Genomic DNA, 57,671 nt, shown 5'->3' with positions numbered 1-57,671 from the left:
TCGTCGGCCAACCGGTCGGCTTCACCGCGGCGTTGGCCGCGATCCCGCCCACGACGGGAACGCCGACCGGCACCGCCACCTTCGACTTCGGCGACGGCACGGCGCAGGTGACGGCGCCCCTCACGAACGGCACGGCCACCGTCGACCACGCCTACACCGCCCCGTCCGGCACCCCCTACGCCGTCACCGTCAACTACAGCGGCGACCTCTTCTTCATGGCCACCACCGGGACGGACACCCAGACTGTCGAGGCGGCGTCGACCACCACCACGGTGACCCACGGACCCGAACCGTCGCAGGCCGGACAGCCGGTCACCTACGCCGCACGGGTCGCTCCCACCCCACCGGGGGACGGGGTGCCCACGGGCACCGTGACCTTCGACTTCGGCGACAGCACCCCACCGCTCACCATGCCGCTGACGGGCGGCGCCGCCACCGTGACCCACACCTTTGTGAACGCCGCCGAAGTGCCGTACACGGTCACCGCCGACTACAGCGGCGACACCAACTTCACGCCCTCCACCGGGACCGACAGCCAGACCGTGGACCAGGTGGCCACAACCACCGCGGTGGACCTCGCGCCGCACCCCTCGGTGGCCGGGGAGCCGGTGACCGTGACCGCGACGGTCGCCGCCGTGCCGCCCGGAGCGGCCGTCCCGACCGGCACCGTCACCTTCGACTTCGGTGACGGCACCCCGACCGCCGACGTTCCGCTGACCGGCGGCACCGCCGCCGTCAGCCATGTCTACGCGAGCACGGCGGCCGGCCCGTACACGGTCACCGCCACCTACAACGGCGACGGCAACCTCGAACCCTCCACGGGGACCGGCAGCCAGTCGGTGGGACCGAGCGCGTCGTCGACGACGCTGGTTTCCGCGCCGGATCCCTCGGCGGTGGGGGAGTCGGTGACGTTCAGCGCGACGGTCGCCGCGCTCGCGCCCGGTGCCGGTACCCCGACGGGTACGGTCACCTTCGACTTCGGTGACGGCACCCCGACCGCCGACGTTCCGCTCACCGGCGGCACCGCCGCCACCGGCCACGTCTACACGGCCGCGGCCGCCACGCCGTACCCGGTCACCGCCACGTACAACGGTGACGCGGACTTCACCCTCTCCTTCGGGACGGACACCCAGAGCGTCCAGCCGGCCGGCACCACCACCGCCGTGGTTTCCGCGCCGGATCCCTCGGCGGTGGGGGAGTCGGTGACGTTCAGCGCGACGGTCGCCGCGCTCGCGCCCGGTGCCGGCACTCCGACCGGTACGGTCACCTTCGACTTCGGTGACGGCACCCCTACCGTCACATCGGCGCTCACCGCCGGCGCCACCGACGTGACCCACTCCTACACCGACGCGTCCGAGACGCCGTACCCGGTCACCGCCACCTACAACGGCGCCGCGGACTTCACCGGCTCCTCCGGGACCGACACCCAGACCGTGCAGCCGGCCGACACCACCACCGCCGTGGACTCCGCACCCGACCCCTCCACCGTGGGGCAGTTGACGACCTTCGTCGCGCAGGTCACGCCCGAGGCACCGGCGTCCGGGGCGCCCACGGGCACCGTGACCTTCGAGTTCGGCGACGGCAGCCCGCCCGTCACGGCCCCCGTCGAGGGCGGCACGGCGACGGTCACCCACGCCAATCCGGATGTGGCGGACAGCCCGTACACGGTCGCCGCGACCTACAGCGGCGACGACAACTTCAACCCGTCCGCGGGGGCGGACAGCCAGTCGGTCGCCAAGGCCGTGCCCACCACGACCGTGACGTCCTCCCCATCCCCCTCGGTCACCGGCGAATCGGTCACCTTCACCGCGACCGTCGCCGCCACCCCGCCGACCTCGGGCACCCCGACCGGCACGGTCACCTTCGACTTCGGCGACGGCACCGCACCCGTCACCACACCCCTCACCAACGGGACCGCCGTCCTCACCCACACCTACGCCACCGCGCCGCTCGCCCCGTTCCCGGTCACCGTCACCTACAGCGGGGACACCAACTTCACCGAGTCCACCGGCACCGACAGCCACAGCGTCGAGCAGGCCGCGACCACCACCACGGTCACCGCCGCACCCGACCCGTCCGTGACGGGCGAGTCGGTCACCGTCACCGTGACCCCCACCGCACCCGCCTCGGGCATCCCCACCGGGCCGGTCACCTTCGACTTCGGTGACGGAACCCCGCTCCTCACCGCCCAGTTGGTGAACGGCACGGTGACGGTCACCCACCCCTACACCAGCACGAGCGGCAGCCCCTTCACGATCACCGCGGTCTACCTCGGTGACGCCAACTACGCCGCGTCCGAGGACACCATCGTCCACGCCGTCGCCCAGGCCGCGACCACCACCACGGTCACCTCCTCGCAGACTCCCGCGGCGGTGGGCGAGAGCGTGATGCTGATCGCACGGGTGGCTCCGGTGCCACCGGGCGCCGGTACCCCGACCGGTACGGTCACCTTCGACTTCGGCGACGGCACCACGCCGGCCACCGTGGCGGTCTCGCACGGCGTGGCCACGGTGTCGCACGCCTACACCAGCACCGCCGGCAGCCCCTACACCGTGACCGCGACCTACAGCGGTGACGGTGACTTCGCGGTCTCCACCGGGACGCTGGCCCAGAGCGTGAACACCGATGTCTCGGTCACCTCCACGACGGTGAGTTCGGCGCCGGACCCGTCCGCCGTCGGCGAGGCGGTGACGGTCACCGCGACCGTCGTGGCCGTTCCGCCCGCCTCCGGCACCCCGACCGGCACGGTCACCTTCGACTTCGGCGACGGCACCGCGACCACGACGGTCCCGCTCACCGGCGGCACCGCGACGACCACCCACACCTTCGCCACAGCCGACGATTCGACCACCATCACCGCGGTCTACAGCGGGGACGGGAACTTCGCGGGCTCGGCCGGCCTCGGCACCCAGGCCGTCGAGCAGGCAGCCACCTCGACGACGGTGCTCTCCGCGCCGGACCCGTCCGTGACCGGCCAGGGCGTCACCTTCACCGCGACCGTGACCTCCGCTACCCCGAGCGCGGGCACCCCGACGGGTACGGTCACCTTCGACTTCGGCGATGGCACCCCGACCGTCACGGCGCCCCTCACCGACGGCACCGCGATCGCCATGCACGCCTACCCGCACACCTCCGGCAGCCCGTTCGCGGTCACCGCCGTCTACAACGGTGAGGCGAGCTTCCAGCCCTCCACGGGCACCGACACCCAGACCGTGAACCAGGCCACCGTCTCCGTCACGGTCCTGTCGTCGGCGAATCCGTCAGCGGTCGGCCAGCCGGTGACCCTCACCGCGAACCTCACGGCGGACGCCCCGGGGGCGGGTACCCCGACCGGCACGGTCACCTTCGACTTCGGTGACGGCACCCCCACCGTCACCGCCGCCACCGTGGCCGGCACGGTGACGGTCACCCATGCGTACACCACCACCGCCGGCAGCCCGTACACCGTCTCGGCCTCGTACAGCGGTGACGCGGACTTCGGTCCCGCCACGGGCACCGGCTCCCAGAGCCTGTTCGCGGCCGCGACCACCACCACGGTGACCGCCGGTCCCGATCCCGCGGTCGTGGGCCAGCCGGTGACCATCAGCACGACGGTCGCACCGGTCCCGCCCGGCGCCGGCACCCCGACCGGCACGGTCACCATCGACTTCGGCGACGGCACCACCCCCGCCACGGCCACGCTGGTCGGCGGTGCCGTGGTGCTCACCCACATCTACACCAGCAGCATCAGCAGCCCGTACACGATCACCGTCACCTACGCCGGCGGCGCCGACTTCACCAACTCGGTGGCGACGACCCCCCTTTCGGTCCTGCAGGACTCGACCACCACCACGGTGACCTCCGCGCCGGACCCGTCCGTCGTCGGCCAGCCGGTCACCTTCACCGCGTCCGTCGCCGCGGCGGAACCGGGCGGCGGCTTTCCGACCGGAACGGTCTTCTTCGACTTCGGCGACGGGACGGCCCCGGCCGCACTGCCGGTCGTCGACGGGCTGGCGACGGCCGTGCACGCCTACACCAGCCCGTCCGGCAGCCCGTACACCGTCACCGCCACCTACGGCGGGGACATCGACTTCACCGTCTCCAGCGGCACCACCACCCAGTCCGTCGGCCAGGCCGCGTCCACGATGGTGGTCACCTCCCTGCCCCAACCGGCGGTGACCGGCCAGCCGGTGACCGTCACCGCGACCCTCTCGGCCGCCGCGCCGGGGGGCGGCACCCCGACCGGCACGGTCACCTTCGACTTCGGTGACGGCACCGGCCCCACCACGGCGCCGGTCACGGCAGGAGTGGCCACGGCGACCCACACCTGGACCGGTGCCTCCGGCAGCCCCTACACGATCACGGTCGACTACAGCGGGGACGCCAACTTCACCGCTTCCACCAGCACCGGCACCCAGACCATCGCCCCGGCCACGACCGCGGTCATTGTCAGCGCACTGCCCGAACCCTCGGTCATCGGCCAGCCGGTGGACCTCACCGCGCGGATCTCCGCCGTCGCGCCCGGCGCCGGCACCCCCACCGGCACGGCCACCTTCGACTTCGGTGACGGCACCCCGCCCCTCACCACCCCCGTGACGGACGGCACCGCCACCCTCAGCCACGCCTGGACGAGCACCACCGGCAGCCCCTACACCGTCACCGTCACCTACAGCGGGGACGCCGACTTCGGCCCCGCCACCGGGACCGGCACCCACACCGTGGGCCGGGCCACGACCACCACCACCCTCAGCGGACTGCCGGAGCCCTCGGTCACCGGCCAGCCGGTGACCTTCCTCGCCAGGGTGACCTGCGACCCCCCGGCGGACGGTGCGCCGACCGGCACGGTCACCTTCGACTTCGGCGACGGCACCGCCCCGGTCACCGTCACCGCGGCGGGTGGTGTGGCGACCGCCGAGCACGCCTACACGAGCGCCTCCGGCAGCCCCTACACCGTCCATGCCACTTACAGCGGCGACGACGAGTGCGCCGCCTCCGCGGGGGCCGAAACCCACGTCGTGGAACGGGCGTTGTCGGCGACGGTGCTCAGCTCCCTGCCGGACCCCGCGGTGACCGGCCAGCCGGTGGACATCACGGCGACGGTCTCCGCGGCCGCGCCGGGGGCGGGCACCCCCACCGGCACCGTCACCTTCGACTTCGGCGACGGCACCCCGTCCGTCACCGCACCCGTGACGAACGGCACCGCCACCCTCAGCCATGCCTGGGCGACCACCTCCGGCAGCCCGTACGCCCTCACCGCCACCTACAGCGGTGACGACTCCTTCACCCCCTCCACGGGAACCGGCACCCAGACCGTCACCCCGGCCGCGAGCACCACCGTCGTGGCCACCTCGCCCGACCTCTCGGTGGCGGGCCAGCCGGTGGAGATCACCGCGACCGTCTCCGCAGCCGTACCGGGGGCCGCCACCCCGACCGGTACGGTCACCTTCGACTTCGGCGACGGCACCCCCTCCGTCACCGCCACGGTCAACGCCGGCCTGGCCACCGTGACGCACACCTGGGCCAACAGCTCGCCCGGCCCGTACACCGTGACCGCGAACTACAGCGGGGACGCCGACTTCAACTCCTCGACCGGGACCGACAGTCAGGCCGTCGGCCAGGCCTCCTCCGCCCTGTCGCTGTTCTCGTCCCCCGACCCGTCCGTGGCCGGACAGCAGGTCACCTTCACCGCCCAGGTCTCCGCCGTCCCGCCGGGCGCGGGCACCCCGACCGGTACGGTCACCTTCGACTTCGGCGACGGCACCACACCCGTCACCGCACCGGTGTCCTCCCAGGTGGCGACCGTGACGCACGCCTACGCGAGCACGGCGGGCAGCCCGTACACGGTCACCGTCACCTATGGCGGCGACACCGACTTCGCCCCCGTCACCACTACCGAGACCCACGTGGTGGCGGTCAGCGCCGCCACCACCTCGACGACCGTGACCTCCTCCCCGGACCCCTCGGTGACCGGCCAGCCGGTCACCTTCACCGCGACCGTGGCCCCGACCCCGCCCGGCGCCGGGGTCCCCACCGGAACGGTCGCCTTCACCTTCGGCGACGGAACGGCGGCCATCACGGCGCCGCTCTCCGGCGGCGTGGCGACCGTGACCCACGCCTACACCACCGCGGCCGGCAGCCCGTACACCGTGACCGCGAACTACGGCGGGGACGCCAACTTCAGCTCCTCCTCGGGCACCGACGCCCAGACGGTCGCCCCGGCGTCGACGCTGACCACGGTGGCCACCGCGCCGGACCCGTCCGTGGTCGGCCAGCCGGTGACCCTCACCGCGACCGTGACGCCGGTCGCGCCGGGCGCCGGGGTGCCGACCGGCGCGGTCACCTTCGACTTCGGGGACGGCACACCGACCGCGGTGACCTCGCTCTCCGGCGGCGTCGCCAGGATCACCCACACCTACACGGGCGCGGGCGGCCCCTACCCGGTCACCGTGCAGTATGGCGGGGACGCCAGCTACGCGTCGTCGAGTGGGGGTGATACGCAGACGGTGGGTAAGGCGGCGACGACGACGGCGGTGGTGTCGTCGCCCGATCCCACGGTGGTGGGGCAGTTGACGACGATTACGGCGTCGGTGGCTTCGGTGGCGCCGGGGGCGGGTGCGCCGTCGGGGACGGTGACGTTCGATTTCGGTGATGGGAGTCCGACGCTGACGGTGCCGGTGAGTGATGGTTTCGCGAGTGTGACGCATGCGTACGGGAGCACGTCGGGCAGTCCGTTCCCCATCACCGGTACCTATGGCGGGGACGCCAACTTCACGTCGTCGAGTGGGACCGACACCCAGACCGTCGGTAAGGCGGCGACGACGACGGCGGTGGTGTCGTCGCCCGATCCCACGGTGGTGGGGCAGTTGACGACGATTACGGCGTCGGTGGCTTCGGTGGCGCCGGGGGCGGGTGCGCCGTCGGGGACGGTGACGTTCGATTTCGGTGATGGGAGTCCGACGCTGACGGTGCCGGTGAGTGATGGTTTCGCGAGTGTGACGCATGCGTACGGGAGCACGTCGGGCAGTCCGTTCCCCATCACCGGTACCTATGGCGGGGACGCCAACTTCACGTCGTCGAGTGGGACCGACACCCAGACCGTCGGTAAAGCGGCGACGACGACGGCGGTGGTGTCGTCGCCCGATCCCACGGTCGTCGGACAGCCCACCACCGTCACGGCCTCCGTCACGTCCGTGGCCCCCGGCGTCGCGACCCCGGTCGGTACGGTCACCTTCAGCTTCGGCGACGGCACCGGCTCCACCACGACCGCACTCGTCGACGGCGTCGCGGCCGTCAGTCACACCTACGCCACCCGGTCCGGCAGCCCCTTCCCCGTCACGGCGACGTACAACGGGGAGAGCGGCTTCATGTCGTCGAGTGGGAGTGATACGCAGACGGTGGGTAAGGCGGCGACGACGACGGCGGTGGTGTCGTCTCCGGATCCGTCGGGGGCGGGGCAGGCGGTGACGCTGACGGCGACGGTTGCCGCGGTGGCGCCGGGTGCGGGTACCCCCACCGGAACGGTGACCTTCAGTTTCGGTGACGGCACCACTGCCGGCACCGCCACGCTCTCCGGCGGCACGGCGACCGTGACCCATCCGTTCAGCGGAACCTCCGGCAGCCCGTACCCCGTCACGGCGACCTACAACGGCGACGGCAACTTCACCTTGTCGAGTGGGAGTGATACGCAGACGGTGGGTAAGGCGGCGACGACGACGGCGGTGGTGTCGTCTCCGGATCCGTCGGGGGCGGGGCAGGCGGTGACGCTGACGGCGACGGTTGCCGCGGTGGCGCCGGGTGCGGGTACCCCCACCGGCACGGTCACCTTCAGTTTCGGTGACGGCACCAGCGCCGGCACCGCCACGCTCTCCGGCGGTATCGCAACCGTCAGCCACACCTATGCCACCCGGGCCGGCAGCCCCTTCCCCATCACGGCCACCTACGCCGGGGACGCCAACTTCTCGGCCTCCACCGGCACCGACACCCAGACCCTCACCAAGAACGCGACCACCACCACGGTCACCTCGTCCCCCGACCCCTCGGTGTCCGGTGCGACGGTGACCCTCCGGGCGACCGTCTCCTCCGGCGCCGGGACGCCGACCGGAACGGTGACCTTCAGTTTCGGTGACGGCACCACCGCCGGCACCGCCACGCTCTCCGGCGGTGTCGCGACCCTCACCCACACCTACACGACCACCACAGGAAGCCCGTTCACCGTCACCGCCACCTACGGCGGCGACACCAGCTTCTCGGGCTCCACCGGCACCGACACCCAGACCGTCACCCGGGCCGCGACCACCACCACCTTGGTCTCCACGCCCAACCCCTCGACGACGGGAGACGCGGTCACGCTCACCGCGACCGTGGTGGCCGTCGCCCCCGGAACCGGCACACCCACCGGAACCATCACCTTCGCCATCCCGGGACGCACCCCGCAAACGGTGCCTCTCGTCAACGGCACGGCCAGTGCGACCTTCAACCCGTTGCCGAAGGGCACGCACAGCATCACCGCCAACTACAACGGCGATGTCAGTTTCGCGCCGTCCGTCGGAACCACCGTCCAGACGGTGACCAACTGACAGTGATCAACTGACGGAGAGCGGTGCCCCGGACCGGCGCACAGGGTCCGGGGACGGCCACCGCGCCTGTCGTCATTCGATCGTTTGCCGACAGGAGGGCGACGCGTCCGGGTGTTGTAGTCCGGACAGGACTGCTGTCTGCCATCGGTGAACACCACGCCGGGCGGGCGCAACAGTCATTACCGTCCAGTCGTATGACGACGATCACAACCCGTACGGTCGAATACCCGGCCGACAACCTGACGATGATCGGACACCTCGCGCTCCCGGCCGGTGCCGAGCGCCGACCCGCGGTCCTGGTCGGCCCCGAGGGGATAGGGCTCAGCGATGTCGAACGCCGACGGGCCGAGGCTCTGGCCGAGCTGGGGTACGTGGCGCTGGCCTTCGACCTCCATGGCGGACGCTATTTGGAAGACCCAGAGGAAATGCTGGCCCGTTGCATGCCGCTGCTCGCCGACCCCGACCGGATGCGAGGAATCGGTCACGCCGCGCTCGACGTGTTGCGTGCCGAACCACGGGCCGACCCCGACCGGACCGCCGCCGTCGGCTACGGCACCGGGGGTGCAGTCGCACTGGAACTCGGTCGCGATGGCGTCGACCTGCGCGCGATCGGGACAGTCAACGCTCTCACCACGGGCCGACCGGGCGAGGCGGCACGCATTCGCTGCCCGGTTTGGGCCGGGGTCGGGTCGGAGGACCCGATCATGCCGCCCGCCCAACGGGACGCGTTCACCGCAGAGATGGAGGCTGCGGGCGTCGACTGGCGCCTCGTGGTTTACGGGGGAGCCCTTCACGCCTTCCACCATCCACCGGTCGACCACACCGTGCGTCCCGGCGTCGGCTACCACCCGCGGCACGCAGAGCGAGCCTGGCGTGACGTCGTCGCTCTGCTCGCCGAGTGCCTGCCCGTCACGGATTGATCCGATCGGCTCCTGATCCTCACCCCTGCCGCCGTCGTCGTCTTCGTCCAGCTCCGACGCCTCCGGGTCGCGCAGCGGGCGCAAGGCGCCGGCGGCTGGGGCCGAGGCCGTGAAGCTGTGGCGGCCGAGCAGGTTCAGGTCCAGGTTCAGGTTGCGGTGCTTGAGCCATGCCGGAGTGCGAGGCGTTGTCGGTGGCATCCATCTCCGGCTTCACCCCGCCGTCCGGATTCAGCAGCGCGGCCAGGATGTGCAGGGAGCCGCGCGGGGTGCCCGGGACGCCCATCTGCCACACCGTGGCCGCGGCGGTCATCCGAGGCCGACCTCCCGCCGTGCCCGGCCGTTGGCGCATCCGCGACTTACCAACGTCCGGACAGTCGTGCAGAATCCGGCGCAACGGGCTCCGCCCCCTGGGGAGTTGCGGCCGCACCCCGCCGTACCCTTGGCAGCCATGGTGCAATGTGAAATATTACTGAGGTGCTGACGAGAAGAACCTCGGATGTCATCGTCGTCGGAGCGGGCGTGGTCGGCGCGGCCTGTGCCTACTACGCGGCCCGGACCGGCCTCTCCGTCACCGTGCTCGACCGCGGCCCCGTCGCGGGCGGCACCACGGGCGCCGGCGAGGGCAACCTCCTGGTCTCCGACAAGGAGCCCGGCCCCGAACTCGCACTCGCGCTGCTCTCCACCGAGTTGTGGCGGGAGCTGGCCGAACTCCTGCCGCCGCAGATCGAGTACGAGCCCAAGGGCGGCCTCGTGGTCGCCTCCGACGCGTCCGGGATGCGCGCGCTGCGCGACTTCGCGGCCGGACAGGAAAAGGCGGGTGTGCGGGCGGAGGAGGTCCCCGCGGACCGGTTGCCGGAGCTGGAACCGCATCTGACCCCCGACCTGGCCGGCGGCTTTCACTACCCGCAGGATGCACAGGTGATGCCGGCGCTGGCCGCCGCCCATCTGCTGCGCGCGGGCGGTGACAAGGTGCGCCTGGCACTCGGCGAAGAGGTCACCGGCCTGCTGACCACGGCCGAAGGGGCGGTGCGGGGGGTGCGCACGACGGCCGGCGAGGTGCATGCCCCGGCCGTGGTCAACGCGGCCGGCACCTGGGGCGGCGCGTTCGCCCGGCTCGCGGGCGTCGAGCTCCCGGTGCTGCCGCGCCGCGGATTCGTGCTCGTCACGGAACCGCTGCCGCGGGTGGTGCGGCGCAAGGTGTACGCGGCCGACTATGTCGCCGACGTCGCCAGCGGCTCGGCGGCGCTGCAGACCTCGGCGGTCGTCGAGGGCACCGCGGCCGGCCCGGTCCTGATCGGCGCCAGCCGGGAACGCGTCGGCTTCGACCGCACGCTGTCGACCGAGGCGCTGCGCCGCCTGGCCGCCCAGGCCACCGCACTCTTCCCGGTCCTGGCCGGGGTCCGCGCGATACGGACGTACGCGGGGTTCCGTCCCTACCTGCCCGACCATCTGCCGGCCATCGGCCCCGATCCACGGGTGCCCGGTCTGCTGCACGCCTGCGGTCACGAGGGTGCGGGGATCGGACTCGCCCCGGCCACCGGACTGCTCATCGCGCGGTTCGCGGCCGGTGCCGAACCGCCTCTGGACGCGGGCCCGTTCGCCCCGGACCGTTTCGAAGCCGCTGCCTGACCCGTCCACCACGAGAGGAGGCCCGCATGGCCCGTACGCCCGCCGAACTGGCCGGGGTGCACCCCGCCGCACCGTTCGAGATCACCATGGACGGCCGTCCGGTCCCCGCCCTGCCCGGCCAGTCCGTCGCCGCGGCACTGTGGTCCGCCGGCATCCTCGCCTGGCGCACCACACGCACCACCGGCCGCCCGCGGGGCGCCTTCTGTGGCATCGGGCAGTGCTACGACTGCCTCGCCACCATCAACGGGGAGCCCAACCGCCGGGCCTGTCTGGTGCCCGCCCGCCCCGGCGACGCGATCCGCACCCAGGAGGGACACGGCCATGCCCGCCTCGGCGTCTGACCCGTACGACCTGGCGGTGATCGGCGCGGGACCCGCCGGTCTCGCCGGCGCCGTCACCGCCGCCGAACTCGGCCTGACCGTCGCCCTGTTGGACGCCTCACCGCAGACCGGCGGCCAGTTCTACCGCCATCCGGCACGGGCCCTCGGCGCGGCCCGGCCCGAGGCGCTGCACCACGACTGGCGGACCTTCACCGCCCTGCGCCGGCGCCTGGAACGCAGCGACCTCACGCACCTCTCCGGCCACCATGTCTGGGCCGTCACCAAGGAGGACGACGCCCGGTGGGCGGTGCACGCGGTCACCGGGGCCGACGGGACCGAGGAGCGCTCGGTGCGGGTACGGGCTCGTACGGTCCTCCTCGCGACCGGCGCGTACGAACGCCAACTCCCCTTTCCCGGCTGGACCCTGCCCGGGGTGGTGGGCGCCGGGGGAGCCCAGGCCATGCTCAAGTCCGGTCTGGTGCTGCCCGGCAGACGCATCGTCGTGGCGGGCAGCGGCCCCCTGCTGCTCGCCGTCGCCACGTCACTGGCCGCCGCCGGTGCCCGCGTCCCCGCCGTCATCGAGGCATCCCGGTACCTGGGCTACGCGCGGCATCCCGGTGCGCTCGCCGCCCATCCGCGCAAACTCGTCGAGGCGGCGGTCCACGGCGCCGCGCTGCTGCGCCACCGGGTACCGCTGCGCACCCGCAGCGCGGTCACCGAGGTGCACGGCACCGAACGCGTCGCCGCCGTCACCGTCACCCGGCTCGACCGTGACTGGCGGCCCGTACGGGGAACCGCCCGGCGGATCGCCTGCGACGCCCTCGCGGTGGGCCACGGCCTCATCCCGCAGATCGAACTGGCCACCACACTCGGCTGTGTCACCCGCCCCACCGCGGACGGGACAACCGCCCTCGCCCTGGACGGCCTGCAGGAAACCTCGGTACGCGGCCTGTGGGCGGCGGGGGAGACCGGGGGCATAGGTGGCGCCCAACTCGCCTGCACCGAGGGCGAGTTGGCTGGAATGGCGGCCGCCGCCCGGCTCCATGGATGCTCCCTCCACGAAGGGCGCATACGTGAGCTGCGCCGCCGCCGGGACCGCATGCGTGCCTTCGCCGAGGCGATGGCCGTCAGCCATGCACCGGCGGCCGGCTGGACCGACTGGCTCACCGACGACACGGAGGTCTGCCGCTGCGAGGAGGCGACCGCCGGACGGATCCGCGAGGCCGTCACCGGGCTCGGCGCCCGCGACGTCCGCACCGTCAAACTCCTCACCAGGGCCGGTATGGGCTGGTGCCAGGGACGGATGTGCGGGACGGCCACCGCCTGCCTCGCGGCCGGCGGCGGAGCCGGCCAACCGCCCGCCGAACGCCGCCCGTTCGCGGTCCCCGTCCCGCTCTCGGCGCTCGCCGCCCCCGACGCCCCGCCGGACCGGCCGGACACCGCCCCGCCCACCGACGACTGACCGACCGCCCCGGCGCTCCCCACGACCCGGACAACGCAACAGCACACGCCACAGAAGGGTTCACCGGTATGACCGCCCACACCTGGAACGGCGCCCGCCCCTGGCGCGGCATCATGGTCGCCACGGCGCTGCCCCTGCGCGACGACCTGACCGTCGACCACGACGCCTACGCCCGGCACGTCACCTGGCTGATCGAGCAGGGCTGCGACGGTGTCGTCCCGAACGGCTCGCTCGGCGAGTACCAGACCCTCACCGCCGACGAGCGGGCCCGTGTGGTGCGGACCGCGGTCGAAGCGGCCGGCGACGCCGCGCGGGTGATGCCCGGCGTCGCCGCCTACGGCAGCGCCGAGGCCCGGCGCTGGGCCGAGCAGGCGGGCGAGGCGGGCTGCGGCTCGGTCCTGCTGCTGCCCCCGAACGCCTACCGCGCCGACGAACCGGCCGTCCGCGCCCACTACGCCGAGGTCTCCAAGGCGGGCGTGCCGGTCGTCGCCTACAACAACCCCCTCGACACCAAGGTCGACCTGACCCCCGGGCTGCTGGCCCGGCTGCATCAGGACGGCAGCATCGTCGCGGTCAAGGAGTTCTCCGGCGACGTACGCCGCGCCTACGAGATCGCCGAACTCGCCCCGGATCTCGACCTGTTGATCGGCGCGGACGACGTGCTGCTGGAACTCGCCGTGGCCGGTGCGGTCGGCTGGATCGCCGGATACCCCAACGCCTTCCCCACCACCTGCGCCGAGCTGTACCACGCCGCCGTCGCCGGTGACCTGCACACCGCCCTGCCGCTCTACAAGTCCCTGCACCCGCTGCTGCGCTGGGACTCGAAGACGGAGTTCGTGCAGTGCATCAAGCTGTCCATGGACCTCGCCGGCCGCCGCGGAGGCCCCGTACGCCCGCCGCGCTCCCCGCTCACGGAGGAAACCGAGGCCGAGGTCCGGGCCGCCACCGAAAAGGCCCTGGCCGCCGGACACCACTGACCGCAGCCGGCCACACCGAAAGGACTCATGGTGCGTACGCGTCATGTCTTCCACGCCGTCGACTCGCACACCGAGGGCATGCCCACGCGCGTGATCACCGGTGGCGTCGGGGTGATACCCGGCGCCACCATGGCCGAGCGCAGGCTCCACTTCATCGAGCACCTGGACCATCTCAGGACGCTGCTCATGTACGAGCCGCGCGGGCACTCCGCCATGAGCGGCGCCATCCTCCAGCCGCCCACCCGCACCGACGCCGACTACGGCGTCCTCTACATCGAGGTCTCCGGTCTGCTGCCGATGTGCGGACACGGCACCATCGGGGTCGCCACCGTCCTCGTCGAATCGGGCATGGTGCCGGTGACCGAGCCGGTCACCCCGGTGCGGCTGGACACCCCGGCCGGACTGGTCGCCGTCGACGTCCATGTGACGGACGGTGCGGCGACCTCGGTCACCCTCACCAATGTGCCCGCCTTCTGCGCCGGCCTGGACCGCACCGCCGAGGTCCCGGGGTACGGCACGGTCACCTACGACCTCGCCTTCGGCGGCAACTTCTACGCCTTCGTCGAACTCGACGCCCTGGGGCTGCCGTTCGACCGTTCCTGCAAGGACGACCTGCTGACCGCCGGACTGGCCGTGATGGAGGCGATCAACGCCTCACCGGACCGGCCGGTCCACCCCGAACGGCCGGAGATCGCCGGGGTCAAGCATGTCTATCTGGCCGCGCCCGGCTCGGACGCCCGGCGTTCGCGGCATGCGATGGCCATCCACCCGGGCTGGTTCGACCGCTCGCCCTGCGGCACCGGCACCTCGGCGCGGATGGCGCAGCTGCACGCCCGCGGCCAACTCCCCCTGGACCAGGACTTCGTCAACGAATCCTTCATCGGTACCCGCTTCACCGGCCGGCTGGTCGCCGAAACCGAGGTCGGCGGGCTGCCCGCCGTGATCCCGACCGTCACCGGCCGTGCCTGGATCACCGGCACCGCCCAGTACTTCCTCGACCCGGACGACCCGTTCCCGGCAGGCTTCCTCCTCTGACCACGGAGACCACGGCCGGTCGGGGAGACCACGGCCGGTCGGGCCGGACGCCCGTGCCACCGCACCCCTGGCCTCTCCCTCCCGCCCGGGAAAACAATGTGAAATTGTATGCTGGTGATCCGCTCCGGCATGAAGGGATCACCACCGATATGGGGCACCTGCAGCACCGCGATCTCAACGCCACCCGGGAGCGGTTGCGCGACCAGGTCGCCCACGCCCTGCGCGCCGCCCTGATCTCCGGTGAACTCCGCCCCGGCGAGGTGTACTCGGCGCCGGTCCTGGCCGAGGACTTCGGCATCTCGGCCACGCCCGTGCGCGAGGCGATGCTCGACCTGGCTCGCGAGGGCCTGGTCGAGCCCGTCCGCAACAAGGGCTTCCGGGTCACCGAAGTCAACGAACGCGACCTCGACCAGTACACCGAGATCCGCGCGCTCATCGAGATCCCGATGATCGGCCGGATCACCCGCTCCGCCTCCCGCGAGGAGCTGGAGGCGCTGCGGCCGGTCGCCGGGGAGATCGTGCGCGCCGCGCGCGACCACGACCTGATCGGCTACCTGGAGGCCGACCGGCAGTTCCACCTCGAACTCCTCGGCCTCAGCGGCAATGACCGCCTCGTCGAGACCGTCAGCGAACTGCGCAAGCGTTCACGGCTGTACGGGCTGACCGCCCTGGACGAGCGGGGCGAACTCATCCCGTCGGCCGAGGAGCACTTCGAACTCCTCGACCTGATGCTGGCGGGCGATGCGAAGGGCGCCGAGAAGTGCATGGCCAAGCACCTGGGGCACGTCCGCTCGCTCTGGGCCAAGAACGGGTGAGGCGCTCGCGTCGCTACTGCGGCGGGGGACCGGCCAGCGCATCCAGGATGGTGTTGTACCGGTCGTCGAAGTCGATGCGGGTGATGTCCTCGTAGCGGAAGGACGACGGGGTGGTGGCCCAGCGTGCTCTCGGATTGACCTCGCGCAGCTCGATCCGCTTCTTTCCGAAGTGCACCGGTGCCCCGATGTAACACACTCCGGGGTCCAGATCCTCCTGGAAGACCGCTATCAGCCGGTAGCGCCTGCCCACCGACTCCGTCAGGGACCGGACGTCTGTCAGCGAGAGTTCACCCCGTGGCTCCGGTGGCGGCCAGGGGCCGTGCCGCTGCAGCCAGCGCACCATCAGATCCCCCGATCCCCGGCGTCTGAGCTGCACGATGTCGCGGGTCCTGAGCGCCACGAAACCGTCCAGCGCAAGGCGGTCGCACTCCGCGATCACGGTCCATGCGGGCGTCACCCCCAGCACGAACCCCTCGATCTCATCGCCGCCCGGAATCCCGCGCTCGATATGCGTGAACTGATGCTTCTCGGCGGCCTCTTGCAGCTGCCGCCGGATCTCCTTGGCCATGCGCCCATGGTCCTCGCCCCGTCCGCCGCCCACCACTCGTTTGTTTCGGAGGCGCCCGCCGGGTGTGTCCAACGGCACACGGGGCACAGGCCTTTGATGACCGGCCCGGCGGCCCCGGCACCGAACGCTCATATCTTGCTCAGATCGCCCTGCACGCGGCCGGCGTTCCGTACGCTCGCAGTACGGAGCACTTCGACCAGGAGGACCAATGAAAGCACCGCTCACTCGCCTGGCCTCTCGCGCCACGTCGTTCTTCCTGCACGGGCGCCGGCCTCGACTCGACCACCCCAACTCCCACCGGGACGCCCGGCCCGACCAGCACGCGGGCCTGATCAACCACTACAAGCCGTCCCTGGTTCCGGGGGCGTCGGGGCGATGACCGCTCCTCGCTGAACCGCGGGCGCCCGCGGCGGAACCACCGGACGGCACGGCCTCGGGCGCCGCGTGGAACCGGCCATGGGCGGCTTCCGCTTCTACAGGGCGGCAGGGTTCTTCGCGAACGCGGCCAAGTTGCGCGGGCACCGCATGCGTTCCCGGAAGTCCGGACCGTACGAGGCCTCCTCTTCCGAGTACTCCGCGGGGTCCCAGTCGTCCGCCTCCTGCACGGAGTACATGAAGGCGGTGAGGTCGTCCCCGATTTGGAACGGGCCGTCATCCCACGGGTGCCGGTCGTGCGTGCAGTCGCCCTCGCGCTGCCGGAACGCGACGTGCGCCGCCTCCAGAGCGTTCCCGGCGCGGCGGACGAGATCCGGGCGCTCGTCGCACCACTCCATCCACGGGCCCACGGCGGCGACCCCGAGGAGCCAGTAGACAGTGGCATCGCTGTCCAAATCGGTCTCCAGCCGGCTGATGCAGCGTTCGATGGCCGGCCACGGGTCGGTCGGGTAGCCACCGATCACGCTCTCGATGTCGCTGGTGAACTCGTCGATGTCATTCCAAGATCCAAACACGTGGTGACTGACGAGAAGAAGCCCGAAATGGTTCCGCTGTGCGGGCGCGCCGCGCCGACGCCGACGGGGCTCACTGCGCAGCCGTGCGGCCTGGTCCGGCACCGTCGCGTGCCGCCTTGAGGTTGACCTTCTTCACCTTGTTTCCGCAGGTTGCCATGGAGCACCAGGGTCGTCACCCGCCGCGGCTGGTGTCCACGAAGAGGCCCCCGCAGGGGCTGCGAGCAGAGCCCTGCCCCTCCTCGGCGTCGCCGGCACCCAGGGGCAGGGCGAACGCCTCGCCGCCCTCCTCGGCCCCGTCACCGAGCGGCCCGACAGCGCCGTCCTGCCCGACTGCCCCTCCCAGGCCGGCCCGCCCACGACTCACCCGACCGGACGCCCGCACCGCCCGGCCGAATCACTCACCGGGCGCCGCGCGCCCCGGCAGGCGAGGCTGCACTGTGGAGGTGGGTCATGCAGCAGCTGACAGCGGATGTGTGTGTCGTGGGTGCCGGCTTCGCGGGGCTGGCGGCCGCGCGGCAGCTGGCCGAGGCCGGACGTGAGGTCGTCGTACTCGAAGCCAGGGACCGGGTGGGCGGTCGCGTGTGGAACCGGAAGCTGCCCGACGGCACCGTGGTCTCCGCGGGCGGCACCTGGCTGGGCAAGGGCCAGGACCGGATGTTCAAGCTCTGCCGAGAGCTGGGGCTGGACGTCTACCCGCAGTACGACGAGGGCGATCACCTGCTGTGCCTCGACGGCCGCAACCACCGTCACCGCGGCATCCCCAAAGCCGGACCAAGGGCGCTCGCCGCACTCGGACTGGCCTTCCTGCGCCTGAACCTGATGGCACGGCGCCTCCCGGCGGACGCCCCCTGGGAGGCACCGCGCGCCCGGACCTGGGACGCCCGCACGCTCGGGCAGTGGCTCTCCCATCCGCTCCACGTGCCCTCGGCCACCGCCCACACCCTCCTCAAGTCGACGATGAACCTGCTGTTCTGCGCCGACCCCGCCGAGGTGTCGGTGCTGGGCGCGCTCGTGCTCGCACGCGGCGGCGGAGGCAGCGGATTCGGCTACTACACCGACACCCGGAAGACGGAATCCCACCTCGTGGACGGCGGGGCCCCCGAACTGGCGCGGCGGATGGCCGCGCGCCTCGGCACGGCGGTGCACCTGTCCAGCCCGGCCCGTCGGATCGTCCAGAGCGTGACCGGTGTGGAGGTCATCTCCGATGCGCTCGCCGTACGGGCCCGCCGGGTCATCGTGGCCACTCCGCCCGTGCTCGCCGGCCGGATCGCCTACGACCCGCCGCTGCCCGCCGCCCACAGCCATCTGCGGCAACGCGTGGTGCCCGGCGCGATCATCCGGGTGCACACGCAGTACGCCGAGCCGTTCTGGCGGGGCCAGGGACTGTCGGGCCAGACCCTGGCGCCCGACTCGCCCGTCCCGATCACCATCGACCAGACACCGCGCCCGGGGAAGCCGGGGGTGCTGAGCAGCTACGCGTTCGGGGCCGGGGCCGTACGGCTGGGCCGCCTGGCCCCCCAGGAGCGGAAGGAACTCTGGCTCGACGCGCTCGCCGAACGCTTCGGCCCGGAGGCACACCGTCCCACGGCCCACCTCGAAACCGACTGGTCCGAACAGCCGTGGTCGCTGGGCGGGATGGTCGCCCACTTCCCGCCCGGCGCGCTCACCAACTACGGCAGCACCCTGCGCGAGCCCGTGGGCCGGATCCACTGGGCGGGCACGGAGTCGGCGACCCTGATGCACGGCCTGATGGAGGGCGCTGTGCGCTCCGGCGAACGCGCGGCCCGCGAAGTCCTGACCGCGCACTGACCACGAACTGCCCACGAACTGACAAGAACGGGCTACGAATCGCCCGCGCCCGCGCCCACCTGAAGCGCCCCGCCCGCCGAGCCGATTCCCTGATCGCCGTCGCTGCTGCTCCGGTGCAGGCTCCGGCTCTGGTGCTTGCCGGCGCTGCGCAGCACCTCGCCCGCGATACGCGTCACCGTTGCCACCACACGCACCCAGCGGGGCCCGCCGCGCTCCGCCCACACCACGCATACACACCCGCCGATGGCGAGCACCAGAACGCCGAGCAGCACCAGAGTGGTCATGTCCCCCGCCTATTGCCTGCGTACAGCTGAGTACGTACAGCTGAGTACGACAGCTGAGTACCTACAGCCCCAAACCCTCTCAGATGAGGCGAGAGGGCGGACCGCCAGGCCCTCAGGGCCAGGTCGGTCCCCCTCCGCACCCCCGCGTTCCCATGACGCCACCAATCTCGGCAATATCCGCTGGAAACGGACCCGGACACTCCTGGGCAACTTTCCGGCCATTGCCTGACGGAACCATCCCGAACGGTCAGGGGTGCGGGGTAGGAAGGGCCGGTCCGCGGAACTGCTCCACCTCGGCGCCCCTTTCCACCCAGGCGCCCACCTGCGCTTTCCCGTGCCGACAGGGCCATCCCCATGCCTGCCGACCGGTCCCTTCCCGTGTTCTCGGAAACGAAGACCAGTCTTCTCGGAAACGGAGACCATGATGCGAAGACATATCCGCGCCGCGGTGGCGGTGGTCGCGACCGCGCTCCTCACGCCCCTGCTGGCGGCGAGCCCGGCGCCCGCCTCACCGGCCCGGCCCGCCGACGGCGTCCGTGAGCCCGCGGACTGCCGGCCCGCCCTCCAGGTCCTGGCCTCCCTGCCCGGCTCAGGAGGCAGCGAGGTCAAGGGACTTGGGCCGAAGGCACTGGCGGTGGGCGCCTCGCGCGGACTGCCCGTCTTCTGGACCGGCACCCGGGTCCACCGCGTACCGCTGCCCGCCGGATTCACCGGCGGTGCGGTCGCGGCCGTCAACGCCAAGGGGCTGATGGCCGGGTCCCTGCACGGCGCGGGCCGTACCGCCGCCTTCAGCTTCCGCGCCGGGGCCCGCGCGGTGACCCTGCTGCCGGAAGGCGCGCACGCGGCGGACGTCAACGACCAGGGCCTGATCGTCGGCGACGGGCTCAAGACCGGCACCCTCGTCGGCCTCGTCTGGGACGGCACCCGGATTCACCGCCGGCTCGCGCCACCGGCCGGATACTCGCTCACGTCGGTGACCGCGCTCAACGACGCCGGACAGATCGCCGGTTCCGGCGAGGCCGTCAAGGACGACGAATCGTGGTCGGCGGGCCTCGTCTGGCCCGCACGGAGGGGCGCCGCGGCCGTACCCCTCCAGCGGTACTGGCCCGCGGGAGTCCCGTACGACTTCTGGTACCCACGGGACATCGACCGTGCCGGACGGATCGTGGGCACCCACGACTACACCCGGCTGGACATCCGGACCCCCACCCAATGGGTGCCGCCGTACACCGTCGAGAAGGAACCGGGGCTGCTCGGGGAGCGCACCAGCGGCAGCTTCGAGGCCATCAGCCCCACCACCGGCGTGAGCGTGGGCACCGCTTCGGACAGCCATATGGACGGGCCCTTCCCGCCGGAGACGGCGCCGCCGGTCCAGGCCCAGATATGGCCGGGCGCCGGGCCCCTGCTGGCGTTGCCCCGGCTCTCCCCGGACGGCGCCTCCGAGGCGTACGCCGTCAGCGACGACCAGCGCGTCGGCGGCACCGCGGCCGATGCCACCTCGACCTCCCGCGCCGTCATCTGGACCTGCGCCCTGCGACAGGCCTACCGGCCCTGACCTCCCAGCCGGTCACGATCCGCCGGCACCGCACATGACACCCGGGGCGCCCGGCGGGCCGGCCGACGCCGGGCGCCCACCTGATGATCATGAAGCCTGCGCACTGAACTCGCCGCCGGACGCCCTCCCGCAGGCCTCGGTCAGGCGCCGACATACGCCGCCAGGTGCTCACCGGTGAGGGTGGAGCGGGCCGCGACGAGGGCGGAGGGTGTGCCTTCGAAGACGATCCGGCCACCGTCGTGACCGGCGCCGGGACCGAGATCGATGATCCAGTCCGCGTGTGCCATGACCGCCTGGTGGTGCTCGACGACGATGACCGACTTACCGGAGTCGACCAGCCGGTCGAGCAGGCCCAGCAACTGCTCGACATCGGCGAGATGGAGGCCGGCGGTCGGCTCGTCGAGCACGTACACGCCGCCCTTCTCCGCCATATGCGTGGCCAGCTTGAGCCGCTGCCGTTCACCGCCGGACAGCGTGGTGAGCGGCTGACCGAGACTGAGATAACCGAGCCCGACGTCGGCGAGCCGCTGCAGAACCCGGTGTGCCGCCGGCGTGCGCGCCTCACCGTCACCGAAGAACTCCTCGGCCTCGGCGACCGACATCGCCAGCACCTCGCTGATGTCGCGGCCACCGAGATGATGGTCGAGCACCGCCGCCTGGAACCGCTTCCCCTCACACTCCTCGCAGGTCACGGCGACACCGGCCATCATCGCCAGGTCCGTGAAGGTGACGCCGGCGCCGTTGCAGGTGGGGCAGGCCCCCTCGGAATTCGCGCTGAACAGCCCCGGCTTGACGCCATTGACCTTCGCGAAGGCCTTGCGGATCGGGTCGAGCAGTCCGGTGTACGTCGCCGGGTTGCTCCGTCGCGAGCCGCGGATCGGACTCTGGTCGACCGACACCACACCCGCACCGGCCGGGACCGAACCGTGCACCAGCGAACTCTTGCCGGAACCGGCGACACCGGTGACGACGGCGAGCACCCCGAGCGGGATGTCGACATCGACCTCGCGCAGGTTGTGCGCGCTCGCACCGCGAATCTCCAGCGTGCCGGTGGGCGTCCGCACCGACTTCTTGAGTGCGGCCCGGTCGTCGAGATGACGGCCGGTGACGGTGCCGCCGGACCGCAGCCCCTCGACGGTGCCCTCGAAGCAGACGGTACCGCCCGCCGTACCGGCGCCGGGGCCGAGGTCGACGACATGGTCCGCTATCGCGATCGTCTGCGGCTTGTGCTCCACGACGAGCACCGTGTTGCCCTTGTCCCGCAGTCGCAGCAGCAGCTCGTTCATCCGCTGGATGTCATGCGGGTGCAGGCCCGCGGTGGGCTCGTCGAAGACATAGGTGGTGTCGGTGAGCGAGGAGCCGAGATGGCGGATCATCTTGACGCGCTGCGCCTCGCCGCCCGAGAGCGTGCCCGCCGACCGGTCGAGCGAGAGGTAGCCGAGGCCGATCTCCACGAACGAGTCGAGAGACCGTTGCAGCGCGGTGAGCAGCGGTGCCACCGACGGCTCGCCGAGACCGCCGACCCAGGCGGCCAGGTCGCTGATCTGCATCGCACAGGCGTCGGCGATGCTGGTCCCGTCGATCCGTGAGGACCGGGCGCCCTCACTGAGCCGGGTGCCGTCGCACTCGGGACAGACGGTGAAGGTGACCGCCCGCTCCACGAACGCCCGGATGTGCGGCTGCATCGCCTCCTTGTCCTTGGACAGGAACGACTTCTGGATCTTGGGGATCAGCCCCTCATAGGTGAGGTTCACGCCCTCGACCTTCACCTTGGTCGGCTCCCGGTAAAGGAAGTCCTGCATCTCCTTCTTGGTGAACTTGCGGATCGGCTTGTCCGGGTCCAGCAAGCCCGACTCGGCGTAGACCCGTACGGTCCAGAAGCTGTCCGACTTCCAGCCGGGAATGGTGAACGCGCCCTCGGCGAGCGACTTGGAGTCGTCGTAGAGCTGACTGAGATCGATGTCGGACACCGTGCCCCGGCCCTCGCAGCGCGGACACATGCCGCCCGTACGGGAGAACGTCGCCTTCACCGTCTTCTTCGCACCGCGCTCGACCGTGATCGCACCGCTCGCCCGCACCGAGGGGACATTGAAGGCGTACGCGCTGGGCGAGCCGATGTGCGGCTGCCCGAGCCGGCTGAAGAGGATGCGCAGCATCGCGTTGGCATCGGTGGCGGTGCCGACCGTGGAGCGCGGGTCCGCGCCCATCCGCTGCTGGTCGACGATGATCGCCGTCGTCAGGCCTTCGAGCACATCGACCTCGGGCCGCGCCGTCGCCGGCATGAAGCCCTGGACGAAGGCGCTGTAGGTCTCATTGATCAGCCGCTGCGACTCCGCGGCGATCGTGTTGAACACCAGCGAGCTCTTGCCCGAGCCCGAGACACCGGTGAACACCGTCAGCCGGCGCTTCGGGATCTCGATGCTCACATCCTTGAGGTTGTTCACCCGCGCACCGTGGACGCGGATCAGGTCGTGGCGGTCGGCGGCATGCGGCGCAGGCGCCTGAGTGTCCGTCCTCGGGGCCATGCTCATGGTGTCTCCATCTGTTACGCGGGGCCGCCGAAACGGTCCCCGTCGGCGGCGCCCGGCGCGCTCTGACCAGCCTCGCACAGGACGTCCGGGTCCCTTGTTGACCTCTGGGTCGCTTGCTGAAGAAGCCCGGGGCCGCGACCACCGGGGCCGCCGCCGCGCCGGGCCTCTTCACCGTGCCGCGCCACCCGCGCAGCACCCGTCCGCAAGCGCCGGAGCGCTCAGCGCAGCTCCTGGATACGGATCAGGTTGCCCGCGGGATCGCGTACCGCGCAGTCGCGCACGCCGTACGGCTGCTCGGTCGGCTCCTGGACGACCTCCGTGTCCCCGGCCTGCAGCCGCTCGAAGGTGGCGTCGAGATCGGGGGTGGCCAGCAGGACACGGGCGTAGGTGCCCTTGGCCATCATCTCGGCGATGGTGCGGCGCTCCTCGTCGGTCACACCGGGATCGGCGGCCGGCGGCTCCAGGACGATGGACGTGCCGGGCTGGCCCACGGGACCGAGCGTGAGCCAGCGCATCCCCTGGTAGCCGACGTCGTTGCGGACCTCGAAGCCGAGAGTGTCGCGGTAGAACGTGAGGGAGGCGTCCGGGTCGTTGTGCGGAAGGAAGCTTGCGTGAATGGTGATGTCCATGGCCGACACGCTAAGCGCGGCTCGCGGGCCGCGCTTCTCGATTCCTGACCGGTCTGGTCACCTGCTTCGCCACACATGACGGCATCCCCGCCGTCGCGCCCGTCGCCCGGCGCCGGTAGACGCTGGGCGGCACACCGACGAGCGCGGTGAAGCGGCTGCTGAAGGTGCCCAGCGATGAGCAGCCGACCGCGAAGCAGACATCGGTGACGCTGAGGTCGCCACGGCGCAGCAGCGCCATCGCGCGCTCGATGCGCCGCGTCATCAGGTAGCCGTAGGGGGACTCACCGTAGGCGCGGCGGAACTGGCGGCTGAAATGCCCGGCGGACATGTTCACGCTGCGGGCGAGCGCCTCGACGTCCAGCGGCTGCGCGTACTCCCGGTCCATCCGGTCGCGGACGCGGCGCAGCCGCGCGAGGTCGCGCAGATACTGCGCTTCGGCGGCTTTGCTGGTCACGTACGAGATCGTGCCACGCGGCACCGGACTTGCCCAGCGCCGCGGACGTGCATACCGGCCTCTTCCCCGCCCGCGGCCCTCCCGGCGGGCGCTCAGGAACAGGCGAGTGCTTGGGAGCAGGCGAGTGTTCAGGAGCATGGGCCGGTACGCGTACGCCGGGGCCGTGCCCCGAGCCTCCTCGCCGGTGGTACGTCCGGGCCGGCAGCAACCCGCCGGCCCGGACGCCGCCACGATCACACGAGGTCGAACCGGTCCAGGTTCATCACCTTGTCCCACGCCGCGACGAAGTCGTGCACGAACTTCTCCTTGGCGTCATCACAGGCGTAGACCTCGGCGACCGCGCGCAGCTCCGAGTTCGAGCCGAAGACCAGGTCGGCACGGGTGCCGGTCCACTTGACCTCGCCGGTGGCGGCATCGCGCCCCTCGAAGGTGGTCGCGCCCTCGGACGTCGCCTTCCACGTCGTGCCCAGGTCGAGCAGGTTGACGAAGAAGTCGTTGGTCAGCGTCCCGGGGGCCGTGGTGAAGACGCCGAGCGACGACTGCTGGTGGTTGGCCTCCAGCACCCGCAGACCGCCGACCAGGACAGTCATCTCGGGGGCGCTGAGGGTCAGCAGATTGGCCTTGTCGAGCAGGAGGTGCTCGGCCGGCAGCCGGTTGGCCTTGCCGACGTAGTTCCGGAAACCGTCGGAGGAGGGCTCCAGCGCGGCGAACGACTCCACGTCCGTCTGCTCCTGCGACGCATCCGCACGCCCCGGGCGGAACGGCACCGTGATCTCGACACCGGCATCCCTGGCGGCCCGCTCGACCGCCGCACCGCCGGCGAGCACGATCAGGTCGGCGAGCGAGATCCGCTTGCCGCCGGTCCGGGCGCCGTTGAAGGACTCCTGGATGCCTTCCAGGGTGCGCAGAACCGTCGCCAGCTGGTCGGGGTCGTTGACCTCCCACCCGCTCTGCGGCTCCAGACGGATCCGGGCACCGTTGGCGCCGCCGCGCTTGTCGCTGCCCCGGAACGACGAGGCCGACGCCCACGCGGTGGACACCAGCTGGGACACCGACAGCTCCGAGGCGAGGATCTGGCCCTTGAGGGCGGCGACGTCCGCGTCGTCGACGAGCGCGTGCGTCACCTCGGGCAGCGGGTCCTGCCACAGCAGCGTCTCGGTCGGCACCTCCGGGCCGAGGTAGCGCACGATCGGGCCCATGTCGCGGTGGGTCAGCTTGAACCACGCCCGCGCGAACGCGTCCGCGAACTCCTCGGGGTTGTCCCGGAAGCGCCGCGAGATCTGCTCGTACGCCGGGTCCAGCCGGAGCGCGAGGTCGGTCGTCAGCATCGTCGGGGCGTGGCTCTTCGAGGCGTCATGGGCGTCGGGGACCGTACCGGCACCGGCACCGTCCTTCGGCCGCCACTGATGGGCGCCGGCGGGGCTCTTGAACAGCTCCCACTCGTACCCGAAGAGGATCTCGAAGAAGCTGTTGTCCCAGGTCGTCGGGGTGTTGGTCCAGATCCCCTCGAGACCGCTGGTGATCGCGTCGCCACCCTTGCCGGTGCCGTAGGCGTTCTTCCAGCCCAGGCCCTGCTCCTCGAGCGAGGCGGCCTCCGGGTCGGGGCCGACGTTGTCCGCCGGGCCCGCCCCGTGGGTCTTGCCGAAGGTGTGGCCACCGGCGACCAGCGCGACCGTCTCCTCGTCGTTCATCGCCATCCGGCGGAACGTCTCCCGGATGTCGCGCGCCGCGGCGAGCGGGTCGGGGGTGCCGTTCGGGCCCTCCGGGTTGACGTAGATCAGACCCATCTGGACCGCGCCGAGCGGGTTCTCCAGCTCCCGGTCACCGGTGTAACGCTGGTCGTCCAGCCAGGTGGTCTCGGGACCCCAGTAGACGTCCTCCTCCGGCTCCCAGACGTCCTCACGGCCGCCGCCGAAACCGAAGGTGGTGAACCCCATGGTCTCCAGCGCCACATTGCCGGCGAGGACCATCAGGTCGGCCCACGACAGGCTCCGGCCGTACTTCTTTTTGACCGGCCACAGCAGACGGCGCGCCTTGTCGAGGTTGGCGTTGTCCGGCCAGCTGTTCAGCGGGGCGAAACGCTGCTGCCCGGCGCCGGCGCCGCCGCGGCCGTCGCTGATCCGGTAGGTGCCCGCGCTGTGCCACGCCATCCGGATGATGAACGGGCCGTAGTGACCGAAGTCGGCCGGCCACCAGTCCTGCGAGGTGGTCAGCACCTCGGCGATGTCCTGCTTGACGGTCGGCAGGTCCAGGCCCTTGAACGCCGCGGCATAGTCGAAGTCCTCGCCCAGCGGATTCGCCACGGCGGGGTTCTTGGCCAGGATCTTGACGTTGAGCTGTTCCGGCCACCACTGGCGGTTGCCGCCGCCCTGGGTCGGATGGAGGGCACGCCCGTGCGCGACCGGGCAGCCACCTGCCCCCTCGGGCTCGGGGTCCGTGACGAGGGCGTCGTGGTTCTCAGACATGGGAATCCTTCCGGACTGGGCGGATCACTGTGCTCAGAAACTGCGGGCGGTCAACAGCCGGGGCACGGCCCCGAGAGATGTCCTCGGCCTCGTCGAACAGGAAGCCGCGGTGGTGGTATGAGTCAGACAGAACTCCAGACCGCCCGCGCAACCGCCGCCGGAGACGGCACCGCACGACCGGCACACGGTGTGAAGGTGGTGATAAAGGCGGTAATAACTGTCGCGGCCACACCCCTGGCCCGACCGGCCGCCCCGCCGACCGGTCCACCACCAGGAGCACGCCTTCGTTCCTGCCGCCGCGAACCCCCAGAGGCTCCGGCACCCGGCGCGGACACCACGCCAGAACCTCTCCGCACGGGACCACGCACGGCACGGAAAACAAGTCCGGCAGGCCCTGCACACGGGGCCTCATAAAAGACCCTACGCGCGGCCGCCACGGAATAGGCCGATGGACGAGAAATACCAGGACACCTGCGGCCGCGCGCCTGAGAGGTGCCCTTCTCCACAGCGGTGACAGCCCTCCCCACCCGGGAGGAATGCCCGCTTACACCATGCCCGCGGTGCTCGCTGGCGTGAAGGCGGCCGGAGCGAACCAGGGACTCCAGCAGCACCCGGTCCCGGAGCAGCACCGGGCCGTCGGCACCCGCCTGCTCGCTGTTGTGCACGTCCGCGACCAGGGCACCGGATGCGGTGGTGAGCGGACCCGTTTCCTGAACCGTCACGGGCTTGTCCCTGCTGTTGACCTGTCCCTTGGCTGCCGCCGGAACCGATCCTACGATGGACGAAGTCCAAGTCAATACAACAGCCAGACCCGTACGGATTCATTCATTCGACGGACGATGCACGGTGAGGTGGTGGGCATGAGTGACCTGCTGGCCCGGCTTCGCGGACGTGGCTGGCGGATGACCGCCCAGCGCCGGGTGGTCGCCGAGGTGCTCGACGGCGAACACATCCACCTCACCGCGGACGAAGTGCTCGCCCGCGCCACCGCACGCCTGCCGGAGATCTCCCGCGCGACCGTCTACAACACCCTCGGCGAACTGGTCTCCCTCGGCGAGGTGACCGAGGTGACCACCGACGGCCGCGCCAAGCGGTACGACCCCAACGCCCACCACCCCCACCACCACCTGATCTGCACCTGCTGCGGCACCATCCGCGACGTCCACCCCAACGGCGACCCCCTGTCCGGCCTTCCCACCTCGCAACGCTTCGGCTTCACCGTGGAGGGGGCGGAACTGATCTACCGCGGGGTGTGTCCGGGGTGTGCTGCTGGGTGAGCCGCCGACGCGCCGTCAGGCTTGGTTGCGGTGTGTCACCGTCGTCGGCCGTGCCGGCGTTATTGCCCGGTCCCGCTCCGGGGTGCTTCGGGGCCACGCTGTTGTTCGTAGGGGCGGGCTTGACCAACCGCCGTGACCGGCGTCGTCCTGGCGGAGGTCCGGGCCACTGCGCCGCGCCGCTGGTAGTTGGTGACGGCCTACGCGGTTTGCAAGGCTCCGCCTGCTGTCCTGCAGAAACACGAGACCCCCGGGGCCATGAAGGCCGGCCGGGGTCTCCGCGTGCCGGTGTGTTCGTCCGGCTTCACCAACATCCGCAGCTCACTGGGCAGCCCACGGCTCCGATTCGACACCGGAGCCGTTGCGATGCCGCCGGCTCCTGCTCGCCGTGAGTCGTTCATGATCCACGCGCTGACAGGAACGGGTCACACCGCCTGCTGCACGTTCACGTGCCGGATTCGGGGGTGTCAGCCCTTCATGGCCGCCCAGAACTCCTCGAACGACATCTGACGGTCGCCGTTGGTGTCGAGCGAGTCGATCAGCTCCTGGGCCTGCGACTCGGTGATCTCCGCACCTTCCAACTCCGCGACGACCTTGCGGTATTCGTCGGCGCTGACCAGGCCGTCCCCGTCGATGTCGTAGCGCTCGAAGACCTTCCGCGCCGCCGTCTCCATGATGTCTGCCATGTGCTCCGCCTTTGTGCGATCGTCGCTGACGAACTCAGCCTATCCGGCAGTGGAAGGCCCCCAGGGACCCGCCGGCTGAACCACTACCGGGCCGACCTCCAGCGGCCGTGCACCCGACTGCCCCGGCGGAACACCGCCATCGCCCGACTCCGCTGGGCGGGAAGAGACCGAAAGGAGCCCCGCCGGGCGGCGGGGCTCCCATGGCGTCAGATCATCAGCAGCAGCCGGGTGTGCGGTACCAGCTTCCGGTTCACGCTGGTGCTCTGCACAAAGATCGTGAAGTCGTCGTTGTGGTCCGGCTTGACGCGAACCTCCATGTCCGGCAGACCGAGCAGCGCTCGGGCCTCCGGCCCCGTGTACACCCGGTCCGTCTTCTTCTCCAGCACCGCAATCTGCTTCTGCGCCTGGACCTTCTCCGACTTACTCAGCTGGTAGAACGCACAACCGGTACGGTACGTGTGCCCGCATTCGATGACCCACTCCCGGATCGCCGCTCCGCGAGCCACCGGAATCAGCTGGTACGCGGAAGGATCCACCGGGGTGAGACCGGCCGCCTTTATGGTCTCCTTGTTGACGGCTTCGGCGCCCGTGGAGAACACCGCCCGCGATCCCCGGATACCCCGGGCACGGCCCACCATGAAGTTCTCGGTGGCCTGTTGGATGACCTGCCCGGCCTCCTCCAGACCCTGCGTGCTCGTGGCGTCCCAGATGGCGATGTTGTCCTTCGGGAAACCGCACTGCATGGCCTCACGCTTGCCCATCTGGTCCGGCACGAGCACAGCCAGCGTCCAGTTGTCCTGCTGCGTTGCGATCATCTCGGCCACGCCCCGCACCAGTTCACGCGGATCCCTGGCAGGCGCATCCACACAGCGATGACTTGCGTTCTCCTGCCCGTCGGTCAGCACGAACGTCAGGAAGCTGTGGTCACCGTAAAGTTGAGCCGTCTGCGCCAGCTCCCGCTGCGACTTCAGCGTGGCCGCCAGCAAAGCCGTCATTCCACCGACCCGGTACAACTGCTTCAGGGACGGCATCCGCAGCACGTCCTTGTCGTAGATGACGCACTCCACCTTGTCGGCGAAGACGTACACCGTCACCCGGGTCTCCTGGTCCAGTTCCTTCGACCGGCGCGCCAGATAGGCAATCTGCTGGTCAGCGACGTCGACGACCTTGCTGCTCAGGTGTGACATGGACGAACTGGCATCCAGCACAAGAGCAACGTGGTTGATGTAGTTCTGACTTCCGGACATGACTGCTCCCCCTCTTTCCGACTTGAGGCTCCTACCTTCGCACCCACCACTGACAATCGACCTTGGACCCCAAGCCGGACACAGACACGAAAACCAGGACCTTCCACGACGAAAGATCCAGACCCGACACCACCACACGCGCCGCATGGGAACCGCGAATCAGCCGGTGCTCCCACAAATCATCCGTCACTCGGTTACGCCCAACGAGGACCCGACTAAACGCCGGAGGCATCGCCTGAGCTGAACAACACCCCCAGATGGTTCATTTTGTAGCGCAATTTCCTTTGCCTGACGCGGACGCACCGTGCGGGGCTACTTCGGTACAGCAGAGGCTTTCTGGGAATTATCCGATTTGCGAAGGATGAATTTTTGTCGCACGTCGGGGTCGCCGACGAGATAGTACAAGTAGAGGCCCTTCGTGTCGCTTGCCGGGCTGGTAATCCAAGTGCGACGCTTCGGCGCTTGGGCGTCCGGCAAGGAGGGTGCATTTTTTGAACCGGTGGGGTCTGCCGAAGATCCACTTGACTGGCTTGCTGGCTCTATTCGGGTGAGCGAGAACCTGAGCAATCGTCCTGACTGCGCGGTCGTCATACCGCCCTTGTAATTCCGCGCTTCGATAATTTTCCACTCGCCGCTTCCTGAGGTTGTGTCCAGCGTATCGGGCTGAGCCTCCTGAGGCTGCAGTCGCTCAGCCTTCAGGCGGCCGTCAGTGGAAAATCGGATCCAGGTTCCACGGGCACCTTTCCATGTTCCCGCTATGTCGCTTGATTTGATCGAGACGGATTTGGGTGCCGGCTGATATCTGGCGTCGACCGTGCAGGAGGTAAGCGAGGTAAGCCACGCGAAAGTGCTCGCGAGGAGGATCCATGCTGGTCTCCGTCGATGACTCACGGCAACGGGCATATTTTCTCCACTGTCGTTAACTGCCTGGGTGCTGCCCTGTGAGGTGTCAGAGCCAAATCGGCAGCACCGAAGCGTGCGGGTTGTTCTCGGATTTCATTTCACGGGAAATCGCATGGCGATCTCTTCCTGCCAGTGGACGGTGATGTCGCTGTCTTTTTGCCCGTTCGGGAAAATTTGCTTTATGTCTGCTGATGCTCCTGTCATTGTCGGGTCCTTCAGGTTCCTTCCGTCGTATCCTTCTTTCGCGATTTTCCTGGTAAGGGATTCGACCCCCATTCGATTTTTCAGGGTAAAGCTAACCGTAGCGGACTTGCTCTTGCGGTTGTATCCTTCGAATTTCGCCGAGAGGTTGTATGAACCCAGGATCGCTTGTGCGGCGCCGGGTCCGGAACTCCCGTCCCCGATTTCACTCATCGCGAAGGCTGCGCCGTCCACCACCGGCATCTCTTTCATCGGTATACCGAACTCTTCCTCGCCGAACTTTGTTTTGTAGTCGAGTCCTGTGATGGATTCATCGAACGAGCATTTATGGCACATCGAAAGAATTTTCTTGATCTTCGATACCCATGGCATGCGGCGCACATCATCGGTGAACTGATCGCCCTCCCAGAAGCTCCAGTTTTGAGGTGCGGCGCCCATGAACCAAAGAGCGACCACTTGTACAGGGCTCGGGTTCTCGGGGTTGAGGGTTATGGGCAGACCGGATCTGTACGCTGCGCTCACTCGTGCCCCCAAGCTGGCGGACCGAAAATACGCGAAGCTGTTGTAGGGGATGTGGCAGTAGGGCTGAATGCAGGCGCCGGGGCCAGGGATGTAGTTCTTCGAGCCCGAGAGGCGCATGCCGCCGTGGCGGTTGTGGACGACGCCGGTGCCGCGTCCTGAGCCGTCGGGGTCGGCGAACAACCGGCCTGTGGGGTCGCTGAAGGTGAGCGGGTTGTTGTTGCTGTAGGTGTAGCCGTTGATCTGCTGGGGGTCGGCCGGGTCCAGGACGGGGTCGACGGAGAGGAAGCGGCCCGTTTCCGGGTCGTATTCGCGGGCGCTGAGGTGGGTCAGGCCGGTGTCGGTGGTGTCGTCGGTGCCGCCGACGAAGCCTTTGGTACCGGGCCAGTTGGTGGGTTTGGTGCCGCGGGGGCCGCCGAAGGGGAGGGCGCGGCGCTGGGTGAGGGACTGGCTGGCGGCGTTGATGGCGAGCTGGCCGGTGCCGTGGTGGTCGGCGAGGGTGACGGTGCAGGTGCCGTCGTCGGCGAGAACGGCCTGATTGCCGCTGCCGAGGGGAAGGTAGCGGGTGGCCTTGGGCTTGTCGGCGCCCTTGTCGAGGGTGAGTTCGGTGTGGTCGCCGAGGGTGAGGGTGGTCCGGTCGCCGGTGCGGGTGATCAGGCGGTTGCCGTCGGCGTCGTAGAGGTAGCTGGTGGTCTTGGTGCCCTTGTCGCCGGCGGGTTCGGTGACCTTGGTGAGATGGCCCTCGACGTCCCAAGTGAGGGTTTGTTTGTCGCCGTGGAGGGTGCGGGTGGTGGTGTTGCCGGTGTCGTCGTAGCCGTAGGCGGAGGTGCTGGTGCCGGTCGGGCCGGCGGTGTCGACGGAGGTGAGGGTGTGGGGCTGAGGTGTGCCGGGCTTGGGGTAGCGGTAGGTGGTCTTGGTGTCCTTGGCCGGATCACCGGTGGGGTCGTGCTGGGTGAGGGTGGAGCGGTTGCCGGCGGGGTCGTAGCCGTAGGACTGCCAGTAGGGGGCCGGGCCGGCGATCAGGTCGCCGGCGGGCCTGTCGGAGCAGGTCTTCTCGTCCTGGGACCAGGCCTCGGCCAGGCGGCGCAGGTGGTCGTAGGCGAAGCACTGGGTGTCGGTGCCGGAGCGGGAGACATCGGAGAGGGAAGTGACATTGCCGGCCGGGTCGTAGCCGTAGGTGGCGGACTGGTCGACTCCGGCGACGTCCTGGCGGTCGACGCGGGAGTTGGCCAGGCGCTGGGTGCCCCACTCGTAGGCGTTGGTGACCTGGGTGGGCTTACCGCTGCCCACGATCTTGTAGGTGAGCGGCTTGCCGGTGAGCGTGTAGGTGGCGTCGGAGCGGATGTCTGCGCCGTAAAGGGCGGTCATCCGCAGAGTGTCGTTCGCGTAGGTGTAGTTCCATCCCTTCCCGACGATGTTCCCCATGCCGGAGAAGCTGCGTGCCTTCGGCAGGCCGTTTCCGTAGTACGAGGTGCCGGCCTGGTAGGTGCCGGCCAGTGCGCCCTCGGACTCGGGGATGACGGTGGCGGTGCTCTGCGGTCGGTAGAGGGTGTCGTACCGGGTGACTTTGGTGGTGTACGGCGTGCCGTCGAGGTAGCGGGTGGATTCGGCGAGCTGTCCCTTTGCGCCGGCGAGGGTGTCGTAGACCCACATGGCACGCAGAGGTCCGCCCGGTGTCTTGTCGTGCAGTTCGGTCTTGCGGCCGAGGCCGTCGTAGACGGTGGCCAGGACGGCGCCGTTGGCGTCCTCGCTGGAGATCTGCTGGTTGCGGTCGTTGAAGACAGCCTTGGTGATGCCCTTGTCGGGGTCTTTGGACCAGGTCTGGTTGCCGAGTTGGTCGTACTGGTAGGCCCAGGTGTTGCCTGCCGGGTCGGTGACGCTTTCGAGTTTGCCTGCCGGGGTGTAGGAGTAGCGGGTGGCCTCGGCAGGTGCGTCGGCGGTGCGGGCGTGATGCTGCAGGAGCTGGGTGGTCTGGCCGCGGGCGTCGGTGACCGTGGTGGTGGCGGTGCCGCCTTCGGGCGGGACGACGGTGGTGCGGTCGCCGCCGTGGAGTGTCTTGGTGACCGCCAGGACCTTGCCGCCCTCGCCGTTTCCGGCGACATCCCGGCTCTCGATTTCCCGGCCCAGCCCGTCGTAGGTCTTCCAGGTCTGGGTCTCGACGCTCAGGGCGTCGGCGGGCTTGAAGAGCTCGCGTTCCGGCTCCTTCTGCGCGTAGTACGGGGCGAAGGTTTTTGCCACCTGCCCGCGCTCGTCGTAGAACGTATCGCTGATCAGCCGCCCGCCGTCCGGGCCGGGAGCCTGAGTTTGGCGGGTGCGCAGGTAGCCGTCGTACAGGGTGTAGGAAACCGTCTGCGACTGAGCGCTGGGGTTGAGGGTGTACTGGGCAACAGCAGCCGGTTTGCCCTCCTCGACCTGGTAGGCGAACTGGTAGGTGGGCATGGAGCCGCCGCGGTCGGGCAGCCACACCTTCACGGAGCGGCCCAGCGCGTCGTACTTGAGCGTGGTGCGCTTGTTGTTGGTGTCGATGGTGGCGACGGGCCGGCCGCGCAGCGGGTCGAGTTCGGTCGTGGTGGTCTGAGCGGTCGTACGGTCCTTGGAGTCGGCGGGCGGTGTGGTGAGGACGGTCTTGGTGGGGATACCGGTGGTGGGGGAGTAGGCCGTGGTGGTGGTGTGCCCGTCGGTCCGGGCCCTGCGGGTGGGGGCACTGTCACCGATGGCGGTCACGTCGGCCGTCAGGTCCGTGACCTTGAGCGGCCGGCCGTAGCCGTCGTAGGTGGTGCCGGTCTCGAGGTAGGTGGCAGTCGTGCCATCGTGCTTCTTGAGCTTGGCGACGGCGGTGGTGTCACCCTTGGTGGGCGCGGCGCCGTAGTTGCCGCCGTCGTAGGCGGTGCGGACGTCGGAGAGGACGTCCTTGGACCGGTCCGGGCTGCTGCCGCATTCGGTGGCGACGGTCTCGACCCGTGCGGGCAGGGTGAGGATGTTCTTGTCGGTGTTGGTGGCGTAGGTGGTGCGGGTGCACCGGTCGTCGTCGGTGAGGGCGTCGTCGCCGCGGTCACTGACCTCTTTGACGCGCCCGGCAACGGTGTCGAAAGTGGAAGTGGTGGTGGTCGTGCGCCACTTCGAGCCGGCGCCGTCGTCGAGGGAGGTCCATGCCCGGGTACTGGCCGTGCCGGAGAAGTTGGCGGTGACCGTTCCCCAGTCGCGGGTCTTCTTGGCCGTCTGGTGGTGCCAGGGCCGGCTGACGGTCTTGGCCAGGACTTTCCCGTCCGGCCGAGAGAAGGTAGCCGTCTTGTAGGCGAATCCGGCAGCGGAGGCGTCGTCGGTGAGGGGATCGCCCTCCCCGGTGCTCAGCGAGACGCTGACGTCCTTGCTGCCGCCGCTCGCGCTCTTGCGGTCGCCGTCCATGCCGCGCAGGAAGAAGCTGTCCTCCTGCGTCTTCATGGCGTCGGCGGTCTTGCCCTGGCCGCCGGTCTGGACGCGGACGTGGCCGTAGCCGCGCCACTGCGACCAGGTCTTGAACTTCTCCCTGGTCAGGCCGTCGTCATCGTCGTAGTGCCAGGCCGCGTCATCGAGGTAGCTGTACCGGGTGACCTGGTCGGGGGCGCCGCCGGTGCGGTCGGTGGTGGTGACGGAGGTGACGACGTACTTGTTGAACCACGACTTGTCCATGTCGTCGCTGGAGCTGCCGCCGATGAACTGCGGGAAGCAGCGCGACGTGTTGGACTCCGGAGTGGGCAGGCTGTCGAACGAGCAGGCGGGGCCGGAGTAGTTGACGTCGGTCTGGCCGCCGTACTCGTCGTCGATGGTCGACAGACGGTCCTTGACGTAGGGGGCGTAGCCGTCGCCGGTCTTGTCGAGCCGGTTGGCCAGCTGGGTGTAGGCGAAGGTGGTCTTCGGCAAGGAGAGGGGCGCGGTGTCGGTGTGACCGGTGTGCTGGATGGAATCCAGCTCCAGCTGGTAGTCGACATCGGCCCTGCCCCAACGGTGGTTCAGCGACCAGGAGTCGACGGGAGTGAGGGCGTTGTCCTTGAGGACCTCCGTGGTGACGCCCGTCAGCCGCTTACGCGTCCAGAAGGTGGGGGAGAGGCGGCCCTGGTCACAGGTGCTGCCGGCCTTGCAGTTCAGGTCCCACGGGGTGTCGTACCAGTAGAAGCTCTTGGCATCGATGGTGTCCGTCGCGCAGGTGACCCCGGTCTGCGGAAGGCATCGCTCGGTACTGCTGAACGAGACCTGGGCCAGCGGCTTGCCCGCGTACAGGTCGCCGGACGACCGGCCGTACTCGATGCGCTTGAGGGAGCCGCCGCGGACGTAGGGGGTGTCGTCGTCCTTGTTCAGGTCACGCCCGTAGGAGTTGGTCTCCTTGTCGTAGTAGTACGCGATGGCGTCGCCGTGCGGGTCGACGACGTAGTCAAGGTTCCAGCGCCAGCCTTGCTGGCACCAGGAGTCCTTGAAGGCGCCCTTGTGGCAGTCCTCGCCGCTGTCGTTGCCGAAAACCGGCACGGTCCAGGCTGAGTTCGTGGCGTCCTTGCCGGCGGCCCAGCCGGGCAGCTCGTGGTAGCCGAAGTAGAAGCGGGTACCGGACGGTTCGGTCAGCTCCCAGTACTCGTTGTCGTTGTCACCGTTGTCCCGTGCCGACGAGGTCAGCCGCTTGATCCTGGTGCCGTCGTCGTTCTGGAGCTTCCACTCGTCCTTGCCGGCCGGGACCAGCTCGCCCGCCTTGCCGTTGAAGGAGATGAAGGCGTTGTCATACGACCAGCACAGGTCGCCCGGCCTGTTACCGTCGGCGTGCTTCTCCCCGTCCTCGGAGCAGGGCTTGTAGCGGCGCTCGATGTAGCCGGGCCACAGCTCGAAGCCGTCACCGGCCCAGGAGCCCTGGTTGTTGCTGTTGCCGGTGCGGCCGTCGACCGAGCCGGAGGAGTACGACAGACCCACGCTCGGCTTCAGACCGCCGGGGACCTCGGGCACGGGCATGTCGTAGGACCAGGTGAAGTCACCGGTGTTGAGGTTGGTGTTCCACGTGGCGGAGGGGGACAGGCTGGTGGCCCTGTAGTCGCCCTTGACGCTTTTGTCGTCACCGACCGCCGCGAGCACGGTGGGTCCGTTCGCACGCAACGATACCGAGGACGCGGTCAGGGTGTGCTTTTCGGTGTTGTTGCGGGTGGCGAGCGGCCGGTCGGTGCGGCAACCGTCCTTCTCCGGGGTGGTCGCCGCACACGCGGGGAGTTCGACCAGACGCAGTCGGGAAGCGTAGCCACCGCCGTAGGTCCCGGCGAAGGCCGCGTAGTCGACGGTCACCCGCACGGGCGCCGGGGACACCGCGCCCGTCGTCGCGGCGGGCTTCGGCCGGAGAGTGAACAGCATGCCGTCGACGCCGGCCCGGCGGGTCTGCTTCCGGCCGAGGACCCGAGCGGTCACCGCGCCGGGCGTCGCGGAGCGCCCCGCAGCGGACGACGCCTTGGCACCCCGGGCGGGCGCCAGGGTGAGGGGCAGGTCCCCGCCCGCACCAGATGCCGACGAATCCGCGCTTCTTTCGTCGGGACGGAGGGTTGCGGAACCGGCCTTGGGCCAATCGCTCCTGGGGTGTGCTCGGGGGATGCGTGGTCCCTTGGCCGGCTTCCGCGGTTTGACCCGCATGCCATCGACCCCCGGAACGGGTTTTCCGGCGTCGGGGCGGCTCGTTGCTCCAGGTGCCGCTACCGCTTGAGCCACCGGGAGAGCCTGTAACAGGGATCCGGTCAGCACCACAGAGACGCACATGGCGACTCTGCGCCGGAACCAGGTACGTCTGATGAGACCACGCATGCCGTTCACTTCTGTCCCCACCCCTTGTTGCTCACCGATCGGAGCCGTCGGCACCGTGGTGTTTCACTCCGGAAAAATGCGTTGATGGATCGCGGTCTGTGCCCGGCAGCCGCTCACCCCGCGCCGGGCACGTTCGGTACCTCGGTGGGCAGCTCGTACCACTCACCGGCCAGGCGGCCGATCTGTTCATCGGTGAGGGCGCCCTGGAAGGCCCAGACGTCGTCGATCGAGCCAGGCCAGTAGTCCCGGAAGGCGCCGCGCCCCTTCGCCCGGCCGATCTGCAGAGACTTCAGGGCCTCGATGGAGAGCACGCCTTCGGCCCACGGCACCACCTCGGTGCACTGCGTATCGTCGGCCTTGCCGTCGCCGTCAGCGTCCAGGCAGGCCGCCTCCCCGAGTTCACCGTTGACGTAGATACGCAGGAGCTTGGCGAAACCGTCGTACACGATCGCGATGTGGTTCCAGTCCGCCACGCTGCTCATGGGGCGCGCGCTGCCTGCCCAGTCGTAGTCGGTATCGCTCGTGTCCGTCCGGGCGGTGACCGCCTGCCACACTCCGTCACCTGTCTTCGCAGGGTTCGGTACGAACCCCATGGCAAAGCTGCTGGCATTCGTTGCCTCAGCGCTTACCAGCGACGCCGGGCGGGTGGGTGCCGATGCCGCCTGTGCCCACGCGGTCACGGTGAAACTCTCAGTCGTGTCGAGGGGGATCGCGCTGAAGGCATGGTTTTGGGCACCGTCCAGCACCAGCCCTCCGGCTCCCAGGAACCCTGCGCCGCTGACCTGTTTCGCCCCACCGCTCAGCACCATGGCCGGCCCGCGGGGTACGGAATTGGCTCCGGGACCGGCCGACTGGTCGAACTGCCACCGGCCGGTCAGGACCGGTCGACGCTGCACGAGCTGGTGGATCTCCCCCTCGGAGACCGGCCGGTCGAAGATCCGGACATCGTCGACCTGCCCGGCGAGCTGGTCGGTGTAGGCACCGCGGTACAGGGCCCGGCCGATCTGCAGGGCACCGTCGCCGTACCAGGCCTGCGGCGCCGTGGCGCTGCCCTGGAGGATGCCGTTGACGTACAGGCTCACGGTGTTGTCGACCGTGTCGTGCACCGCCGCCAGATGAGCCCACTTCCCGATGCCGGCCTTCTGCTTGGAGGCGATGCGCTGCTGGGTGAGGTTGCCGTCGGCGGCGTCCTTGGTGGCCAGACGGGCACTCCACACGCCGCCGGACGCCTCGTACGACAGGTAGAACGCGCTGAGGAAACGGCCGTCCTGCGCGACGACGGTCTGGTTGCGGGTGGCGTCGGTGACCCGGGCCCAGGCGGTGACCGCATAGGACCGTTCGGTGCTGAAGTGCGGCGCGTCCACCGAGGCGTAGTCGTCCTTGCCGTCCAGGGACAGGGCGTTGCCCGCCACCCCTGCCTTTCCGGGTTCGGTGCCGCCGTGGAGGACGGCCGGCAGGACCTCGCCGTGCGCGGTGACCTGCTGCGCCGCGGCCGGCTCGTCGAGCGGGAAGACCGCGCGGGCCGGCCGTCCCGGCCCGCGGATCCGCTCCTTGTTGTACAGCCGGGTGACCTCTGCGGCGGCGACCGGCTTGTCGAAGATCTGCACCTCGTCCAGGGCGCCGGGGAAGAAGGCCCCAGGCTTCCCGTCGTACGATCCGGCGCCCAGTTGGAGGCCGCGCCGGGCGTTCCAGGCGTCGGCGTAGGGCGTCTGGCCGGCGAGCTTGCCGTTGACGTACAGCTGCAGCACCTTGGCGGTGCTGTCGTAGACGCCCACCAAATGGGTCCATTCGTTGGCGGTGACTCCGCCGGGCTGGGGTGCCATCGCGCGGGCGATGCCGGCGTCGGGCCTGTCGGAGGTGTACTGGTTGAACACCCACCGCTTGAGCTCGGCGGAGTAGTACAGCTCGAAGCCCGGCCGGTTGTTGCCCGGCTGGGTGGCCACGATCGCCGGGTGGTCGGGGATCTCCCGTGGGCGCACCCAGGCGGAGACGGAGAAGCCGCGGGAGGTGTCGACGACGGGTATGTCGGTCGCCGCGTAGCCGTCGGTGCCGTTGAGGGACAGCGCGCTGCCGGCCACCCCGTCCGCACCCGGCGTGGCGCCGCCGTGCAGGTCGGCGATCCGTGCCGGGGTCGAGCCCTTCGCCTCGGTGATGTCGGCCGACTCGTCGAACTGCCAGGTGGCCCGCTCGGGCTGACCGGCCTTCACACGGAACCGGTAGGTGCGGATCTCACTGCTGTTTCCGGCCGTGTCGAAAGCCTGGACGGTCACGAAGTTCAGCCCGGGTTTCTCCGGTTGGACCGGGATGTTCCGCGCCGCACCAGCACTGGTCGTCACCGTGTTCTTGTCGGACGGGTCGCCGTTGATGCCGTACCTGTAGCGGTTCACGTCACGGTGGGTGTCGGCGACAGTGAAGGTGCCGTACTGGCCCACCCCGTCGTACCAGGGATCGTCCGGGTTCTCGGGGTTGGAGGAGGGGTACTCCCCTGAAGTGACCGAGGGGGCCGCGGGCCATTCGTGGTCGAGGACGAAGTAGCAGGCCTCAGCGGAACCGGTGAACGACCAGGGGGAGTACTGGGCGCCGTCGTAGGTCCGCACCGCCCAGCTCACCGTCTTGTTCTCCGGGATCGAGGTGGGCAGGCTGACGACGAAGTCCCGGCCGGACTCCTTCGCCGTGGTCAGTCCCGGCTTCCACCGTGCGGTGGTGCCCTTTCCGTCTCCCGCGTCCCAGCTGGCCTGGAACTGGACCTGAACCCTGTCGTGATCCGGGTCGGTGATGTGGGTGGCGTGGATCTTGCCCCGGGTGCGGATCCGAGCCGGTGCACTCGACTTCTTGCAGGTGCCGCCGTACTCCATCGTCAGCTGCGACGGTTTGACCTGCGGCGGCGGCCGGTTGTACGTCACCCGCAGATACGCCTTGTCCGAGAACCGCTTCCAGGCCACGCCGTCGATCTCGCTGGCGGCCTTCAACCCGAACGTCAGCGTCGGCCACTTGTTGTCCACCGCCTCCTGCACGGCCGACCTGACACCGAACTCGGCGTCCTTGGCCGAGCAGCCCTCGTAGCCGTAGGCGAAGCTGCCCGAGGCCAGCTGCTTCTGCCAGAACCCCGACTCGTTCTGGGAGTTCCAGGTCGTTGAGGGCGAGATCGGTCTGGTCCGCCACAGTTCCACCTCTTTTTCCTTGCAGGAGGCGGACCAGGTATTGCGGACCACGAAATCTGCCGACAGCACCGACTTCCCGGCGAACGCCGAGGTCGGAATCTGGTAGAAGAGCCGCTTGGTGTCCTCGGGCTGACAGTGGTTCCAGTCGCAGTACCCCATCCCCGCGTCATGGTCGCCGTTGAACTTCCACTGCGGGGAGGACGCCCAGTACTTCGACGCCATCGTCCAGGACGTCGCCCGCGGTGTGGACCACTGCGGGTCGATGAAGACCGGGTAGACGGTGTTCTTGCCCTTCAGGACGTCGGCGTCGGGCTTGAGGACGACCTGGTCCTGGCCGGCTGGGACGTCCACCCCCACGGGCGCGAGCTTGCCCGACTCACCGGCCGACGGTTCATCGCCTTGGGCGCCATCCGAGGCCCCGGCGCCACGGGGTGTCCTACCGGCAGCCTTCCGGAACGTGAGTCCCTTCTGGGAAGCGTCGGAACCGGGGCCCGTGCTGGAATCCCACATCAGCGGCGTCGGCGCCTCGAACACCGGCGAGCCGGCACCTTGGTCAACCGCATTCAGACCGCCGGCAGCGGTCTCCTTGACGTCCACGCCGTCCGCCGCCAGCTTCAGCCGAAGCTGTCCCAGATCCGAACTGTGCGCGGCCTGGGCCGACTTGACGATCAGCAGCTGGGTGAAACCATCTGCCTGCGCTCCCATCCGCAGGTCCACACCGGGCAGTACGTCGCGATACGTGGCCTCCGCGCCGTCCAGCGCCGGGGCGGGCAGCGTCCCCGGCCAGGACAGTGCCAGTTCGCGCCCTGCCTTACTCATCGTCACCAGCGGCTTGTCACCGCCGCCCGAGAATGCCAGGCCGACGGCTGCGGCCTTTGGCGCCACCGTTCCATTGCTCTGCACGGTCAGGTCGGTGTCGATGTCCGTCCACTTGCCAGAGGCCCGCGTGCGAATCGGCCGCAGGTACTGCCGAGCCTGGAGCTTGCCCTCAGGGGTGGCTACGACATCGGCCGACTCGCTGCGCAGGGAGGCGACTTCGATCCGGTGCCCCGTGCGCTTGGCCTGCTCCAGGGCGGCGTCCTCAGTGGCGGCCTGTCCGTCCGATTCCTGCAGCTTGGCGGTGGCCGCGGCGCCTTCCGACGGACGAGGCGCGGCCCAGGCGGACGAGCCAAGGACCGCGGGCAGCAGGCCTGCCGCCAGCAGACCGCTCATCCCCGCCGATAACACCCGATGAACGCGTCTTCGACGCACCGAGACAGGCATCCCCGTCATCCCCCGCCCGAAAAATGAAGATTTCATGAAGAAGTTGTGGACGGGAACGTATAGGCAAGAGTGTTTGCCTGGATACCTTCGCGAATCGGCACTTATGGATTGGAACCGACATTCCGGCTTGCAGAGCTAAGTGATGCTTGCCACTATGCTGTGGGGTTGTACGGTTTCAAGCCGCAATCGGAGTGAGAACGCGCCAGCGGGCGTACAGCGGGCGGTTCAATCCCGCGGGACGGCCGTTGCCTTCGAGGGCTGGGCCCTATCCGGTCGTCGATGCTCAGTCAGGGGTGCACGCAGCTGGCTGAGTTGTCCTGGCACCAGCCGCCGGGTGGGTGGTCCATCTCGTAGAAGCCCTGGACCAGCCCGATGAGGACCGCGATGGAGAACACCAGGCAGGTGCCCAGCCCCACCCAGAGGGCGGTCTTCTTGACCCGGCGGTCGAGGGGCCTGGAAGCGGGCCTCAGCGGCTTGTGCGAGGACGTCCTCGGAACATGTGGGTCGCGAGGGCGCCCACCGGTGTGGCGGCCGACGTAGCGGGGGCTCATACCGTGGTCCGTATCTGGCCCGAGCTGCCTTTTACATCGAAGTCGCGAGCCAGACCTGTTGAGTTGAGGCGTGCGAGGCCGGCTTGCTCCAGCTCCATCTTGAAAGGGCCTCCGAAGGCTGTCTGGGCACGGCGGTGGTCTTCGTGTCCCACCGTAATGCCCGGCTGACCGTTCACGGCGGGAGGCGAAGCGGGATTGCACGACCGCACCAGCTGTTGGCACACAGGACCCCACACCGCACGTCGGCGACAGACGAAGCGCGTGTGTGCCGGCTGCGCACAAGCCGAAAGCTCGGACCGGCCCGAACGGGGCCGATTCCGGGGATGCCCGCCTCCACCGTGCACCGCGTCCTGACCCGCCACGGCCTGGGCCTGGCGTTCATCGACCGGCCCACCGGGCAGGTCCTCCACTGCCACGCGGCGGCCGTTGTCCGCCTCGCTGGACGCGGCCACGCCCACCCTGCGCCCGCGGCGCAACACCAGCGCCTGCTCAACGGCCGGGCCGAGCGATACGCTCACGGTCAGAAGGCGAGAAACCGCACGATCAGCGCTGTCACCGAGCCTACTGCGAGCACAGCGCCCCCCACGGTGAGCGCCCCGTAGGGGATGTCCGGCGCCCAGCCTTCGATGGTGAACTCGTCCGGAGCTTCCGGAGCGTATCGAACCGTCACAGGCGCCCCCACGCCGAAGGCGGCATCGTTGCCACACGAGTGTTCGTACTCGTACGTGCGCCCGTCCTCCGTTGTCCAGGCCACGACCGGGTAGTAGAACGTGCGCTTGGCGCCGTCGCTCCTGCGCTGCCTGGCAGCGTTGCGGACGATCCAGCCGTCGGCGGTGACGCCCGTCCGACGCAGCCTTCTGGTACGGCGGAGCCCGTCCACGCCGAAACGGACAAGGAACACACCGAGGAATGGGGCCAGGGCGATGAGGAGCCAGTTGCTGTCCATGTATTACGCGACGCCTGATCTGGGAGTCCGGTTGCGCTGGAAGGCAGTAACAACCCTTGGGATGGCGCCCCTTGACGACCAGACGTGATGAGGCGCTCGAACTCGTCCCTGGGGGCGGCTACCCGAGCCAGGCGAGGTTCACAACTGTCAGGCGGTGCAGAGGCCGGTTCACCCAGTAGGAGGAGAAGCGGACCGCGTACGGCTGTGCGGTCACCGGCGCCTTCCCCGCAGCTCCGCGACCTCGATGAACTCGCTGGCGTCATAGCCGGAGGGGACGAACGCCTCGACCGCCGGGGCGTTGGCCAGGCGGCCCTGCCAGTCCTGGACGACCTCGTACAGCCCGGCCGGGGAGAACGTCCGGCGGGATCTTCCAGCGCGGCCGTCCACTCCCGCTCGAAGGCCGGCACCCACTGCGCTGCGCGGCGGTCGGCGCGCAGCTGGGCGAGCAATTCGGCCGGCGCGCCGGGGGCGGGCGGTTCCCGGCCCAGCCAGGGCCCGCCGCGATTTCGAGAACCGCGTCAACGCCCTCATGAAGGTGCCGTCGCCAGCACGTGCACAAAACCTCCACACAGCCAGGCCCGGGGCGGCCACCTGGCTCGAAGAACCGCCGCTCGGCCACCCGTCACGACGTGAGCCGAGTGCTCGCCACAGGAGGCGCACAGCCGACCAGCCCACCACAAAACAGACGCAAAACCCTGACGCAAGTCCAAGTAGATCAGTTCACCAGCGAGGCCCGAGTGCGGTCGATGGCCCGCAAGACCTCGGTGCGGTTCTTCGCCTGCTTCATCCATCCCGGCAGCCGGGCAATGAACGTCATCTTCTTTCCCGACTCGTACCAGGGAGCCCGTTCGCGCAAGGGTGCCTGTACGAACTGCCTGATGATTTCCAGGTGCTCCGGGTTGTAGGCCCAGATGCAGCCGTGCCGCGTCTCGGTCTGCAACCACAGCGGCACCTGGAAATAAGGGTCAGTGATCGGACCAGGCCCCCGGGAGAACGTCAGCACCAAACCCGACTCATCTCTCCGCGACTGCCGGGACAGGCCGCAGCTGCGGCAGAGGAGACTCCGCTTGTCGAACATCGACGGCCGGCCACTGCCGACGGCGCGGGGAGCCGGGACCACATGGGCCACCTTGACGCACTCGGACACTGCACGAGGACCGCATCGATGAACGATTCCTTCGAGTGCTGAGGGTCCCGAAACCGAGATGACGAGGACGACACATGCATCACTCCAGTATGCGATCCACCACCTGTCCGCCGTCGACGAGGTGCTGATTGATGCGCCGAGAGGCCCACCTCCGGTATCGGAACACACTGGGCGGACAAGGGCGGTGGGCACGGCGCCCGGCCGCTGCGCTGACCCTGGCCGCGGACCAGGCCCGCCCTGCACCGGCGAAGAGGCCGCTCGGTTCGCGCCGTCCAGCGCCGGCTGCACACGACGCTCCCGCAATACCGCGACGACCTCGTCGCGATCGTCAGGCTGGCCTGCCGCTCATGCCCGCGACAGCCCCGCCAACTCCACAGGCCCGCCCCCGCGGCCACGCTGCCCCTGCCCGCCTATGAACCTGGTCAGAGATGCGGTGGCAGTACACGGCGATTCCGTAAGGGACGATCAGTTCAAGCTCATCTCGTCGTAGTCTGCACATTGAGATAGCGGAGCCTGCTGTGGCCGCAGCTCATGCCGAACTTCCACTGGCCACGCCCCACCCACCTGCCGTAGTGCTCCGTTCCGTCAGCGCAGACAGCCTTTGCTCGAGCGTGGCCGTACGGGACACGGCATGACATGGTCCAACTGGTACGCGTGTGCTTGTAATTCCAGCAGGTGACCTGGCCGAAGTGGTAGACGTCGCCTGCAGCCGCCGGGGTGGCCGAGATGAGCCCTGCCGACGCCGTACTGAGAATCACTGCCCCAAGCGACAATGCGAACTTGCGCTTCATCGTGTCCCCCTGACTGCCGGAGCCCGTCGGTTTGCGGGCTCGATCTGTGCCTCTGACACTCACTGTTACCTCGGGCTCTGGCGCGTGGTACAGCCGTCCCACCGGCATCCGTGGAGGCCTGTGCTGCCTCCACGCTCGAAGTGTCTGGCCTCTGATGAACGTTGTACTGAAATCAGCACCACTCAGACAACCAGGCATTTTCGGACAGCGCTGGGGGTCGCTAGCTACCAGGTCGAGGACTATGCAATCAGCTGTACCGACAACGACACCGTGCGGCCCTGTTGCTTGCGGATACCTGCCCAGACGCCATCGGCGGCCTGATGGGGCAGGGGTGCATCGGCAGGGTTCAACTCGCCATAAAGAGCCAACCGTGACGACACACCTTCCGCGATCGCGGACCGCACGATGATGTTCGGAGCCTAGAACGAGCGAAATTGCCGAGTTCAGGCAGGTAGGACGCCAGTCAAGACGACCTCTAGGGGCAATACCGGTGACTTTGGCCGGGTCGCTGGGTGTGGTGTGCCAAGGCCTGGACAGGTGAAGTCGTCGTTGGGTGAGCGGTAGTCGGACCGTATCGCTCTGGATGTTCTGACGCGGGCGTTCCCGCCTGAGCCGGGGGACGAGGTGATCGTTGAGTGCGAGCGTGTGGAACAGCGGTCGCGGCTGCGGACAGGCCCAAGTGGTGGTGTATTACGTGCTTGCCATGAGCCTGTTCGCCGGGCAGGGCTATGAGGAGGTCGCCAGGCTGCTGACGCAGGAGCTGGAGCGAGTGCGGCAGGGGGGTTGTCCGTAGGCCCTCGGCCCACTGAATCGGCCATCGCACCCGGGCCGGCTGCGCCCCTCGGCGTCGTGGGAAGGGGCAAGTGCCGCCGACATCGCCGCCGTGCCCACCGGCAGCCCGCGATCACGGTCAGAAGGCGACTAACCGCACGATCAGCGCGGTCACCGTGCCCACTGTGAGCACAGCCCCCACTGCGGTGAAGGCCAGGGAGGGCGCTTTCGATTCCCAGCCTTCGATTGTGAACCGGTCGGGGGCTTCCGGATCGTATCGAACCATCACGTGCGCACCCAGGCCGAAGCCGTGCTTGACGACTCCGCGGCCGAACATGGATTCGTACTCGCATGTGCGCCCGTCCTGCGCCGTCCAGGCCACGACCGGGTGGTAGCCCTTGGACTTGACTCCGTCGCTGTCCTTGTACCACCGGACAACGTGCCGGACGATCCGGGCGTTGGCGATGACACCTGTCCGACGCAGCTTGCTGGCACGGTGGAGCAGGTACACACCGGCACTGAGGAAGGCCGTGCCCATCAACATCAGCGCGATGAGAGCCATGAGCCATTCAGATTCCATGTATTGCACAACGCCCGAGCTGGGATGTCGGTTGCAGGTGAGCGCAGTGGCAATCCTCGGCGTGAACACCCCTTGACGACCAGACGAGATGAGACTGCCGGCGTCGGCCCCGCGGAGGCGGGCGTGCGTTCCCGTGCCGGTTGGTCAGTTGATGCCGTGGAGGAGCGCCTCCCGTCCGTACGCACAGGAGGCGTTCTCGGTGCTGCCCTGCGGGGGCACGGCGCTCAGGTCGTCGGGCAGTCATCTCGACCGCGTGTGACGGCGGCATCCGGCCACCGCTTGCGGGCGGCCTGACGTGTGAGCCCGCCGGCCGCCTCGCCCAACTCCGTGTAGCCCGCTCCGGCGCGGCCCGCCCGCTTGACGATCTCAACTGGCGCGGCGGCTCCGGGCGCCCGGGGTGAGATCACGGTGAAGCTGGGCACCCAGCGCAAGAACGACGACATCACCGCCTGGCCCCTATGGGTCGGCTGCAAGAAGACGATGTAACGGCTGTCCCGCGATGATCAACTAAGTGCTCGGCTCCGGAAGTCCTTCGGGGGTTGACGCCGTAGCCGATGGTGTGCATTGGTGATTCGCCCGTGCGGTTACAGTCTCACTATGACTGGTGGGGAGCAGGGGCAGGAGCTGGCGACGTCGCAGGGCGCGGTGGCGCCTCGGGCAGGAGACGCCGACCGGGAGTCGGTGATTGAGAGGCTGCGGGTTGCGGCGGGGGAAGGCCGTATCGAGCTTGCCGAGTTGGAGGAGAGACTCGATCGGGCCTACAGCGCGAAGACGTACGCCGAACTCGACGTCCTGGTGGCCGACCTGCCGCAGGAGCGGCCTTTCGGATTGCCTGCCGGCACTGATACGGAAACGCTTGTTCTCAAGACCCGCCTGGGCAATATCAAGCAGGGCGGCCGGTGGACAGTTCCCCGGAGAATCATCGCCGAGTGCAAGATGTTGAGCATCGTGATCGACTTCACCGAGGCTGCCTGTGCGCACCGTGATGTCACCGTGGAGGCGAGTTGCGGCACGGGCGGCATCCAGCTGATCGTCCCGCAGGGCTGGGCAGTGCAGATCGATGCATCAAGCACCAATACCGCTCACATCAGCAACAAGGCCACCGCAACGGCGGACCCGGCCTCCCCCACGCTCACAGTCGTCGGGCATCCGCGAGCTGGCCACATCAAGATCAAACAACTCCGCCGGAGGCGCTAACCTGCGCTCGCGTGCCCAGGTCCTCAAAGTCAACGCGAGGGAGCGGGCGGAGCACACGAGCGGCTCAGTCGTCCGCGGCGTGCTCAGCTTCTGTGCGAGGGGGTTCTGGCCGGCTTCGGGACAGTGAGCATGGGGGCATCCTGCCGGGCCGTGGCGTCAGGTGGTACGGCAGGCTCTGGCCGGTACGATCCGCTTCTGCTGATTGGCCTGCTTGCCTTGCCCGTTGCCGCCGCCTGCCCGCTATCGCTGACCGCCTCGCACAGGCGCCTACTGAAGAAGTTGGCCTACGGCCACAAGACTCCCCATCAGGCCCGGGTCCGCGCGCATGTCGTGCTTCATGCGGCACGGGGGCATTCCAATGCGCGTATCGCCCGCGAGACCGGCCTGTATGTGGACCCGGCGCGGACCTGGCGGGGCCGGTTCGCCGAAGCGGGCATGCCCGGGCTGGCCGACCGTCGGCGTCCCGGTCGTCCGCCCTCGTTCACCGCGCTGCAGGTCGCCCAAGTCGAGGCGTTAGCATGGCAGTTGCCCGCCGAGACCGGCACTCCGCTGTCGTGCCGGTCATGCCCGGAGCTGGCCCGGGAAGCCGCCGAGCGTGGCATCGCCACCTTCGTGTCGGCTTCCACCGTGCGCCGCTGGCCGGCCCAGGACGTGCTCAAGCCCTGGCAACACCGCTCCTGGATCTTCCTCACCGACCCCGGCTTCCGCGCGAAGGCCGAATGCGTCCTTGACCTGTACGTCCGCACCTTCGACGGTGTCGCGCTGGGAGTGGACGAGTACGTCCTCAGCGCGGACGAGAAGACCTCCATTCAGGCTCGCTGCCGCTGCCACCCCACCCTGCCACCAGGTCGGGCACGCGCCATCGGCTAGGAACGCCACCGCCTTACCATGGCAACGGCTGTCCCGGCCCCCGACAGCCCCAACCCGACCCCACCAAAGATCAACGGCAGCAGCCACAGCGAGGCGAACCCGTTGACTTGAGCATCCTCGGGGGAATCGGCGCGGTACAGCACCTCGACCAGGTCACCCTTCTGGTACGAGGGCGGATTGGAACCCGCCGAGCTCCGAAACTTCCTCGGCATGCCGTCCGCCGATGTGAACTCGACCACCGGGTACGCCACGGGCGTGTCGTGCTCCAGCGTTTTGCCGGATGCGCCGTGGTCGTCGTCGCGCCACTCCAGCGCCACCACTGAGCCCCGGGCCCGCTTGGCATCCGACAGGAATGAGGCGGTCACCCCGGTCAGGACCAACCCGATGGCCAGGAACATCGCCCCGAGCGCGATCATTCCGAACATGATCCACCGACGGGCAGTCCGCCCACGCACCTGAACCTCAAACTCCATGACATTCCCCTCAGTCGTCCGAATCGAAGACAGCGTCCTCGCGCTGGATCACCAAAAGCTGGTCGAGTGGCAGGGCGGCGGGCTGGGACTAGCCGTCCAGCGCGAGAGACGGCCGGTTCGAACCCTCAGACGGAGCAGAAAGCCGCCCGCTCGTCGGCGCTCGCCACATGGGTCGGTCGCCGACCAAAGCGGTGACGGGCGCTATTGGTCGGGTCGCTGAAGGCGCCTGATGTCCTGGTGGTTCAGGATGCGGCGGGCGGCTGCCGGCCAGCGGTCCTTGCGGATTTTCGTCTCGTGCAGGCGGGCGGTGTTCTGCTGGATCAGGCGGTGTTGGATGCGGCTTTCGGCGGCTGCTCATACCTTCACCAACTGTGTCGACTTCTGGCAGGTCACGTCGGCTCGGGCGGTGGCGCGTTCGGCCGGTGTGATTTCGGCCGTTCCCCAGCGCTTGTTGCCGACGGCGGCACAGGGGTCTGGGTAGTCGAGCCCGCCTTCGCCATGCATGCGTGCCACCGGCGCAGGGCGTCGCGCACTTCGGGGGTGCGCCGGAGGTTTCCAGGGCGGTGCCAGTCAGCTGGTTGAAGGCGTGGTAGCCGGCTGGGGCGATGTCGCCGACGCGTTGCTGCTGGGCAGTCTTGAGGCAGCCGCCCTTGCCGGAGGGCCCGTAGGCCGCGCGCTGTACCTCGGCCGGGAGTGCCTCGCGTGCGGACCAGGAGCGGCTGCGCCGTACCACGGATGGCGCCTCGGGGCTTGGGCTGTAGCCGTTGCGGAGGGCTTCGGCCGGTCAGCGGGCTGACCGGCCGAAGCGGAGGCGAAGGCAGCCGCTCGTGGTCAGCGGAAACGGAGCGAGCCGGACGGGCCGTCGAAGTGGGGCTCCGACTTGCCCGGTGCCAGGGAGAAGCTGGCGCCGCGGTAGTCGGCGTACTGGTAGAAGACGGCGGTGCGCTTACCGGTGTTCCTGGCGGAGCCGGTGTCGTCCCAGCTGCCGGCCGACAGCTTCGGCATGTTGTGGGTGAAGGTCGTGTACCTACCGTGGAACACGGGCTGTGTGTAGACGTTGACCTTGGCCCGGCCGGCCTTGGGCGGGGCGGCGGCCCGGTAGCCGTCGGCGGAGGCCGGCAGCGCGGAGACGAGGGTGAGTGCGGCAGCGGCGGCGACCGCAGCGGCTGTACGGCCGATGGGCACGATGGACTCCTCTGGAGGTTGATTGCCGGAAGATTCGGACGGCGCGTTCAGCCTTCGTGGTTCAGGACGTGGCGGGCGGCGGCCAGCCAGTGGTCCTTGCGGGCCTTCGCCTCGTGCAGGCGGTGGGTGTTCTGCTGGATCAGGTGGTGCTGGATGCGGGTCTCGGCTGCGGCCCACTCCTTCACCAACTGTGTCGACTTCTGGCAGGCCACGTCGGCGCGGGCGGTGGCGCGTTCGGCCGAGGTGGGTTCAGACGTCTCCCAGCGCTCGTCGCCGGCGGCGGTATAGGGGTCGGGGTAGTCGTAGCCTGCCTTCGCCATGCATGTGTGCCATCGGTGCAGGGCGTCGCGTACTTCGGGGGTGCGCCGGGAGGTTTCCAGAGCGGTGCCGGTCAGCTGGTTGAAGGCGTGAAAGTCGAGGGGCGCGGTGTCGCCGACGAGTTGGCGGTCGGCGGCTTTGAGGCAGCCGCCCTTGCCGGAGGGCCCGTAGGCCGCGCGCCGCACTTCGGCCGGGAGTGCGTCGCGTGCGTCCCAGGCGCGGCTGCGCCGTATCACCGACGGTGGGTCGGGGCTGGGGTGGTATCCGTTGCGGAGGGCTTCGGCCTCGTCGGCTCCGTACCGCCGGAGGTTGGGCGGTTCGGTGTCCTGGGCGTCCACCGGGGGCAGGGTCTTCCAGTCCATGCCCTGGTCCTTCATGCACCGGCGTATGAGGATGTCCTGTGCGTCTTCCACGAGGTGGGTCTCGGCGACGGTCGACGCGTAGGCGTCCAGGGGAAGTCGGAGCTGCCGGGCCTGCCGGGACACCGTCAGGGACTGCGGGGCGGGCGTGGGTTCGTGCTCGGCGGCTGTGCAGGCGGTGGTGGCCAGGAGCAGCAGGGCGAGCGCAAGGGTGGTCCGGGCGCGGGAGGGTGGCATGGTGGCCTCTCGTCGTGCGGCGTGCGATGCGCGGTGCGTGTGGAGCGGGGCGGCAGGGCGGGGCAGGGCGGGATGCGGTCCCCCGTGGCCGCACCCCGCCCGTCAGCGACGCGCTGTCAGCAAAGCTCAGGGTTTGCTGTCAGCGGAACATGACGGAGGTCGTGGTGTCGGGCAGGCCGCGGTAGCCGAAGTGCGCCTCCCGGTCGCCTCCTGCCAGGGAGAACTTGGCGCCGGTGCCCTTCTCGCCGGAGGCGAAGGTGACGGTGCGGGTGCCCAGGTTCTTGGCGGAGCTGATGGTGTCGTTCCAGCCGTCCTTGCTCAGATCCCACTTGGACGACGTGAAGGTCGTGTTCCGGTTCTCGTAGTTGGCGTCCTGGAAGACCTGGACCTTCTTGCTGGCCATGAGCGTCCCGAGGCCGGCGGTGTGGTGTGCGGCCACCGCATGGGACCGCCCGGTGGACGGCTGGGCGTCGCTGGCGGAGGCCGGCAGTGCGATACCGAGCGTGAGCGTGACAGTTGCGGCGCCCGCGGCGGCCATGTGGCGAATACGCATGAGGTGCTCCTTTGGCTAGTGATCACACGGAATACGTGATGCGGGTGATCGATTGGGTCGGCCCGTCCATGCCCCGAAGCAGGGAGAAGCGGCCCGACAACATCGAGTTCACCCGCCGCGGAGTTGTTTGGCACCTCCTCTGAGCTGCACTAATCAATCAGCCGGGGGCCGCGTTTGGTCTCGGCGCCGTTGTGGCCTGGTGGTGCGGTTCCTAGGCTGACGGGCAAGCGCAGAAGATCTTTGGGGGAGTCGGGTGGGGCGTCCGGAGAATCCGATCGATCCGCAGGACGGACCGGTCCAGCGTTTCGCCTATGAGTTACGCAAGCTCCGGGACGAGGCGGGTGCGCCGGCCTACCGGGCCATGGCCCGGCGGGCGGGCTACTCCGCGGCGACGCTGTCGCAGGCGGCCGCCGGCGAACGTCTGCCGACCCTGCCGGTACTTGTGGCTTACGTGCGGGCCTGCGGCGGTGTCGAGGAAGAGTGGCGACGCCGCTGGACGGAGGCCGACAAGGCGCTGTCCCACCAGCCCCGCTCACCCGAGGACGACACCGATCCGCCCTACCGGGGGCTGGCCCGCTTCGAGCCGGACGACGCGGAGCTGTTCTTCGGCCGCAACGAGCTGACGGCCCAACTGGTCGGCACCGCCCGCCGGCACCGCGTCACCGCGCTGGTGGGTGCCTCCGGCAGCGGCAAGTCCTCACTACTGCGCGCCGGACTCGTCCCCGGCCTGCGGCACACAGACGGCGCCGCCCACCAGGCGCCGGCCGCTGTGCGCATCCTCACCCCCGGCGCACACCCCATGGCGCACGGCAAACGTCTGGAACCGGCCGCGGGGCCCGGGGAAACCTGGCTGCTGGTGGACCAGTTCGAAGAGCTGTTCACCGTCTGCAACGACGACACGGAACGCGGGGCCTTCCTGGAGCGACTGCTGGCCGCGCGCGACGAGACCAGCCGACTGCGCGTGGTCTTGGCCGTACGGGCCGACTTCTTCGGCCACTGCGCCGCCCACAGGAATCTGGCGGCTGCTCTCAAGGACACCGTGGTGCTGGTCGGCCCCATGGACAAGGAGCAGCTACGGGCGGCCATCGTGAGGCCGGCCGTATCCCGTGGACTGATCGTCGAACGGGACCTGACCGCCCGCATCATCGAAGACGTCGGGGACGAACCCGGCGCCCTGCCGCTGATGTCCCACGCTCTGAGGGAAACCTGGCGCCGCCGCCGGCGAGGACGGACGCTGACCACCCAGGCCTATGAAGCCGCCGGCGCTCTGCACGCCTCCATCGCCCGCACCGCCGAAGACGCCTACCACCAGCTCACCCCAGCCCAGGCCACCCTCGCCCGCCACATCCTGCTCCGCCTCATCGCGCCGGGAAACGGCACCCAGGACACCCACCGCCCCACCGCCCGCACCGAATTCGCAACCACCGAGCACGGCACCGAAGAAGCACAGACCGAGACCGACGCGGTTCTCAACCGCCTCGCCCACAGCCGGCTACTCACCCTCGACGACGGCCACGTCCGCCTCACACACGAAGCACTGATCACCGCCTGGCCCCGGCTCCACAGCTGGATCACCGACGAGCGTGACCGCATCCGCCTGCACCGCCAGCTCACCCGCGACGCCACCAGCTGGCAGGAACTCGACCGCGATCCCGGAATCCTCTACCGCGGCACCCGACTCACCCGCGCAGAAGAAGCCTTCGCAGACCAAGCACGCAACGCACTCAACGCACTCGAAACCGCATTCCTCGACGCCGGCATCGCAGCCCGCGTGACAGAGCGAGAGCACGCGGCCCGCACAGCACGCCGCTCACGCCGGGCCGCCGCGGCCGTGGCCGCGTTATGCGTCCTTGCCCTCATCGCCGGCACCATCGCCGTCCAACGAGCCGTCACGTCCAACGAGCTTCGTGAGTCGGCACGATCCCGTGAACTGGCGGGCCAAGCAGCGGATGCGGCAACCGACCAGCCGGAGGCGGCGCTGCTGACAGCACTGGCGGGCTACCAGCACGCTCACACCGACGAGGCCCGCTCCGCCCTGATCAGTACGTATGCCGAGTACGGTGCCAACCGCCTCGGCGGCCACACCCGTGACCTGACCACTCTGGCCTTCGCCCCCGACGGCCGCACTCTGGTCACCGCCAGCGACGACCACACCGTCAAACTCTGGGACTCCACCGGCCACCGTCTGCTTGCGACCCTCGTGGGGCACGTCGCCGGCATCAATGCGGTAGCCATCGCACCCGACAGCCGTACTCTGGCTACCGCCGCCGACGATGGCACGGTACGTCTGTGGGACCTCACCACGCATCGCGCCAAAGCTGTCCTCACCGGCCATAAGGGAGCGGTCAACGGCGTGGCGTTCAGCCCCGACGGCCATACCCTCGCCACAGCTGGTGCCGACAAAACAGTCCGCCTGTGGAACACGTCCTCACATAAGCCGAAGGAGACTGTTACCGGGCCTGGCGGGGCGGTCAACGCCGTGGCCTTCAGCCCCGACGGACACACCCTCGCGATGGGCGGGGACGACAGTAGGACCCGGCTCTGGAGCGTCGACACCCACCGGTGGACCTCCACTGTGACCGGTCACGGCGACGCCGTGACCACCGTGGCCTTCAGCCCCGACGGACACACCCTCGCCACTGCCAGCAACGACGGCACCGCGAAACTGTGGACAGCCTCCGCCCACAGACTGAAGAAGACCCTGTCCGTGTACGACAGAGCTGCACCAGCACTTGCCTTCGCTCCCGATAGCGGGCAGCTACTCACAGCCAGCCCGGTGGACGTGGGCGGAGTTTCGGTGTGGGACACGAGAACCGGACACAAGACCGCAACCCTGGGAGAGACTCCGGTGCGGGCGGTGGCATGGCAGCCGGACGGCCGCACCGTCGCGGCCGTCGGTACCTCGGGTCACGCAGGTCTGTGGAACCTGCGTACACATGAGGTTCCCTCCTCTGGCTTCTTCTCCGCCCAGCCGGGATTCTCCGCCATCGCACTGCGACCCGCCAGCAACGTCGTAGCAGCAGTCGGCTACGGAAAGATCACCTCCTGGGATACCGCCCGCCAGCGCCTTACCAGTGCCTTCCGCACACCCGATTTCGTGCTAGCCGAAGCCTTCACCCCTGACGGCCGAGTCCTCGCCACAGCCACCAGCTCCAAGACGATGCTGTGGAGCTATCCCACCGGTCGGCTCCTGGCCACGCTTGACAGCCATAACACCACCGTCACCGACCTCGAAATCTCCCCGGACGGCCGCACCCTGGCCACAGCCGGATACGACCACACCATTCGTCTGTGGAACTTGGCCACCCGGCACACGGTCTCCGTGCTCACCGGGCACTCCGATTCGGTCCACGCGATCGCATTCAGTCCGGACGGTAAAACCCTGGCCTCTGCGGGTGACGACCGCACCATTCAACTGTGGGACGTCACCACCGGCCGACGAAAGGCCATCCTCACCGGACACACCAACACTCTCTTCGCCATCGATTTCAGTCCGGACGGTAAAACCCTGGCCTCCGCCGGCGACGACCGCACCATCCGCCTCTGGAATGTCGCCAGCCACCAGGCACGGGCAACCCTCACCGACAACAGTGGAAGGATCACCTCCGTCCGCTTCAGCCCAGACGGCAACACACTGGCCACGGGCGGGCCGGGTCGCACCATCCGCCTGTGGGACCCCGCCACCCACCGCACCACCGCCACCCTCACCAGCTACCGTGCACCACTCCCGGACGACCCGGACTCCTCTCTTCCGAAGCTGGAGTTCACCTCCGATAGCCGCACCCTCATCAGCTTGAGCGGCACCAGCCTCCGACTCTGGGATCTCAACGCCGACCACATCGCCACCCGCGTCTGCCGGCAGAGCAAAGCGAACCATTGGGGAGAATTGATTCACGCGCTACCGGAAGACAGAACCTGCCCCTGACCTTCCTATGGAGTGCGCCGATCGCTCTGCCCTCCGGGCGTGTCTGTATCCCCGACTTCTGGCTTCCGGAGATCGGCGTGTGGCTGGAGGCCAAGGGACCGAACGTGCCGCGGATCAAGAAGGCCGCCGAACTCGCCCGGATGCGAACCTGCTGCTGCGAGCGCGAGTGCACGTGTCGCTGGCCCGGCGGGGAACTCGTGATCGAAGGACCGCAGTCCTTCCCCAGCGGTCGCCTGGAGCCCGGCCGGTGCCCGCCTGCCGGGTACGTCGCCTGGGACACGCCAGTCGGCCCGCCCGCCTACTACATGACGTGCCCAGCTGCGACCGTGCCCGGTGGATCCCATGAGACGCCTTTGGCGCTGCCGAGCCTGCCGTGCTCTGGTGGGGGGCGGACCGTCCTCTGCCGCAGCGCGGACCGGCCCTGCGGTTCGCCGAGGACTGCTACGGGCTGGAAACCTCCGTATGTGTACGCCCCGCCCGATGTGGAGGAGGACCAGGAATGCGTTCCCGCGGGGCCGGGCGACTGGGGCTGACCGTTCGGCGCGCGAGTCGGAAAGACAATGCAACCGGATCCGCGACGAAGAACGAGCACGTCGCCTCGGCGAACACCCCCGAGCCCTTCCGCCCGCCCCGCAGCCAGCGGCCCCGGGAAGCATCGACCCTCTGGCGCCGACGGCAGTCCGGAACTGTCCTCACTGCGACCAGCCGCGGCGCCGCTGACGGCAACGTAAGCCTATGGGGCGCCGCCCCCGGCTGGTGGCGCGAGCCGGGTACGCTGCGGCGGGCGGCTTCGCCACGGTCACCATCGAGCTCCCCGGAAGCGGCGACCGGCCCCGTTGGCCCGCCGCCGAGGCTTCGCCGGCCTGCGCCGGGTTATGGAGGCCGGCGAGCCGGTCAGTGACGGGATCATCGACGCCCTCATCCGCCCCTGGTCGGCAAGGCGGTCCCGGAATGGCAGGCCGCCCTGGACGCCCTCCTGTCGCTGCCCGAGATCGGCGGCCCGGTCGGGTACTCGGGGGGAGTGTTCTCCCTCGGGACCCGGCTGGCGGTGGTGGGGTCGGGTATCTCGGCTGTTGTTCTGTTCGCTGGGAGTTTGTCTCGTGTGTCATGTTCGAGGGGCTCGCCAGGTTGCCGTTCTTTTGCAGGTCTGGCTGGAGTGGGACGGCGAGGGGAGCGGCTGGCAGGCGGCCTGGCCTGTTGAGGTCTTCGGCTGCGGGGAGGAGTCCTGCACGCCGATTCGGGCGGGCGCACCGGCGTCCCGCCGTTCGTGGGGTGCCGCGGCTCAGTTCTTTACCCGGCATCTGAAGTGTGGCCGGGCGGTCGTGCGGATCGATCGGATTGTCCGGACGTCCACTCAGCTGCTCCTCCCGGATCCTGCGAGCGTCTCCAGTTTATGGGCCAGGTCACCACACCCGCTGCGGTGTCGGTGTCGGTGTCGACTTTTGGTGCGGTGTCTGCCGGTCTGCTGCGGCGGTGTCTGGGACAACGCCGGCCGACGCCGCTGCCCGGCCAGAGTGTCTGAGATCGCGATCACGGACTGCCACATGACGAACCTTTCTGAAATCAGCTGCTCTGATGCGCCGCTTTGCTCGTTGGTCGTGGGCGCGGGGTGCGGTGCGTTTTCGTGTGGGTGGTGCGTCGCTGTCGAGCTGCTTGAGGGAGTGTGCCTGGTTGTGGTGGTGAAGGAGTCGTGGTGGCTGGTGGTGCGGGTGTGTGGTGGTGTTTTGTCAGGTGCAGAGTGGTTGTTTCAGCAG

General features: G+C 69.4%; 39 protein-coding genes and 2 pseudogenes (1 of these 41 running past the window's edge). 20 read left to right on the top strand and 21 right to left on the bottom strand.

From position 1 onward, the window contains the following. From ACFW5B_RS26850 to ACFW5B_RS26815, 8 genes are all read left to right on the top strand, one after another. A protein-coding gene (locus ACFW5B_RS26850) for an Ig-like domain repeat protein (protein ID WP_386444624.1) crosses the window boundary here: on the top strand, window positions 1-8,555 show its 3' portion. It extends 1,087 nt beyond the left edge of the window; 8,555 of the gene's 9,642 nt are visible here — the last part of the coding sequence; its start codon lies off the left edge, out of view; the stop codon is at window positions 8,553-8,555. 194 nt (window positions 8,556-8,749) lie between these two features. Further along, on the top strand, window positions 8,750-9,475 hold the full coding sequence (locus ACFW5B_RS26845; RefSeq protein ID WP_386444621.1) for a dienelactone hydrolase family protein: 726 nt from the start codon (window positions 8,750-8,752) through the stop codon (window positions 9,473-9,475). 474 nt (window positions 9,476-9,949) lie between these two features. Beyond that, window positions 9,950-11,104, top strand: coding sequence for an NAD(P)/FAD-dependent oxidoreductase (locus tag ACFW5B_RS26840; protein ID WP_386444618.1), 1,155 nt, complete (start codon window positions 9,950-9,952; stop codon window positions 11,102-11,104). Window positions 11,105-11,130: 26 nt separating this feature from the next. After that, window positions 11,131-11,445 carry a (2Fe-2S)-binding protein gene (locus ACFW5B_RS26835; RefSeq protein ID WP_386444615.1) on the top strand — a complete coding sequence of 105 codons (315 nt, stop codon included), beginning with the start codon at window positions 11,131-11,133 and terminating at the stop codon, window positions 11,443-11,445. After that, window positions 11,426-12,886, top strand: coding sequence for an FAD-dependent oxidoreductase (locus ACFW5B_RS26830; protein ID WP_386444612.1), 1,461 nt, complete (start codon window positions 11,426-11,428; stop codon window positions 12,884-12,886). Before ACFW5B_RS26835 ends, ACFW5B_RS26830 begins: the two co-directional genes overlap by 20 nt. Before the next feature lie 68 nt (window positions 12,887-12,954). Continuing rightward, on the top strand, window positions 12,955-13,863 hold the full coding sequence (locus ACFW5B_RS26825; RefSeq protein WP_386444609.1) for a dihydrodipicolinate synthase family protein: 909 nt from the start codon (window positions 12,955-12,957) through the stop codon (window positions 13,861-13,863). 30 nt (window positions 13,864-13,893) lie between these two features. After that, window positions 13,894-14,898, top strand: a complete 1,005-nt coding sequence (locus ACFW5B_RS26820) for a proline racemase family protein (protein WP_386444675.1) — start codon at window positions 13,894-13,896, stop codon at window positions 14,896-14,898. A gap of 149 nt (window positions 14,899-15,047) precedes the next feature. Next, a complete protein-coding gene (locus ACFW5B_RS26815; RefSeq protein WP_386444606.1) occupies window positions 15,048-15,713 on the top strand; it encodes a GntR family transcriptional regulator in 666 nt (221 codons plus the stop codon). 13 nt (window positions 15,714-15,726) lie between these two features. Here ACFW5B_RS26815 and ACFW5B_RS26810 read toward each other — a convergent pair whose 3' ends face one another. Beyond that, window positions 15,727-16,281, bottom strand: coding sequence for a hypothetical protein (locus tag ACFW5B_RS26810; RefSeq protein WP_386444603.1), 555 nt, complete (start codon window positions 16,279-16,281; stop codon window positions 15,727-15,729). Window positions 16,282-16,489: 208 nt separating this feature from the next. Between ACFW5B_RS26810 and ACFW5B_RS26805 the strand changes: the two genes are divergently transcribed. Further along, entirely contained in the window at window positions 16,490-16,660 is a 171-nt protein-coding gene (locus ACFW5B_RS26805; protein ID WP_386444600.1) for a hypothetical protein, read from the top strand. A gap of 94 nt (window positions 16,661-16,754) precedes the next feature. Here ACFW5B_RS26805 and ACFW5B_RS26800 read toward each other — a convergent pair whose 3' ends face one another. Further along, window positions 16,755-17,231, bottom strand: coding sequence for a hypothetical protein (locus ACFW5B_RS26800; RefSeq protein ID WP_386444597.1), 477 nt, complete (start codon window positions 17,229-17,231; stop codon window positions 16,755-16,757). A 450-nt stretch (window positions 17,232-17,681) separates the two neighbouring features. Between ACFW5B_RS26800 and ACFW5B_RS26795 the strand changes: the two genes are divergently transcribed. Further along, entirely contained in the window at window positions 17,682-19,040 is a 1,359-nt protein-coding gene (locus tag ACFW5B_RS26795) for a flavin monoamine oxidase family protein (RefSeq protein WP_386444594.1), read from the top strand. A gap of 32 nt (window positions 19,041-19,072) precedes the next feature. Here the strand turns inward: ACFW5B_RS26795 and ACFW5B_RS26790 are convergent, their stop codons facing one another. Continuing rightward, window positions 19,073-19,324 carry a hypothetical protein gene (locus tag ACFW5B_RS26790; protein ID WP_386444591.1) on the bottom strand — a complete coding sequence of 84 codons (252 nt, stop codon included), beginning with the start codon at window positions 19,322-19,324 and terminating at the stop codon, window positions 19,073-19,075. Window positions 19,325-19,745: 421 nt separating this feature from the next. On the opposite strand from ACFW5B_RS26790, the gene ACFW5B_RS26785 reads away from it, so the two are divergent. Further along, window positions 19,746-20,879, top strand: a complete 1,134-nt coding sequence (locus ACFW5B_RS26785; RefSeq protein WP_386444588.1) for a hypothetical protein — start codon at window positions 19,746-19,748, stop codon at window positions 20,877-20,879. A 140-nt stretch (window positions 20,880-21,019) separates the two neighbouring features. Here the strand turns inward: ACFW5B_RS26785 and ACFW5B_RS26780 are convergent, their stop codons facing one another. The 4 genes from ACFW5B_RS26780 to katG form a co-directional block, all read right to left on the bottom strand. After that, window positions 21,020-23,410 carry an ATP-binding cassette domain-containing protein gene (locus ACFW5B_RS26780; protein WP_386444585.1) on the bottom strand — a complete coding sequence of 797 codons (2,391 nt, stop codon included), beginning with the start codon at window positions 23,408-23,410 and terminating at the stop codon, window positions 21,020-21,022. A 218-nt stretch (window positions 23,411-23,628) separates the two neighbouring features. Then, window positions 23,629-24,039, bottom strand: a complete 411-nt coding sequence (locus ACFW5B_RS26775; RefSeq protein ID WP_386444582.1) for a VOC family protein — start codon at window positions 24,037-24,039, stop codon at window positions 23,629-23,631. A 10-nt stretch (window positions 24,040-24,049) separates the two neighbouring features. Next, window positions 24,050-24,493 (bottom strand): helix-turn-helix transcriptional regulator, encoded by a 444-nt coding sequence (locus tag ACFW5B_RS26770; RefSeq protein WP_386444579.1) that lies wholly within the window; start codon window positions 24,491-24,493, stop codon window positions 24,050-24,052. 233 nt (window positions 24,494-24,726) lie between these two features. After that, window positions 24,727-26,958, bottom strand: coding sequence for a catalase/peroxidase HPI (katG, locus tag ACFW5B_RS26765; RefSeq protein ID WP_386444576.1), 2,232 nt, complete (start codon window positions 26,956-26,958; stop codon window positions 24,727-24,729). A gap of 860 nt (window positions 26,959-27,818) precedes the next feature. On the opposite strand from katG, the gene ACFW5B_RS26760 reads away from it, so the two are divergent. Beyond that, window positions 27,819-28,235 carry a Fur family transcriptional regulator gene (locus tag ACFW5B_RS26760; RefSeq protein ID WP_386444573.1) on the top strand — a complete coding sequence of 139 codons (417 nt, stop codon included), beginning with the start codon at window positions 27,819-27,821 and terminating at the stop codon, window positions 28,233-28,235. Between the two features lie 464 nt (window positions 28,236-28,699). On the opposite strand, the gene ACFW5B_RS26755 is transcribed toward ACFW5B_RS26760, so the two are convergent. The 5 genes from ACFW5B_RS26755 to ACFW5B_RS26735 form a co-directional block, all read right to left on the bottom strand. Next, window positions 28,700-28,918, bottom strand: coding sequence for an EF-hand domain-containing protein (locus ACFW5B_RS26755; protein WP_386444570.1), 219 nt, complete (start codon window positions 28,916-28,918; stop codon window positions 28,700-28,702). Window positions 28,919-29,124: 206 nt separating this feature from the next. Next, complete coding sequence (locus tag ACFW5B_RS26750) at window positions 29,125-30,165, bottom strand: VWA domain-containing protein (RefSeq protein WP_386444567.1); 1,041 nt, start codon at window positions 30,163-30,165, stop codon at window positions 29,125-29,127. Window positions 30,166-31,161: 996 nt separating this feature from the next. Next, window positions 31,162-37,149, bottom strand: coding sequence for an RHS repeat domain-containing protein (locus ACFW5B_RS26745; protein ID WP_386444672.1), 5,988 nt, complete (start codon window positions 37,147-37,149; stop codon window positions 31,162-31,164). A gap of 554 nt (window positions 37,150-37,703) precedes the next feature. Beyond that, a complete protein-coding gene (locus ACFW5B_RS26740; protein ID WP_386444564.1) occupies window positions 37,704-41,963 on the bottom strand; it encodes a LamG-like jellyroll fold domain-containing protein in 4,260 nt (1,419 codons plus the stop codon). A gap of 338 nt (window positions 41,964-42,301) precedes the next feature. Then, entirely contained in the window at window positions 42,302-42,565 is a 264-nt protein-coding gene (locus ACFW5B_RS26735; protein ID WP_386444561.1) for a hypothetical protein, read from the bottom strand. Window positions 42,566-42,708: 143 nt separating this feature from the next. Here ACFW5B_RS26735 and ACFW5B_RS26730 point away from each other — a divergent pair. Beyond that, window positions 42,709-42,990 (top strand): annotated as a pseudogene (locus ACFW5B_RS26730) (IS481 family transposase); the annotation flags it as partial. A gap of 95 nt (window positions 42,991-43,085) precedes the next feature. On the opposite strand, the gene ACFW5B_RS26725 reads toward ACFW5B_RS26730, so the two are convergent. From ACFW5B_RS26725 to ACFW5B_RS26715, 3 genes are all read right to left on the bottom strand, one after another. Beyond that, window positions 43,086-43,511, bottom strand: a complete 426-nt coding sequence (locus ACFW5B_RS26725) for a DUF3592 domain-containing protein (RefSeq protein ID WP_386444558.1) — start codon at window positions 43,509-43,511, stop codon at window positions 43,086-43,088. 210 nt (window positions 43,512-43,721) lie between these two features. Then, window positions 43,722-43,898 (bottom strand): hypothetical protein, encoded by a 177-nt coding sequence (locus tag ACFW5B_RS26720; RefSeq protein WP_386444556.1) that lies wholly within the window; start codon window positions 43,896-43,898, stop codon window positions 43,722-43,724. 328 nt (window positions 43,899-44,226) lie between these two features. Further along, window positions 44,227-44,514, bottom strand: coding sequence for a hypothetical protein (locus ACFW5B_RS26715; RefSeq protein WP_386444669.1), 288 nt, complete (start codon window positions 44,512-44,514; stop codon window positions 44,227-44,229). A 1,638-nt stretch (window positions 44,515-46,152) separates the two neighbouring features. Between ACFW5B_RS26715 and ACFW5B_RS26710 the strand changes: the two genes are divergently transcribed. Beyond that, window positions 46,153-46,242 (top strand): hypothetical protein, encoded by a 90-nt coding sequence (locus tag ACFW5B_RS26710; protein WP_386444666.1) that lies wholly within the window; start codon window positions 46,153-46,155, stop codon window positions 46,240-46,242. A gap of 117 nt (window positions 46,243-46,359) precedes the next feature. Here the strand turns inward: ACFW5B_RS26710 and ACFW5B_RS26705 are convergent, their stop codons facing one another. Next, the gene (locus ACFW5B_RS26705) at window positions 46,360-46,782 is read right to left on the bottom strand and encodes a DUF3592 domain-containing protein (RefSeq protein WP_386444553.1); all 423 of its coding nucleotides are present in this window, start codon (window positions 46,780-46,782) and stop codon (window positions 46,360-46,362) included. A gap of 375 nt (window positions 46,783-47,157) precedes the next feature. Between ACFW5B_RS26705 and ACFW5B_RS26700 the strand changes: the two genes are divergently transcribed. The 3 genes from ACFW5B_RS26700 to ACFW5B_RS26690 all read left to right on the top strand — a co-directional run bounded on the left by ACFW5B_RS26700 (window position 47,158) and on the right by ACFW5B_RS26690 (window position 48,867). Further along, window positions 47,158-47,286: a hypothetical protein gene (locus tag ACFW5B_RS26700; RefSeq protein WP_386444550.1), complete on the top strand. Its 129-nt coding sequence runs from the start codon at window positions 47,158-47,160 to the stop codon at window positions 47,284-47,286. Window positions 47,287-47,397: 111 nt separating this feature from the next. Beyond that, entirely contained in the window at window positions 47,398-47,997 is a 600-nt protein-coding gene (locus ACFW5B_RS26695) for a DUF1707 domain-containing protein (protein ID WP_386444547.1), read from the top strand. Window positions 47,998-48,213: 216 nt separating this feature from the next. Then, window positions 48,214-48,867 (top strand): helix-turn-helix domain-containing protein, encoded by a 654-nt coding sequence (locus ACFW5B_RS26690; RefSeq protein ID WP_386444544.1) that lies wholly within the window; start codon window positions 48,214-48,216, stop codon window positions 48,865-48,867. Here the strand turns inward: ACFW5B_RS26690 and ACFW5B_RS26685 are convergent. The 5 genes from ACFW5B_RS26685 to ACFW5B_RS26665 all read right to left on the bottom strand — a co-directional run bounded on the left by ACFW5B_RS26685 (window position 48,864) and on the right by ACFW5B_RS26665 (window position 51,992). After that, entirely contained in the window at window positions 48,864-49,340 is a 477-nt protein-coding gene (locus ACFW5B_RS26685; protein WP_386444541.1) for a DUF3592 domain-containing protein, read from the bottom strand. The two genes, ACFW5B_RS26690 and ACFW5B_RS26685, sit on opposite strands and share 4 nt — an antisense overlap. 354 nt (window positions 49,341-49,694) lie before the next feature. Next, the gene (locus ACFW5B_RS26680; RefSeq protein ID WP_386444538.1) at window positions 49,695-49,853 is read right to left on the bottom strand and encodes a hypothetical protein; all 159 of its coding nucleotides are present in this window, start codon (window positions 49,851-49,853) and stop codon (window positions 49,695-49,697) included. A gap of 318 nt (window positions 49,854-50,171) precedes the next feature. Further along, window positions 50,172-50,525, bottom strand: coding sequence for a beta/gamma crystallin-related protein (locus ACFW5B_RS26675; RefSeq protein ID WP_386444535.1), 354 nt, complete (start codon window positions 50,523-50,525; stop codon window positions 50,172-50,174). Window positions 50,526-50,572: 47 nt separating this feature from the next. Next, on the bottom strand, window positions 50,573-51,439 hold the full coding sequence (locus ACFW5B_RS26670) for a hypothetical protein (RefSeq protein ID WP_386444532.1): 867 nt from the start codon (window positions 51,437-51,439) through the stop codon (window positions 50,573-50,575). Window positions 51,440-51,578: 139 nt separating this feature from the next. After that, a complete protein-coding gene (locus tag ACFW5B_RS26665; RefSeq protein WP_386444529.1) occupies window positions 51,579-51,992 on the bottom strand; it encodes a hypothetical protein in 414 nt (137 codons plus the stop codon). A gap of 253 nt (window positions 51,993-52,245) precedes the next feature. Between ACFW5B_RS26665 and ACFW5B_RS26660 the strand changes: the two genes are divergently transcribed. From ACFW5B_RS26660 to ACFW5B_RS26650, 3 genes and pseudogenes are all read left to right on the top strand, one after another. Beyond that, window positions 52,246-55,917, top strand: coding sequence for a hypothetical protein (locus ACFW5B_RS26660; protein ID WP_386444526.1), 3,672 nt, complete (start codon window positions 52,246-52,248; stop codon window positions 55,915-55,917). Window positions 55,918-56,649: 732 nt separating this feature from the next. Next, a pseudogene (locus tag ACFW5B_RS26655) lies at window positions 56,650-57,224 on the top strand (alpha/beta hydrolase); the annotation flags it as partial. 237 nt (window positions 57,225-57,461) lie between these two features. Beyond that, the coding region (locus ACFW5B_RS26650; protein ID WP_386444678.1) for a hypothetical protein at window positions 57,462-57,671 on the top strand (210 nt) is incomplete at its 3' end.

Origin of the sequence: Streptomyces sp. NPDC058773 (assembly GCF_042746015.1) — a bacterium.
GTDB lineage: Bacteria > Actinomycetota > Actinomycetes > Streptomycetales > Streptomycetaceae > Streptomyces.
This window is presented reverse-complemented; position numbering and strand designations above follow the sequence as displayed.

What these genes read in the sequence shown, in the direction of transcription:
- ACFW5B_RS26845 (WP_386444621.1), top strand. Translation starts at nt 8,750, where the DNA reads ATGACGACGATCACAACCCGTACGGTCGAATACCCGGCCGACAACCTG.
- ACFW5B_RS26835 (WP_386444615.1), top strand. Translation starts at nt 11,131, where the DNA reads ATGGCCCGTACGCCCGCCGAACTGGCCGGGGTGCACCCCGCCGCACCG.
- ACFW5B_RS26830 (WP_386444612.1), top strand. Translation starts at nt 11,426, where the DNA reads ATGCCCGCCTCGGCGTCTGACCCGTACGACCTGGCGGTGATCGGCGCG.
- ACFW5B_RS26825 (WP_386444609.1), top strand. Translation starts at nt 12,955, where the DNA reads ATGACCGCCCACACCTGGAACGGCGCCCGCCCCTGGCGCGGCATCATG.
- ACFW5B_RS26815 (WP_386444606.1), top strand. Translation starts at nt 15,048, where the DNA reads ATGGGGCACCTGCAGCACCGCGATCTCAACGCCACCCGGGAGCGGTTG.
- ACFW5B_RS26810 (WP_386444603.1), bottom strand. Translation starts at nt 16,281, where the DNA reads ATGGCCAAGGAGATCCGGCGGCAGCTGCAAGAGGCCGCCGAGAAGCAT.
- ACFW5B_RS26805 (WP_386444600.1), top strand. Translation starts at nt 16,490, where the DNA reads ATGAAAGCACCGCTCACTCGCCTGGCCTCTCGCGCCACGTCGTTCTTC.
- ACFW5B_RS26795 (WP_386444594.1), top strand. Translation starts at nt 17,682, where the DNA reads ATGCAGCAGCTGACAGCGGATGTGTGTGTCGTGGGTGCCGGCTTCGCG.
- ACFW5B_RS26790 (WP_386444591.1), bottom strand. Translation starts at nt 19,324, where the DNA reads ATGACCACTCTGGTGCTGCTCGGCGTTCTGGTGCTCGCCATCGGCGGG.
- ACFW5B_RS26785 (WP_386444588.1), top strand. Translation starts at nt 19,746, where the DNA reads ATGATGCGAAGACATATCCGCGCCGCGGTGGCGGTGGTCGCGACCGCG.
- ACFW5B_RS26780 (WP_386444585.1), bottom strand. Translation starts at nt 23,410, where the DNA reads ATGAGCATGGCCCCGAGGACGGACACTCAGGCGCCTGCGCCGCATGCC.
- ACFW5B_RS26775 (WP_386444582.1), bottom strand. Translation starts at nt 24,039, where the DNA reads ATGGACATCACCATTCACGCAAGCTTCCTTCCGCACAACGACCCGGAC.
- katG (WP_386444576.1), bottom strand. Translation starts at nt 26,958, where the DNA reads ATGTCTGAGAACCACGACGCCCTCGTCACGGACCCCGAGCCCGAGGGG.
- ACFW5B_RS26760 (WP_386444573.1), top strand. Translation starts at nt 27,819, where the DNA reads ATGAGTGACCTGCTGGCCCGGCTTCGCGGACGTGGCTGGCGGATGACC.
- ACFW5B_RS26755 (WP_386444570.1), bottom strand. Translation starts at nt 28,918, where the DNA reads ATGGCAGACATCATGGAGACGGCGGCGCGGAAGGTCTTCGAGCGCTAC.
- ACFW5B_RS26750 (WP_386444567.1), bottom strand. Translation starts at nt 30,165, where the DNA reads ATGTCCGGAAGTCAGAACTACATCAACCACGTTGCTCTTGTGCTGGAT.
- ACFW5B_RS26745 (WP_386444672.1), bottom strand. Translation starts at nt 37,149, where the DNA reads ATGCTGTTCACTCTCCGGCCGAAGCCCGCCGCGACGACGGGCGCGGTG.
- ACFW5B_RS26740 (WP_386444564.1), bottom strand. Translation starts at nt 41,963, where the DNA reads ATGAGCGGTCTGCTGGCGGCAGGCCTGCTGCCCGCGGTCCTTGGCTCG.
- ACFW5B_RS26735 (WP_386444561.1), bottom strand. Translation starts at nt 42,565, where the DNA reads ATGAGCCCCCGCTACGTCGGCCGCCACACCGGTGGGCGCCCTCGCGAC.
- ACFW5B_RS26725 (WP_386444558.1), bottom strand. Translation starts at nt 43,511, where the DNA reads ATGGACAGCAACTGGCTCCTCATCGCCCTGGCCCCATTCCTCGGTGTG.
- ACFW5B_RS26710 (WP_386444666.1), top strand. Translation starts at nt 46,153, where the DNA reads ATGAGCCTGTTCGCCGGGCAGGGCTATGAGGAGGTCGCCAGGCTGCTG.
- ACFW5B_RS26705 (WP_386444553.1), bottom strand. Translation starts at nt 46,782, where the DNA reads ATGGCTCTCATCGCGCTGATGTTGATGGGCACGGCCTTCCTCAGTGCC.
- ACFW5B_RS26695 (WP_386444547.1), top strand. Translation starts at nt 47,398, where the DNA reads ATGACTGGTGGGGAGCAGGGGCAGGAGCTGGCGACGTCGCAGGGCGCG.
- ACFW5B_RS26685 (WP_386444541.1), bottom strand. Translation starts at nt 49,340, where the DNA reads ATGGAGTTTGAGGTTCAGGTGCGTGGGCGGACTGCCCGTCGGTGGATC.
- ACFW5B_RS26670 (WP_386444532.1), bottom strand. Translation starts at nt 51,439, where the DNA reads ATGCCACCCTCCCGCGCCCGGACCACCCTTGCGCTCGCCCTGCTGCTC.
- ACFW5B_RS26665 (WP_386444529.1), bottom strand. Translation starts at nt 51,992, where the DNA reads ATGCGTATTCGCCACATGGCCGCCGCGGGCGCCGCAACTGTCACGCTC.